Raw genomic sequence first — 54,826 nt, 5'->3', positions numbered from 1 at the left:
TTATCTCCCAAAATGCTGGACATTTTGCTGGAATTGGCACCTTGCTTTTAGCAGGTTGCCGGGCTTCGATGGGCCAGTCCCTCAGCCACTCTAGATAAGTGATATAATCAGGAGCGTTTGCTCTGATTTATTTTGTTGAGATTAATCCTACCATACCCATATGATTTGTCAACGAGTTAGCGGAAAGTTTTCTAATTATTTTTTCATTTGGGAAAATCTGCTCATTTTATCTGATTTTCAAACTCCCACTCTTCTTTGCCGATTAAATAAAGAACCAGCAGGATGTCTTCCAGCTGCCTGAATGATTTCCGTTCAGGATCGATATCGAGCTTTGGCAGGAGTGTATAAGAAAGTTTCTTTGTGAGCTCTTCTCTTTTGCCTATAGGGAGCTGGAGCATTCTCTCACTATAGGTTTTTAAAAGCTTCCATTCCTCGGCGCCGATTTTCCTGACAGTCCACTCGTCCAAATATAAATCTTCCTTTTTCAGGCCTCTTTCCCGGATTTCTTTTTCAACCTCAGTCATTTTACCCGGCCTCTTCTTTTTCCGTTCATGCACGACCACAGTCCCGGCAGCAAGGTCGCCCACCCGTTTATGTCTGGAATGGAAAAACACCATCAGGATGCCAAGCAGGTAGTACACCGGCAGAGAATCTATGATGCGGAGGAGGTTGCGGATGAAGCTTGAGAGTAAAGTTATGCTCTGGCCGTTATCCTGGATGACCCGGATGCCCATGATCTTTTTCCCCGGCGTCCTTCCTGCCCAAAAATATTCAAATACAAAAAAGTACCCCCAGTTGACCAGAAAAAGGCAGATAAGCATAATGGCGAATGGCCATGAAAGGAAAGTATCATCTAGAAAGAACGCAGCAGCACTCGAAGCATAAAAAATAAATAACAGAATGCTGGCCAGATTGAAAACCATGAGAATCAGCTGATCGATGATGATGGCTCCAGCCCTGCTGCCAAGTCCGGCAGGCTGGAATTGAAGCGATACATATTCAGGTGTTTTGACAAGGATTGTTTCTGTTTGCATGATGCACCCCATTTCCTGGAAGTTTTGCCTGTATCTCGCTCTCCCTATGATTTATAATGGAGATACAACTTTTATGGTTACAGGCAGGTGATTAGATTGAATAGTAAACAGTTCATCAAGCAGCACCGGGAAAACTGGCAGGAGCTGGAGGAGCTGCTCGCCAGGATGCAAAGAAGAAAAGCGGCTGGAGCTGATCTGGCCAGGTTTGACAGGCTGTATCAGAAAACAGCACAAAATCTTTCATTCTCCCGGACTTTCTTTCCTGACGAAGAAGTGACATTTTATTTAAATGATCTTGTCGCAAAGGCGCATAATCTTTTATATAAAAGCCAATCCTCCAGCATGGCTCAGCTGAAAGATTTTTTCCAGGTCAAGTTTGTGCGGCTGCTGTTCGAGCAATGGAAATTTGTCGCAGCCAGCATGCTTCTTTTCACATTGGGCGGTCTGGGCAGCTTCTTTGCTGTCATCCATGATCCGCTTTCGATCCATTCGATTCTCCCCGCTGAGATGTCAGGCGCGATAGATCCCCAGAGGCTCGGCGAGAATGAAGGGGCAGTCGATTCTGCCGTCATGTCAGCAAGCATCATGACCAATAATATCCGTGTTGCGATCCTGGCATTCGCCGGCGGCATCACCTTCGGCATTTTGACCGTCTATCTTATGATTTATAATGGCATCATTGTAGGAGCTATTGCCGGCCTGTTCTGGTCCCATGGCAAATCTTATGAATTCTGGGCCTATATTGTCCCTCATGGAATGATAGAGCTTACCGCGATATTCATAGCAGGAGGCGCCGGGCTGCTGATGGGCTACAAGCTTCTTGTCCCCGGCAGATACTCCCGTGGTTACCAGCTGAAAAACCAGGCGAAAAGGTCGGTGCAGCTCCTGTTGGGAACCATTCCGCTCTTTATCATCGCAGGATTGATCGAAGGGTTTATCACCCCTTCTCCTCTTCCTCTCGAAATGAAGTATGCTGCTGCCTTCCTGACGGTCCTCGGACTGCTGTTTTATGCATGGTCAGGCTGGCTCCTGGATCAGAAACGAAAACGCATTGGACATCCCCTGCAAGCTCGATGAAACCTTGCAGGAGAGAAAGCTTGGGCTCGTCTCCCAAAAGGCTGCGTGGCCCGACAGTCGGCTGATTGCCTGTAAACTGGACTGAAGCCTTCTTATGTAAATGGCTGAATATTAAAGAAGTCCACGGTTCATCACACTGAAATAATGGGACACTGCTGCTGCTGCGAGCCTTCCTTCTGGTGCTTCCGCCATTTGCAGGCCCTGCTTTTCCCATCTCAGCTTTTCCCGCTTAGCCGTAAGGATCTGCTGCTGCGCCATGCTTTTCAGCATGGCGCTTTTTATATCCTCCGGCCGCGCTTTTGCACGTGCTGCCAGAATATTGTCTTCTATTCCCAGCATAAAGAACAGGTGCCGCTGCCGGATCCTTTTTAGATAAACAAGTGCACTTTCCTCCAGGATGAAAGTCTTTACGTCAGTAAAGAGAAGCAATAAGCTCCTTTTATTCTGGACAGTCTGCAAATATTGAAAGGCTCCGCTATAGTTGGATTCCGCAGCATCCGCCTGTATCAAATATAAAGCTTTCAGGATGAAGTTTAAGTGCTGCATCCCTTTTGCAGGAGGGACATAAGATTTAATGTCTTTTGAAAAAGTGAGGATAGAAACATAATCACCGTTTTTGAGCGCTGCCGCTGCCGTAGTCATCGCAGCTTCCAGCGCCTTTTCAAGCCTGTTGCCGGTTTCCAGCTCTGCACCCATGATCCTGCCGCAGTCAATCATAATGGTAATATATTTTCCGTGCTCAGGCTCATGGACATTGGCCATGACCTCCTGGAGCTTGGCTGTCTGCCTCCAATTAATTTTTCGGGGATCATCGCCTGCCGTGTATGCCCGGATCTTTGAAAATTCCCCAGATCCGCTCTGCTGCCTCCGGATCTTCTCTCCTTCATAGAGCAAATAAGATTGAGCATTTTCAAGATAGCGCCTTGTTTCGGTCAGATCAGGAATCACTTTGACTTGGCTTTCCGCCTCTTTCACCATCTGCTTCTCCCATAGGCCGAGGAAGCTGCTGCAGCGGACATAGATCCTGTTCAGCTTATAATGCCCCCTTGTACCAGCCTTGGTTTCGTATTGCACAGTGCCCCTCGTGTTTCCTGCAAGCTTGCGTTTAATCGGAAAAGGCCTGGCAAAGGAGTCGGAAAGATCATCAATGATCTGAACATTTAAAGGCTGCTGGGAGTGGTTTTCTATTTCAATGCCAATCTCAGCAGGAAGCCCTCTTTCCATTTCTTCCGGGACACTCCGTTTCAGCATGATCTGTGAACTCTTAGGCAGTAAAGCCAGATCAGCAAAGGAAAGCAGCAGAAAACCGATATTGAGTCCTGCTGACAGCTTCCACGGCACTCCCCAGAATGCTGCCGTCAACAGGGCCAGAGAGAGAATTAGCATGCCGATAAGGAGCCGTTTTCCAGGGAGTATGCCTCTATCTCGGAACAGGAACCGATCCCACCAGTTCATCGATTGTCTGGTCAACAGTTCTTCCCTCCAATTCTGCATTTGGGGATAATTGGATCCTATGCCTTAAAGCTGGCTTGGAAACCATCTTGATGTCATCAGGGGTCACATAATCGCGGCCAGCCAGAAAGGCCCATGCCCTGCCGGCTTTTCCAATGGAGATGGCTGCCCTTGTACTGGCTCCGAACCTGATGGACTCTGCCTCCCGCGTTTTCCTGACAATCTGCATGACATAATCCAGGATATCATTGCTTAAAGCCACGCTCTCAATTTTTTTCCGCATGGACATGAAGTCATCGAGTGAAAGTGCCTGCATGATTGACCCGGCCTCCATCCGTCCTTCCAGCACAGACTGAAGCACAAGCTTTTCTTCATCAAATTCTGGAAAGCCAATGATCAATTTGAAAAGGAAGCGGTCCTGCTGGGCCTCAGGCAAGGGATATGTCCCTTCAAATTCTATCGGATTCTGGGTTGCCGCCACAAAAAATGCTTCCGGGAGCTGATAGGTTTCACCCTGAATAGTCACTTGCTTCTCTTCCATCGCTTCCAAAAGCGCAGCCTGTGTCTTAGCAGGTGTCCTGTTGATTTCATCTGCGAGCAGGACATTCGTAAAAATCGGCCCTTTCAGCGTTTGGAAGGAGCTTTCCTTCATGTTATAGATCATGCTTCCGGTTATATCGCTCGGGAGAAGGTCCGGTGTGAACTGGATCCGGCTGAACTCACCGCCAAGAAGCCCGGCCAGCGTCTTGACCATCTGGGTCTTCCCGGTGCCCGGCACCCCTTCGATCAATACATGCCCCCCGGAGAGGATTGCGGCAAGCAGCAGCCTCAGATTCAGTCCCTGTCCTTTTATCCGTTCCTCATACTGCTGCAGCAGTAATGATGTATCTTGTTTCATTTTTTCTCCACCTCTTTCCTTAAATCATCCAGTTGTGCAGACCAGCGCAAATAATCTTTTTTATGCAAATTCTCTTCTTTTAATACAAAAGATATCCCTTCAGTGAATGACTTTACCTTTTCTTCAGTCAAGGAAGGAGCTTTTGCCAGGATGGATTCCCCGGCTTCTTCCCAGCCGCGGCTTGAAGGGATGCCCCATTTTTCCTGCAGCAGCTCTTTCGTATAATCAGCCTGGATCCTGAGCGAGTCCTGGTAGCGCCGCCCCCTTATGTGCCAGGCAGACAAAGCAGCAATCTTTTCATCGGTAAAACGGACAGTCTCCTCCCTCGGCCAGTCGACAGGACCAAACCTTTTGCCTTTATAAAAGACCCATAATAAGGCGAGCAGGGCGCCCTGTACAAGAATAATGAGGAACCACTGCGGATACGCCCCTGCCCCGGAAGCGGACTCCTGCCCATGCAAATATTCATCTACGAATATATCCTCTGCAGCTGCTTCGTCCATTAATGCCAGGATGAGCTCTAAATGGCTTTCATCCAGGATTATTCCATTTGTGAGCCAGGAAGGGGAATTGGCGGCAATCAGGCTGCCTTTGCCAACTGCCCTTTTGATTGCCAGCGCACCCAGCTCATCTGAAAACAGAATCTCATCTCCAGGTTCTTCTGTGATCCTGAACACTGAGGTTACATCAGCGCTGTACATGCCCCCATTCTCGTCTTTAACCTTGACGGCGTCCTCCCCATCAGCGGCTAATTGTTCTGTTTTTATCCCGAACATGGGTGCAGGATTTTCCTTGAATAATAGAATGGTATGGCCATTCTCCAGGAATCTCTTATAAGCGGCCATCTCCTCACGGTCAGGCACAGAACGCGGCTCTGCCATGATCAGAAGGATGGGCTCTTCAGGGTTTGGAAGCAGACCGGGATTCCTGCTCCATTTTCTGATGCTGGAGCCGTTTTGCTCCAAATATGTATACATTCCCTTAATGCCTGTCGGCGAAGGGGATTTGGCAAGATAGGGAGGATAGCTGGCAGGCGCGTCTCCCGCCAGCAAGTAGCTGGCCATAATAAACAGCAGCAGCGGAAATATCCAGTAAAAAGCCTTTTTAATCAGCGGATTCCGCAATTTCCGGTTCCCTCCCTTCCTGCAGGTTTGCACTATTGTCCATAAGTCTCAATGCTTCTTTCTTGTATTGCTGGAACTCACTCGGCTTTACGCTTTGACCCCCGTAGGCAGCCCTGTCAAAAAGCGCTGACAGGGAAAAGAAAATATCAGCCGTTTTGCTGTCTGTTTTTTTGAGTTCCTCATAATAATCCCAGTTCGTTTTCCATATTTTTGCCTTCAGCCATCCGTGTTCATTGAACCATAGCAAAAGGGCAAGGAATATATGCCTTGCTCCCTTTGTCAGATCCCCGGCTTCCTCATGGTTTCCGGCTTCCTCAAGATGCTTCTTATAGGACCAGCTGATCTCAGAGGCCCTGTCGAGAGGCTGATGCTCCTGCAAAAACCTTTGCCTTTTGGCAGCCCTTGCAGCCGCAAACACGACTATACCAATGAAAAGGACTCCCGCCAGGATCATGATGAACGGAAAGTAGCCTGAAGAGCCGCTGGAAAATTCTATCTGCGGGAACAGTCCTTCAAGCCACGTGAAGAATTTTTCCCTCAGCTTCTCAAGAAAGCTCTCCCCCTGATCCTGATAGACGGTATATTCCCTGTCTTCCAATATCTCAGATAGTTCTTTTCTTGCTTGCTTTTCATCTTTCAACGTCTCCACCTCTTGCCGATATTCTCAAAACTCATGCTACTGCACCCGGCTGTAGTCCTCTATCATGCTGTTAAGGTCATCGCCGCCCTGCCTTCCTTTCAGGTCAAAATACATCACAGAAAACCCGATATAATACAAACATGTTGTGACAAGGGTTGCCAGATTCAGGATGATATCAAACAGTACACTGCCTCCAAGGAGCAGGCCGGCCGTCATCTCGATTGCAAAAGATACAATCCCGATGATCAAAAACAGCAGAGCATAAATAAGGAACATATGCCAGGAGCGCCCCTGGGTCAATGTCCAGCTTTCTGAGAAACCCGGCGCTTTTTTTTCCAGAACGGTATATCCAAAATAAAAGCTCCACCTTGTCAGGAGGTACCCTACTCCAACGGCAAAAGCGAGTAAAAACAGCCCGGCAAAAATGATGCCGATCACAGGATGGACCATAGAACCGAATATACCAGTGATTGATACGAATACAATCGGCAGGATAATGATGGCGAAGGTGATTATGCTAAAAAGGATGCTTGTTCCCAGAATCGGCCAGAACCGCCTGAAAGCCTTCTTGATCACCTTTCCCGGGGTGAACTCCTCTCCTTTTCTCACCTGGTCTACCGCTATAAGGACAGCCGCCCCCGCCACAGGGATCATCAAAGCTGACAGAAGTCCGGCAAATACCAGGCCCAGATCGGCAAAAAGTGAACTTGGTGCGTAAATATCTGTTCCTGCGGTGTCTGTTTCAAAGCTTGAAGCAATTTGTTCAAACCAGCTTCCCCCGGAATTAATATCCCTGAAAAAGCTCTGTCCCGCGGCAAGGCTGAACAGTGCCTGGAGAAGATAAACCGGCCCTACCAGAATGAGAAAGATGGCCGTAAAGGAACCAAACCTGTTCCTGGCCAGGCTGAAGGTAAGGTCAAGGATCTGGCCGATACCTTTTGGCTTGTTTAATTGTGAATTCATATTTCAGCCTCCTAAATGAATGGAGAGCGCCCCCGGATAAATATCCGAATTTCAATGATGCGTTCCCCGGATGAAAAATTTGTCAATCTATTGGATATTTTAACATTTTTCTTCCAGCAGCGGGGAGTAAAAGCGTAAAACCTGGCAGTTTCCTAATATAGCAGGATACTATGATAGAAGTTTGTGATAAAAGACGGTTGTATGGAGGCTGCCGTCTTCCGAGCGGGCATAGCATGGAATCATGCCAGATTCAGTGTAACCCAGGGAACGATAAAGCAGGTTGGAAGGATCTCCCTCCCTCGTATCGAGCACAATCAGGGAAATCCCTCCTTCCTCTGCCATTTTCTCGGCAGACTCCATCAGCCGGCGGCCAATCCCTTTGCGGCGGAAGTTTGTATGTGTCATCAGCTTGCCTATTTCAGCACGGTGACTGCCGTTTTCTTTTGTGCAAAATTGAAGCTGGACAGCCCCTGCTATTTTTCCTTTTTCTTCAGCTATCAATAGGGCAGTATCATTCAGCTGCAGTTCCTTCCAGTAGGAATATGCGGCTGCTTCATCCATCGGCGGCAGAAATCCAATCGAAGCTCCGCTGTTTACTGCATCAGCCAGCAGCATGGACAGCTGTTTCAGTTCTTTTTCCCCCAAGCTCTTAAGCTCACTGATTTTCATTTAAAAATCCTCCTCTAAGTTAGTTTTAAGATTGCACGTGATCATTTCAGCCATGGAAAAAGGGGCCTATTCATGGCCCCTTACTTTCGCCTTTTCCAGTTTATTCGGTGTCATCAGTTATTTTTCCTTTTTTCAAGTCATAAAAAGCCTTCATGATGCCCTGGCCGATTTTTTTATTGATGCTGTTTTTATCAGAAGACACATAAGGCACAACGATCGAGAAGGCAACCTCCGGATCTCGTGAAGGCGAATATCCAGCCAGTGTGAGGTTATAGGTTGGTGTGTCTTTGTATAGCTTTTTCTCTTCCATACTATAATAAAACGACTGTGCTGTGCCGGTCTTTCCTGCCAGGTCATACTCCCGGTAAGGGGTTCCGCTGAAATAGCTTGCTGCAGTCCCGCCCTGTTCCTGGAATACCTTCTTGAAGCCGGTCTGAACCTGCTGGATTTCCCGCTCGCTCATGTCAATGCGGTTCAGTGTAACCGGCTCGAAGCCCTTATAGACAGGGCCAAGCTCTTTTGCCGGTGATGGTTCCCTGATTTCCCTGACAAGCTGCAGCTTCATGCGGTTGCCGTCATTAGCAATCGTCGATATATATTGTGCGAGCTGAAGGGCTGTATACGTATCATACTGTCCGATTGACAAGTCGAGAAGAAGTCCGGGCCTGTAATCGGTGCCCGGCAGTCCGCTGGATTCGTTCGGAAGGTCGATCCCCGTCTTGACACCAAGGCCGAACTGATTGAAATAATAGCGGAACTTTTCAAATGCGCCCGGATCATACGGCAGCTTCATCCCGGGGGAATATTCCTTGCCAAGCGCCCTGATTGCCGTTTTAAACATATATACGTTCGATGATTTCTTCAGTGCTTCAATATCATTCGGCGAGCCGAGCGAAAGGCTGTATGATTTTTTTACTGGAGTTTCATACAGATTTAGGGGCTCATCCTTAAATCTGGTTCCGAGCTGCAGGACGCCCATTTCATAGCCGGCAAGGACAGTTGCCCCCTTGACGGCGGACCCGACTTCATACGATGAAGTGAAAGCCCCAAGTGCATAGTCATCCACCTTATAGCCGCCATTTTCGTATTTAAGTTTCTTGCCTGAGATGGCCAGGACCTCTCCTGTCCCCGGATTGGTCATGACAACGAAGGCACTGTCGAGAAATCTTCCGCCCCCGCTTGCTTTAGCAGCTTTCAGCTCACGTTCGATGACTTCCTCCACCTTCTCCTGCAGCTCAAGATCAATGGTCAGAATCAGATCCTTCCCGCTTTTTCCGGGAGAAATCACTTCTGCTTCTTTCACTTTCCCGCTTTTGTCCACTTTGTACTCTGTTTTCGTTTTTTCTCCAGCAAGCACGTCTTCATACTGATATTCAATCTGGCTTTTCCCTACCCGGTCATTCATGCTGTAGCCCCTGGAAGTGAAATATTCCAGCCGGTCCTGAGGAAGGCCTTCCTCGCTTGAACTGATATTGCCAAGGATCGAGCGGAATGTATCGCCGTTCGGATATTCACGCTTCCAGTCCGTGAAAACATCTACACCCGGCATGTCCTGAAGATGCTCACTCACAAGAGCGGCTTCTTTACTGGTTACATTTTCATTTTTGACGATCTGCGGTGTGAGCGCGTAGCCTTTTGCCATTTCCCTGAAGATTGCGGCCACCTTTTTATCCTGAGCTGTCATTTCAGCCAGGTGCTTTTCCGGAGAAATCCTCTTGAGCTGAAGCTTATAAAGGTCTTTGTCTGTCAGCTTTTCATTTTCCAGCTCTTTCTTTTTCAGCAGTGCCTTTGCCTCTTCTTCATGTGTCAGGATCCAGAAATCCTTCAGGTCCCTTTCCGTCAGCTTATCTGTGCTCATTTCAATATATTTGGCAAGCTCTGCTGCAACATCCTTGATTTCCTCTTGCTTTGTGTTCTGGTCTTTTATATAGGAAATGGCATTCTGCCCGATATTGTCGACAATAAGCCTGCCATCCCTGTCAAAGATTTTCCCTCTTGGAACAGATTCTTTGATGACAAGGTTCTCGGTCCTGTTCAGCTCGTTCACGAAATCCTCACCTTTGACAATCTGGACCACGCCCAGCCGCACAATCAGCAGGCTGAAGCATACGAAAACAAAGAAAAAAAGCAGGTTGAGCCGGAATGGCAGCTTATTTTTTAACTTTTTTTTCTCTTTTTCCACTTCCACTTTTGTGCCCCCCTTTTATTTTATGAATTGAAAAGGCCTGGATACAGATATGTCAGCCATATCGCCCTCTGCCTGTACAATCAAAAAGAACTCGCTCCCTTCTTCAAGGATGCGGACTGGATTAGCCATCGACACCTCAAGCCTGCCGTCAGCAGAAGGGATGAAATAAATTTCGTCCTCAATCGACCCTTCCGCTATTTCAATATTTTCAGCCGGTCCGAACACAACGCCAGCACTTGCTGAAGACTTCAGTGTAATTGTATATCGGCGGCCGGGATTAAGATTTTCAAGCGAAATTCCGCCGGTGAACTTCTGTGTGCTATCCAATGAAATGGAAGCCTTCCCTTTACCTTTTTCCATAGGAACGGCCGTTTCCCCTTCCTGTTTTATGGAAATTACCGGTGAATTCTCTACAATTGATTTTATCTTCGCAGTATTGTTTGAATCCGAAGGGGCAAAGCGGATGGTATAGGTGTCTATGACGACTTGCATCTTTCCGCCTTCTTCTGCAGCCGTTTTTATTTTATTTAAGAATTCTTCCTGATTTTCAAAAGTAATCCAGCTTTCCCTTGTGTCTCCCTTAAAATGCGGCAATATAGCGGCCGAACCTGCGTCTGGCTTAAAGTAGAATTGTCCTTCAAGGAAACCGTCAGAGCCGCCGAAACCTTGTACCGTGCCGCTTATAAGCTTTTCTCCCGTGAATTCTGCATATAATGTCTGGAAAGCTCCATGCCGGCCTTCACTTTCAAGCTGCGATAAACTCATTCCCGCTACCATATCGCCGGCCGCCGCTTCCTCAGGGTCAAAAACGTTCTGGCCATAGTCGATTGGGACGATTTCTTTAATTGTGTCCTGCTGCTTCGAACTCTGTCCTTCTGTCTGCAGGAGGCCCAGCTGATATCCTGCAAAACCGCCCGCAGACAGAAAGAATACACCTGCTGTGAGCCATGCGGCAGCCCTGGGGAAAAAGGATGAATAATGTGCCGCTTTCTTTTCCTTCGCTGCCGCAATCTTTTGCCTGATCAGCCTTTTATCTTTCTCTGTAAAAACCGGGTCTTTAGAAATATAGGAATCAAATTGCCGCTTCAAATCTTCCAGCCTGTCATCCACTGAATTCATTCCCTTCTTCTTCAGAATAAAAGACTCTCAACTTATCCCGGCCCCTCCTGATCCGCGTTTTAACCGTTTCAATATGAAGATCCAGAATCTCGGCAATCTCCGGCATTGAAAATTCCTTCACATAGTACAGGAGGATGCTCTCCCTGTATTTGACCGGCAGCTCCAAAATATTTTCCATCAGGCGTTCCTGTCCATCTTTTTCAACCAGCTCATCCTCAGCCGATTTCTCCCTTCTGTCAAACCAGAATAGTTTGTCAGTAAGCTGGAGATGGAGGTAATGCCAGCTTCTTAGATGATCTTTGCATTTATTCGCTGCAATCCTGTAAATCCATGTCTTAAAAGACGATTCACCTTTAAAGTTTTCCAGATTCATATAAACACTCAGGAACACCTCCTGAAGCACATCTTCAGTCTGTGACCAGCTTTTCGTATATGTATAAATAAACCGCTTCAATTTCTCGCCATACAAATCCATGGCATATTCTATGGCTTCTTCCTTTGCAAGCTTCTGCCAATCTTTGTCTCTGTCAGGGTTCAATCGCTCCCCTCCTTGCTGCTCAAAAAGCCGTTTGTAATATAGACGCAACACAGATGTAAAAAGGGTCAAAAAACAGGGAAATTTTTCTGAAGATCATGTAATTTCTGGCTGAACTCTCCCTAAGTGGGAGTTACTGCCATGATTTAGATGTGAAGAGGCATATCATTTTCCTGGTTAAGGAGGGATTCTACATAGAATTTTATTTTTTTACTGCCTGAATTTTTAGTTTCTATACCAAAAATGTGAAGGATTCTACCTAGAATTCCTTTTATTCAACCCAGAATCAGAGATAATTTTCCCACTTGAAATATTACCAAAATACACACAAAAAAAGAGCCGGAATCCCTCCAGCTCTTCTCATTATTTAAACCAGCCCTTTTCACGCGAACGCGTGATGGCTTCAATTCGATTCTGTACTTCAAGCTTTTCCATGATTGCAGACACATAATTGCGCACTGTCCCGGATTTGATGGACAGCTCCGCTGCAATTTCATTAGTGTTCTTGCCGTCTGCGACCAGTTCAAGCACTGCTTTTTCTCTTTCGGTCAGCGGATTTTCTTCGGCGTACATGTCGTCCATCAGCTCCGGGGCATAAATGCGGCGGCCTGCCATGACACTGCGGATGCTGCCTGCCAGCTCTTCACTCGGGCTGTCTTTGAGCAGGTAGCCGCTCACGCCGGCTTTGATAGCTGACTGGAAATAGCCTGTTCTGGCGAAGGTCGTCAGAATAATGACCTTGCATGTGCCCTTCAGCTCTTCTGCTGCCTCAAGGCCGGTCTTCAGCGGCATCTCAATATCCATGATGCAGACATCCGGCTTATGTTTATGGACAAGGGATACAGCTTCGGCGCCATTTCCCGCCTTGCCGACAACCTCCATATCATCTTCAAGGCTCAGCAGCGAACCCAGTGCACCGAGCATCATACGCTGATCTTCTGCTATGACAATCCGAATCATTGCAGCTCCTCCTTTTGTCTGATCTTCACAACATTCGGCACCCGGACGGTCAGTGTGGTTCCCTCATCCAGGTACACCTCCATAGTGCCATTGACAAATTCAGCACGCTCCCTGATTCCGAGCAGGCCGCTTCCTTTGCCAATGTCCCGGTCAGGGTCCATGCCTATGCCATTGTCCCTCACTGTAACTGCAGTTTCATCATCGGCCTGTGTGATTTCCACGACTACTTCAGTAGCATTGGAGTGCTTCACCACATTATTCACTGCCTCCTTCAGACACATGCTGAGGATATTTTCCACAAATAGTGAAACATTGACAAGCTGCCGCTCCTGTTTTAGCACAAACGAAATCCCTGCAGCCTCAAGTATTTGTTCAATCAGGACCACCTCTTCCTTCAGCCGGATCCCCCTCATCTGGGAGACCATCTTCCTGACCTCATTCAGGGCGGTCCTGGCCGTCTGCTGAACATCCTTCAGCTCAGAACGGGCCTGCTCAGGATCTTTATAGACCAGTTTCCCCGCCAGATCGCTCTTAAGGCCGATCAATGAGAGCTTTTGGCCGAGCGTATCATGCAGATCCCTGGCTATCCGCTGCCTCTCTTCCATTTTCACGAGCTCGGAGATCCGTTTATTGGCATCTTCCAGCTGCGACTCCAGCCTGCCCCGCATGTTGCGGTTTTTGATGCTGAATGGCAGGAGAATGACACTGAGCCAGCTGATAATAATAAATGGAATCTGCTTCAGGAATAAGGGATCCTGCAGAACAAACTGATAGTTGATCGCTGCAGAAGCGCCGACCAGGTGAAGTATATAAAGAACGGCAAAAGCGGCCTTTCCAGTAATATTGCCGATAAAATAAGCAATGAAGAACGAAAAATACACATAGCCGAATAATGTGGTCATTGCCGATGAAATCCCGATCAGCACGACTGCCCAGATATAGACTGTCCATCCCTTCGATAGGAATGCCAGCCGGAAGCATAAATAAAAGATGACGGTTAAAATGATGCCGGCAACGATTTCCGCTGTTGATGAAGACTGGAAGATGAAATAGAAAGGCAGTATCGTTAAAATCGCCCAAATATATGGGGATATCCCGGTGCTGCTGTTAAAGACAAGTAATTTTTTCTTCATTATACAACTCCAATACCTTTGTATCCTTATTTTACATAAAAATGTCTTTTCAAAAGGCTCTTTTCTTAAACTTTGTTGTTTTCTAATAAAAAATTTTTACAGATATCACCCTGCTTGCCATGAAATAATCATGATAGGAAAAGAGCTGCTCTCTTTTTTCAAAGAGAAAGTTTTTGTATGAAGGAAAAAATCCGGCTCTTGGGATTTTTTCGAAAGCAACAATCTATACGAAAACAGCCTTTCAAAAAAGGACAGAGCCATGATTTGCGGGCTCCGTCCTTAGAATAGGCTTTTTAAACTGAAACGCTTTTCTTTTTCTGTGCTTTCAGCAGGTGATGGATTTCCCTGAAAGAAACAAAGCTGCGGCTCTGTTCATCCCATAATCGGTATTTCAGCGACTTCAAACTAGTTGATAGTGTGATCGTCTGGACATTCTTTAGCAACGGCTCCTTATTATGGGCATCCTCCAGATAATAGTTCGGAACCCTTGGGCTGAGATGATGGACATGGTGGAAGCCGATGTTGCCGGTCAGCCACTGCAGGAGTTTCGGAAGCTTATAAAAGGAGCTCCCATCAACAGCTGCCCTGACGAACTCCCATTCCTTGTCGTATTCGAAATAAGAATCTTCGAATTGGTGCTGGACATAAAACAGCCAGATGCCAAGCGCACCGGAAATATAAAAAATTGGTCCCTGGATCAGAAGGAAGGCCTTCCAGCCTACCAGCCAGCACATAAACGCAATTACCAGGACAATCAGAATGTTTGTGATATAAGTGTTCATTTTTTCCTTGGGCCGTGCTCCCTTGCGGTTGAACCGCTGGGCAATAAGGAACTCATAAATTGGTCCGAGGCCGAACATCACAAGCGGATTGCGGTAAGCCCGGTACTGCATGCGCTGCCAGAAGCTGGCGTCCAGGTATTCATCAACCGTCATGACCCATATGTCACCGGTGCCCCTTTTATTCAGGTTGCCGCTGGTTGCATGGTGGACAGAATGGCTGTGCCTCCACTGATGGAAAGGAAAGAGTGTCATCACTCCAGTGATCATGCCAAGCACTTCATTCGCCTTCTTGCTTTTGAAAAAAGAGTTATGGCAGCAGTCATGGAAAATGATGAAGATCCGCACCAGGAATCCTGCATTCACAACAGTCAGAATAAAGGTGATCAGATAGGATATTTGCATGGTTTCATAGGCCAGATACCAAATGAGAAAGAAAGGCGCCAGCGTGTTTATTAGTTGGATGATACTGCTCTTTGTATCTGCTTTTTCGTAAGGAGAGATATTTTTTCTCGATAATTTGCCAGGTTTTGACGCTTTTTTATCCATACAGTTAATCCTCCTCGTACTTGCTAATTCCATTATGTAATATAGAAAGAGGTGATGTAAGACATACATGTCATATGATGGACATGATAAACGTCATGGTTGGGTTCAGAGCCTTAATTAGTCTCCAAAATACAAAAAAGTCCTTCGACCTGGTTATGCATTTATAACCGATTTGCATTCCAGGCATGTCGCTTTACGCTGGGCCAAGCTGAGCCTTCACAAAGCGGGCTCCTGCGGGGCATCGGAAATTTTCAGCAGTGCGCCTGCCTGAAACGAAGTTCATCAGGGTATATATAATTTTTTACAAAATCAGATAACCTTAAATTCTTAGATAACCCATAAAAAAAAGAGCACGGAAAATTCTCTCCGTACCCTCTTTTTACATGTTTAAAATTTCTTTTTTAACCCTTCCCAGCCTGGAACCCAGGATATTGAGTCATCCCCCCGTCAGCGAAGAGTGTGAGCCCGGTGACATAGCTTGCTTCTTTTGATGACAGCCAGACGGCACAGGCTGCGATTTCTTCAGGCTTTCCGATATAGCCCATCGGAATGAGCTCCAGCACGCCTTTTTCCAGTTCCGGATCAGAGAATTTTTCTGCATTAATCGGTGTGTCAATGGCCCCGGGTGCAATGCAGTTGACCCGTATTCCTTTAGGGGCGAATTCAAGCGCGAGTGTCTCGGTCATCAGCTTTACGCCGCCCTTGCTGGCAGCATAGTGGACGAAATGCGGCCAGGGAATACGCTGGTGGACGGATGACATATTGATGATAGAACCTTTTATTTCGTTCTCCAGCATATAATTGATTGCCTCTCTTGCGCCAAGGAACTGACCTGTCAGGTTAGTGTTGATAACTTTATTCCAATCGTCCAATGAAAGTTCCTGTGATGGGACTTCATTTTCAATCCCTGCATTATTGACCATAACATCAAGAGAACCAAAGGTATGCACTGCATGTTCAATAATTCGCTTGATATCTTCCTCACTGCCGACATCACCCTGGATGCTGGTAGCCTTTCCTCCCGCGTTTTCAATCTTCTCAATGATTTCATCAATGTTATCATCACTGCTGTGGTAATTAATGACGACATTCGATTTTTCTGCTCCGAATCTTTCTGCCATTGCCCGGCCAAGTCCTGAGTTTCCTCCTGTTATCACAACTGTTTTTCCTTCAAGGTCTTTATACATATCCATTCTCCTTTGCTTATCCTTTTGTAAACCCAATCAGCACGCCGCCTGCAATGATGAGCAGGCATCCAGTGATGATAAGGGTGGTTTGCTTTTTCGACGTTTTCTCGCCGAGAAGGAAAATTCCTCCCAGGGTAGAGATGACTATTCCGGTCTGGGAAAGCGAGAAGCTTGTCGCCACCCCTATTTTCGGAAGCGACAGCAGCAGCGTCAGATTTCCGGTTGCCCAGATCAGCCCTGTCACAAGATTACGAAGGGCATATTTATCGAACGGCTTCTTTTTAATTGTCAAGGCCGTTCCGCCAATGACCATCCCGAGCGCCTGCGGAAGGAGGGCAGACCAACCGTCGATTTCCAGCCAGTTGATGATGACAACATATCCGACAAAGCCGACAGTCGATATGAGCAGGGTGACAAGTCCTTTTTTTAAGCTCTTTGATTCGTCATTCCCTTCCTTCTGGCCCCAGGAAGTCATGACTGCTCCGCCGATGATCAGGACAAGGGCGATGATGCCGAGTGTGATCTGAAGCCCTGTTGACCATTCATTAAAAACAACAATCCCGAAAAAGCTTGTCCCGATAAGCTGAAGGCCGGTCGATAGCGGAGTAGTCTTTGCGACTCCCAGGTATTTCACGGCCCCAAACTGATTTTTTTGTCCCAGGGACCAAAGTGCACCCGAAGCAAGCCCGGCTCCCCATACCAGCGGCGAAAGTTCTGGTCTGACAAAGAGAAATACCGCTCCTGCAAATATAAGTGCGCCGATGGTCGTCCCAAGGGTCTGACTGTTGTCATCCCCTCCAAGTTTATTGCTGACCAATATGATGCTGCCCCAGCATGCTGCTGTTATGACAGCCAGTAAAATTCCTGACATGTATGCGGTCCCCTTTCTCGCTGAAAAAAATCAAGATGCTGATATTAGCTTTTCCCTGATTGATCACGAATTGAAACCTTGAGTTAAAAAGCACATGAACAGGAATTTTTTTGCAGTCAGGAAGTTCTGGGAATTGGACTAATTTTTGCAGACATATGATAAAAGATCAGTCTGGGAAGGTGAACGAAATGAGAGCAGACAGCCGGTTTATCTTCTGTGTTATAGAAGCGTCTTCCATCATAAAATTCCTTGCTTTGGAGATGGGTTTTGGTACGGCCTTCTATTATGGGGCGAAGGTCATTTTCGCCAATGAGATTGCATCAATTTGTACCAGCATAGTGGCTGTGGAGGCTCTGAAGAAAGGGCTGAGGCAGCTTGAGAGGAAATAAAAATTCAGTTGAAGCATGCATGGAAAGGTTAAAAATTTGCAGGTTTCAGAAAGACTAATGTTTAGAATATTATTATGAAATGATTCAGCCTGCCCTAACATCAGCATCGATAAAATAAGGCCCGGCACAATGCCAGGGCCTTCTATTCCATATTTTCAGCATCATTCTTCACATTGCGGCTGATTGCCTCAGGGGGGAAAATCATCCTGCAGATGATGCGGGCAGCTTCCAGTGTATTGAGCGGCGAAGAGCTCTGCTCCTCTTTATTAGGGCCATGTTCTGCCAAAATAAGAGCAGACCATGCTGCAGTGTCAAGATCTATGTCCTTCCAGGTCAATCCTTTTTGCCTCGCCAGTTCTAAACCCTGCACGATCTGCATATGTATATTTCTCCGAGCCTCCTGTAAAATACCGGCCAATTCAGAATCCTTGGGCAGCAGTTCAGGCAGCACACGATGGATGCCGACAGCTTCAAGCCTTTGATAGTGCTCATCCAGCAGACGGGCAAGCAAAAGAACCGGGTCTTCACTGAGCCAGTCGGGCTCCGGAATCATCAGAAAGTCGATTTTATCCTGCAGCAGTGCCATAAGCAGCTGGCGTTTATCAGAGAAATAGCGGTAAAAAGTGCCTGTGGCCACATCGGCTGCGGCTGCTATTTCTTTTGCTGTTGTCAATTCGTAGCCTTTTTCTATGAATAGCCGCCGCCCGCTTTCCAGCAGCGCCTTCCGCTTCTGCAGCGCTCTTTCCTGTTTGGGCAGGGATGGGAATTCTCCCGGAAACGGGCCGGCATTTTTATCCGCCATACGCTCACCTCCTAACTCATCATATCATATAAAGAACACCATAGAGAGCTCAAATCGGGAGATAAAAAAACCTGAACTGAAGTTCACCTTATTGTTTGACAGTGGTTTCTTATGGTGCAATAATGAATTTAATTTCACTAGGATAGTCCTTACGTCATAGTTTTTACTGTATGAAAAATTTAACGATAAGGGGTCGCGAAGATGGCAAAAGAGGGAGATACAATCAGATTTAAAAGACATGATCTTTCCATAACCGGAACAGTCGTGAAGGTCAAAGAAGAAAGCGTTCTTGTCCAGATCAGTGATGAGGATGCACTGCTGTTAAAAATTGATACTCCAATCACGGTCGTATCGCATAAAAATTACAAGATTGTCTGAATACACGATATGTATAAAGGCGGCTTAAGATATTAATAGAAGAAAGCTGCTGAGTTTAATTCTTTTGTGTGAAAAATACGCAGGATTTCAGCGATAAAGGTAGAAATGATTTATATGTTTATTCATTCTGCCGATTTATCAAAATTTATACCTGGGAGGATTCTGGCATGGAAATCAGCAAAGATTCAAAGAAATTAGCGGTAGATTCACCTGTTTTGCTAAAAGGGATTGTTAAGGCTATTTATAAAGATACCGTCCATATCCAGATTGGCGGCAAAATCATTGCTCTGCCGGCTTCCAATATGCCCGCCGCTTCCTCTTAACCTGCAGCCTGAGAAGGCTGTTTTTTTAGTGTATAGGAATTTATAAATTGTAAGTCTTGTGAATAAATATCACTTCTTGATCAACGTCCAGCTCCTGCACCCTCGAGGTCACAAGCCAAACCATCCAAAAAGGCAAAGAACGCCTTTCCGTGAGTTTCGTCTTGAGGCCCCCAGGATGGGGATCATGCAGACGTTGCCGCAGGACATGGCGTTCTTGGTCTGCGTTCCATAAGGGTGATCAAGGCGCTTCCGCTTTAGTTCTGGCGTATGCCTCTTTTACCTTGTAAAAGGAGCCGGCATGCCGGCTCCTTTCGGATTCACTTATTCAGAAATTTTTTCAGCATAGCGGAAATCCGGATTGTTGAGAGGGCTGAACCGGATTCCTTTAATATACTCTTTCACAACAGCATTTTGAGAAGAAAAGTAAATTGGGATGATCGGCATTTCATCCATCAGAACAGCTTCAGCCTGATGCAGCAGCTCAAATCTCTTTGATTCATCCTGCTCAATCAGCGACTGGTCGAGCAGCTCATCAAATTCAGGATTGGACCAGTTTGTAAAGTTGCTGGAACTTCCTGAGCTGTATAGATCCAGAACAGGGTACGGATCCAGAAAGTCCCCTACCCATCCCATACGTGCAGACTGGAAATTCTTCTGCTTGAAAGTATCTATGAATGTTTTCCATTCCTGGTTCTCAAGCTTCACTTCCACACCAAGGTTAACCTTGAACATTTCCTGCAGAGCTTCAGCAATCTTTTTGTGGTTGCCTTCTGAATTATATTTCAGGGTGACAGCAGGAAGCTCCTTCCAGCCTTCTTCCTTCATTCCCTCTGCAAGCAATTTTTTGGCTTCGTCAGCATCAAAAGAGTAGTAAGGATCCTTTTCATCCCGGAAGTCCTTTCCTGACGGCCCTTCTACGCCAAATCCAACATAGCCGTATGCAGGCTCTTCTCCGCCTTTGGAAATGTTTTTTGTGATGGCCTCACGGTCGATTGCCATGCTGAATGCTTTCCGGATTTTACTGTTATTAAAAGGCTCTTCATTTACATTGAATGTATAGGTATAGACACTGAATTGCGGCGAGTTAATAAACTCCTTGCCACCCTTTTCCATATCTATCGCATCGGCTGCAAGATTCTTGATTAAATCAATATCGCCGGATTTATACATCTGATACTCAGTGTTGGCATCAGCCACCATTTTAAAGTTTACGGCGTCCATTGTAATGTCTTCGCTGTTCCAGTAATTGCTGTTCTTTTTCAGGGTGAGAAGGTTATTGTGTTCCCATTTCCCGAGTGTATAAGCACCATTGGTAACGATTGTTTCCGGCCCTGCCGCCCAGTTTTCGTTTGCTTCGACAGTTTTCTGATTCACTGGCATGAAGCCCTGGCCCATCAGAACTTTCGGGAAAAACTTGATCGGTGTGTTCAGCTCGACCTTCAGGGTACTGTCGTCAACTGCTGTAATACCAACATCTTCCACAGCACCATTTTTCCTGTTATATTCTTCAGCCCCTTTTATGTAAAAAAAGCTGGATGGATCGTAGGCGCCAGTTTCGGGATTCAGAACCCTTTTCCATGCAAACTCGAAATCCTTTGCTGTCAGCGGATCTCCATTGGACCATTTCTGCCCTTCCCTTATTGTAAAGGTGTATACTTTACCGTCTTCTGAAACATCAACCTTGCTTGCTGCCCCTTCCACAGCATTTCCATCTTTATCATAGCGGTACAAACCTTCATAAAGATTATCGATCACCCAGAAGGAAGTTGTATCAGATGCAAAAGCAGGATCAAGGGTGTAGGGCTCCCCTCCAAGATTAGCATTTAATACTTGTTCTACATCATTTTCTCCGGAAGATGATCCTGCTTTGTCATTGCTGCATCCTGTCAGCGCAGCCAGGGCAAACAGCAGGATAACAAGTGTGACAAGCGATAATTTTTTCATGTCAATATTCCCCTTTCAATTCAATGCTTTAAAGCGATTTAACCCATTAAAATACTAAGAATTATATTTGAAATTTCCCCGCCCTCTCATGCTTATTCCGAAAATGTTCTTTACTTCTTTACCCTGCTAAAAAACCTCCCAGCAAAGACAGGCTGAGAGGAATTTGTTCTCCGCTTATCTTTCCGGTATACCCGGTGGAATTGGCACAGTGTCCACAGACCTGCTGCCGAGGCTTCATCGGGCCAGTCCCTCCGCCTCTCTGGATAAGTGATATAAGATTTTAGCTGGCTGAAATAAAAAATCCCCTTCTGCAGATAGAAGAGGACAGTATGTATGAACAAGATCCCTTCTTATCTGCCAGGCTTCTGCCTGATGGAATTGGCACAGTGTTCGTATGAACCTGCTGCCGAGACTTCTTCGGGCCATACCCCTCCGTCTCTCTGGATAAGAAATTATAGATATATAATTTTTTTCGGTGCACTAAGAATAACCAATTTAGAAAATTTCGTCAACACAAAAGATAATATTCTAACTTTTCTATCTTTTTAAACCAAATATAAAGACTAAATTTCAACCGGGCTTTTCAGTTTCCTGCCTAATAATTCCTGCCTCAAATGCAAACACTAGCTGCATACTGATTGAAGGAGTCTCCCCATGAAAAAGAAAACACCCCTTACATCGGCAGAAATCGCGATGCTCTGGACTACTTATATGAATGACAGCATGTCAAAATGTGTTCTTGGCTATATGATTACTCATGCCTCAGAAGCTGAAATTGGCGCAGCCCTCCAGTTTGCCATTGACCTTTCGAACAGCCACCTGCAGTACCTGGAACCTCTTTTCAAAGAGGAAAAAATGGCAGTCCCGAATGGCTTCGGCAGCGGCGATGTCAATCTTGATGCTCCTAAGCTGTTTTCAGACACATTTTGCCTTGCTTATATCAATCATATGGCGAAAGCAGGAATGCTGGCATATAGCGGCATGCTTGCCATGTGTGCCAGAAATGATATAAGAAAATTCTTTACCGAAGGATTGGCAGAAACAGCCTCGCTCTACAATAAGACTATAAACCTGATGCTGGAAAAAGGGATTTACATAAGAGCTCCATATATATCTTATCCGCATGAAACGGATTATGTGGATACAAAGAAATATTTAAGCGGCCTCAACCCCTTTGCGACTAAAAGGCCTTTGAACGCAGTGGAAATTTCTCATTTGACCGTGAATATACAGACAAATTCCATCGGACTGCAGATTGCCGCAGCTTTTGCACAAACAGCACGGCTGAAAGAAGTACAGGAATTTATGCTGAGAGGAAAAGAAATTTCCCAAAAGCATGTCGGCATTTTTACGAAGACTCTCCTGGAAAGCAATATACAGGCTGTGGGTTCACCTAATATAGCCGTGTACGATACAACGCTGCAGGTATTTTCCGATAAGCTAATGATGTTCCATATGTCTCTGTTAAGTGCAACCGGATCCGGAAATTATGCTACAGCAGGTGTTGCAAGCCAGCGTTCTGATGTAGCTGCCTGCTACCAGCGGCTTGCTGTTGAGATTGCCCTATATGCTAAAAGCGGAGCAGACATAATGATCAAGCACGGCTGGCTGGAGCAGCCTCCCGGAACGACAGACCGTGATGCATTGGCTAAAAGAGGAACACCCTGAACCCCTCTGTATAAGCGGGGTTTTGCGCTGTCTTGTTTTTACCTTTTGGGCTGCTTTCTTCCTTGATTTATTACAAACTATAGAAACAGCGGATAAGCGAGGAGCAGGAATAAGGACTCTAAGCAAAATATCTTAAGGATCCAGCTGGGAGAAAGTTTTAAGACTGAAAAAGGGACATCAGGCAAATCTAAAAAAGATACCACTAAGAGGAGGGCTTCTCATGACACAGTCTAAAAAGCAGGAAGAAAGACAGTGGCGGCAAAGAAAAGAAACTCAGCATCCGCATGGCAAAGTAAAGCCATTTGATCAGCTGGCTGATGAAGCCGGGAAAGACGGACGCTCCTGATTAAAAAGGGTCCGGGACATAGTCCCGGCCTTTATTGTGATTTTCAATTCCTTACGGGTGGGGCAGTTGCCAATAAACCGGGAAACCTGCTAATCAAATCCAAAAGTTGCTAATATATGGATAAAGTTGCTAATATATGGATAAAGTTGCTAATAAAGCCAGTACTCCTAATAGCACATGCAGTGAAAGCGCAAAACAATTCTAAATCTGCTTCCATTCCTCCCGCCTTTCAAAAATCCAGACAAGCATTTCTGCATTAAGGGTGAACAATTCCTTATTTTTTGAAAAATAGGCCATAAAAATCAGCTGAATGCAAAGCATCATATCCCACAAATGCTTTTTTTCGCGGGCCAACAGTCCGATCGATTCACCATAGTGACTGAAAAGTTTTTTTGAAAAAAGCACCCACAGTCCCCTTTTCGCTTCTTTATCAAAGATCTCGCATAATACACTGGTCGCACAATAGCAAATATCAAAGATTCTATGGCTTACTACAGCGATTTCAAAATCAATCATGCCTGAAAACTTGCCTTCTTCAAAAAGAATGTTGTAAAAATGTGCATCGCGATGAATTAGCTGCCTGGGAAGCGTGTCCGACAAATTTCTGACAGCCGGCTCTATAGCAGCAATAATCTCTTTTATAGAATCCCCCCTTGCCAATGGGCTTTTCATCACCTCAGGGACTGCAAAACCATAAACGGTTTTATAAAGGTCCTTCTCCGGATAGCCAATTTGGATCTTATCCATTTCAGCATGAACGGCCGCGATTGCGGATGCCAGCAGCTGTGGTGCTTTTTCAGATATCAGCACTTCATCAGCCTTATAGTTTTTCCCTTTGCAATAGGTGTAGAGGCTGTATTGCTCTTCGCTATAAATAAAGGAGCTTGAGCCATCTAAAGCAGATATCAGCTGGTGGGCGGGTATACCCTTACCTTCTAAGTTCTGAAGCAGTTCAGCTTCTCTTTCCAAACACATTCCGTTTGTCTTTTTAAGAATATAGCGTTTCCCATCCTCTGAATGCAAAAGTGCAACCCGGTCAGTCAGCTCCTCTTCCTTGGTTATTTTTAGCCTAAACTGGCTTTCAACAGCAGAAATTCTGTTCATTCATTCCACTTCCCTAAGCGTTTTTTGAAATATATTCAAAAAAAGCTCAGTCTTATTCTGCAAAAAAACAGGAATTTTGTACAATTTCCCCGCAGGCAAGGATATGCGAGTATAATAAGGGAGGCAGTTTGCCACGCTGTCTTATATAGGTCATTTTTGGGGGATCACATTTGATTACTTTGCTGAAAACGCTTTTAATAAATATGACGATACTGTTCTCATTTACCTTTAATGCAAATCTATTTTTTCCATTCCAGCTGAAGGAGCTTCTTTCCTTTAAGCATAAGCTTACCTATGGGCTGATTGGCTCTCTGGGAGCAGTCTTTTGCATGCTGTATCCTATTGAGACGCTTGGTGACACACACTTTGATTTCCGGATGATCGCTATACTGATTATTTCGCTCTATGCCGGGCCTATACCCGGCCTCATCGTTGTGCTGGTCGTCTCGCTGATCAGAATGGCGATTGGCGGACCATTTATGCTGACCGGCATTGTGGTTTCTCTTCTAGCCATGCTGATCGGACTCGCCTTTCGGAAGAAGTACATCGAAACTTCGTATAAATTGCTTGTAAGTTCTGCAGCTTTTGCTGTTTATGCGTTCCTATACATCCTGATCATTTATTTTAAGATCAGGTTTTTGGATGCATCGTTTTATCTCATGTATTTTTCAGCCTTTTATATTACTTTTGGCAGTATGATACTGATTATCGAAAGACTCATTAAGACAAATAAGCAGATAGAAGAGGTTGTATATCTGGATAAACTGACGATGGTAGGACAGATGGCCGCTGCCATTGCCCATGAAATACGGAACCCGCTTACCACCGTCAGGGGATTCATCCAGTATTTAAGCGAAAAAACTACGGATGATCAGGTTAAATCCTTTTCCCCTCTCATATTAGAGGAATTGGACAGAACCAACAAAATTATTACCGATTATTTAAAAATCGCCAAACCTGAACAATTCAATCTGACTGTCATGAATTTGGAAAAAGTGATCAGGGATAGTGTAGACCTGCTCCGTCCGCTGGCGAATTATATTAATACAGCGATACTATTTGATGAAGATGGACATCATTTTGTCCGCGGTGATGAGCACCATCTGAAGCAGGCAATCATGAATGTAATAAAGAATGCCATTGAATCGACAGAAAAGGACGGCCTGATTAAAATCACCATCCAGCCTAATCAGCTCGCAAATATAGTGTCCCTTAAGGTTTCTGACAATGGAATCGGGATGACAGACGAACAGCTGAGAAAGATAGGCCTTCCTTTTTACACAACAAAGTCTAAAGGAACTGGGCTTGGGAGTATGGTGACGAATAAGATCATCAGGGAAATGGATGGAAGGATAGAATACGAAAGTGAAGTGGACAAGGGCACTACCGTCACTATCACACTGCCGCTGCAATTGATTCCAGAACAAGCTGCACAGTGTGTCAAATAAGCTACATATGCTGCTGAATAATAACGTGTATAGTTAAGAGAAGCCAGAATTGGGAGATTATGATGCTTAATAATTTATACGAACCGGATTTCATCTCTTTTTGTCAAACAGCCACCCCTCTTGAAATGGTCACAAGGCTTACAGGAGGAAAAGTGCGCGGACTGGAAAACCTGGCACTCAGGTCCCTGAACAGCCGGAGACAGCTGCCAAAGGAAGTCGTCAATGTCCTGCTTGTTTATTTTTATGACTCATATGCCCATGAGGTATACGACCGGAACAGCCTGGCGCGGCTGTATGATTACTGGGCGACAAAGCGTGTCCGCACCTTTGCAGCTGCACGCGATATGACGACAGTGGATATAAGAACAATACTTAATAAATAGAAACAGCCTTTTCAGAGGCTGTTTTTTTGCATTTTCCCACATTCTCTCCACCCGGCTTCATAAAAAAACTGCTTCTGAACATGCTATTAACAGGCCTTTTTTATTTTCTATTTAGGATGTGTTGAATTTTCCCATTGAATTTGGGTCACTTATCCCAATACCACATGAAACATTAATATAGCATTTATTAAAAGAAGGGATTGAAGAGCGATGAGACGAAGCGCCTCAGACAGAAAAATATTATGGTTGATTTCTCTTATTTCAATCTGCATCCTCTTTGTCACCCTCAGGAAACCGCCCATCAAAGACTGGCTTCTGGCATACCTATTCAATGCGTACACAAATGGAATCATTGATAAATATGTTGTCAGCAAGAAGTTTGTTTCTTATCCTGTCCGTTTTTTGCCAAAGCTGAGTGATATCAATATACTATTTGACTACCTTTTTTACCCGACCGCCTCCCTGCTTGCCAACCAGATGACAAGCAGGGACAAAGGTGCGCTTCTTTTTATTAAAATGATTGTCATTACTTTTATCATGTTCCGGATAGAGTCTTGGGCTGAGCGCAGAACAAAACTTGTCAAATGGCAGAAAGGATGGACAGGATATCATTCATTTGGCGCACTTACGATCAAGTCGCTTCTGAACAGGTATATCATAGAAATGATTCGAAAGATCGACCATAATCAGCAGAAAGAATTTACGAATAAAATCAGGCAATAAATTTCCATATTTCTTCCTTAGAAGGGTTTCATACTTGTCCAGGCGGGTATTATTGAAGTGTATTGAAAATCTCAGGAGGAGTTGAATCAGAGATGTCAATGATCGAAAACCCATTCAAGGCAGAAACTGATGCAGCCGCCATTCGGTCAGGTGAAGTTGAGCCCAAAAAAATGGTTATCAGCCTATCAGGAAGCAGTTCTGTCGTCCCTCCTTCTACAAAAGGAACAGCTCCCGAATTTGATATTTTCGGGACAGGATTAAATGAATACCGCTAATAAACTATTTCTCCCCCCAGCCTTCTAAGAAGGCTTTTTTTTGTAAAATTCTTCTTTGGAAAAAAGTGCAGGAATAAAATTATTATGTAAACAGAGAAGAACAAGCAGCTGCCTCTCTTTCCTAATTACTGTTCAAGATCCAGGCTGTTTGAATTGCGAAGAATTTCTTTCATCTGGCCGCGCAGGGACTTGGGAAGACTGTCAGCACCTTAACCAGACATGGCATCCTAATTAGAAATTTAATAGGTGATGCAGCTTTATGCGGCTTATACGGCTGCAAGAGGTATTTTTTCTATTTTACAAACAAAACGGATGGCCGGTATCCAGCCATCCGTTTCTTCATTCTATTTTAGCCAAGATCCCTGTTTCGATAGCCGGTAAAGCCGGCAAGAGCCGAAGCAGCAGCTGCACCTATCAGCAAAAGCAGAGCTCCCAAATTAAATTCTTCTGCAGGCAGGGATGGAACATACCCAAATGGAGACATCTTCTCAAGCCATTCTGGAAATTTCAGCAGGCTTCCCAAATAAACAATGACGAAAGAATAGCCGAGGATAATCCATATGAGCCCGGTCAGCTTTGGCAGGTATCCCAGCAGAAAGACCGCGGCGCCTGCCATCAGCCAGACAGCAGGCAAATATACAATCCCGGCACCCAGCATCCTTCCATATGGAATGGGATCCTCCATAACGGACACTGCCGCCAGCCAAAGTCCACAAATAGCAAGAATCTGCATGATAACGCTAGAAATCAGGGATAGGCAGAAATAGCTTCCAACCAGCCTGAGCCGAGAAATGGGTTTTGACAGCAGGATATCGAGTCTGCCGTTTTTCTCCTCGCTCTTAAGCCTTAAAAAGACGACCAGGGTCGGGATACATGTGATCATAGAAATGACGGACATCAGCATTGACATGAATTGTTCTGTCAGTGATATTCCGCTGGAAGGGTCAATCATATTCTTGAGCAATTCATTTTGGGTAAAAAAAGACTCCAGATCCCCGAACACAGATCCATAGGAAACCCCAAGGATAAACATACTTGCTGCCCATGAAATAATGGCAGTCCGCTGCAGCCGGAAAGCCAATGCAAAAGGCCGCGACAGAAGCGGTGAGGCATTTTTCTTTCCTGGTCCTGATGGCAGGAGACCTGAATCAATATCGCGTTTCAGATTGAAATAAAATGCAGCTGCTGTTATCAGGACGCCCGCTATGACTGTAAGGATGACAGGAAACCAAAAGTCATTCACGTATACTTCAGTGAACACTACCCAGCCGAGCGGCGAAAACCAGGAAAGACTGCCTCCGCTTATATCCCCTATAGCGCGGATCAAGTAGGCGAAGCCCAGAACAGCAAGGGACAAGCCGGCTGTTCCCCTTGCATTATCTGAAAGCTGGGCGGACAAAGCAGTAACCCCTGCAAAAAAGATGCCTGCTGCACCGATCGCAGCTCCATAAAGCATTGAACCTTCAAGCCCCATCCCCTCGATTTGCAGGCTGTAAAGACCTAAACCGGTGATAATGGCCAAAACAATATTCACAGCAAATAAAACAATGACAGCTGCTGTAAGATTGGCCATTCTGCCGACAGGCAATGAACGGATCAGCTCAATCCTTCCCTCTTCTTCATCATTGCGTGTATGCCTCGCCATCAGGAGGATGCTCATAATGGCTGCAGTGATGCTTGTGAACAGGAGCATCTGATGGGCCATCATCGGGCCGGCAGTATAGTTTTCCAGTCCAAAGCCCGGTCCTACCATTGCAGTCATAGCCGGATTCTTCATGGTTTCTGCAATGGCCAGGCGTTCAGCATCTGACTTGTATAAATCAGTAAAAGCTGAAGCAGTCGCTATGGTTACCCCTGCAAGCGCTAAAACCCAGACGGCTGCCCTAACCCTGTCCCTCCTGAGCAGGAATTTGATTAAAAGTCCGGTCCTGCTGAATAGTCCCTTTACCATTCAGTTCCCCTCCTGCTGTGGTGCAGCTTTATAATGGCGCATGAACAATTCTTCTAATGCGGGCGGCATGCTTTCCAGCTTGGTAATGCCAAACTGGCTGATATATTGAAGAATTGCACCGAGTTCTTCAGCATCTGCCTTCAGCGAAATACTTCCTCCATCGGCCTTAAGTTCATGAACCCCTTTTAGGCTGCCTAGACCGGGCACGTTATTGATGGTTTGAAAAATCAAATGTGTCCGGGTCAGGTGGCGGAGCTTGGCAAGTGAACCCGTTTCAATAATTTCTCCCTGTCGTATGATGCCGACCCGGTCGCACAGCTTTTCCACCTCGGAAAGAATATGGCTTGATAAAAGAATGCTTTTCCCCTGATTTTTCGCTTCAATAACGCATTCCTGAAAGACTATTTCCATCAATGGGTCAAGTCCTGAAGTCGGTTCATCCAGGATAAACAGCTCCGCGTCTGAAGAAAAGGCTGAAACAAGAGCGACTTTTTGCCGATTGCCTTTTGAATAGGTCCTGCTTTTTTTGGAAGGATCCAGGTTGAATTTCTCCAGCAATTCCCTTGTCCTTTTTTTATCGGCAGCTCCCCTTAGCCTTGCAAATAAGTCTATTACCTCTCCCCCTGTAAGATTTGGCCATAAATTGACATCTCCAGGTACATAGGCAATCTTTTTATGAATATCGACAGCATCTTTCCAGGCATCCCTTCCAAACAGTCTTGCTTCCCCAGAGGTTGCCTTCAGGATACCAAGCAATATTTTAATCGTGGTAGACTTCCCGGCTCCGTTCGGTCCAATGAAGCCGTACACTTCGCCCTCATTCACATCAATATTGATCTCATTCAAGGCTGTAAACTTCCCAAACCTTTTTACAAGACTTTTCGTTTCTATTATGGCCATTTCCATTCCCCCTGCTTCTGTTCTTAATGCCACTTGAAGATATGAATTATTTTTATCGATTGAGTTCATAATACATATAAATTTTACTTCTTACAAGAGTTTATGAACTATTTTATTTGTTATATTACATAAATTTCATTACAATAAGAATGAGGTGAAGAAATTGGACGGTTTTCAGCGCAGAAAAGAACAAAAACAGCGCCACATACTTGAGGCAGCCCTCAAACTGTTTATGGACTCAGGAATTCATAAGGTCTCCATATCAGAAATTGCGAAGGAAGCGCATGTATCACAGGTGACCATTTATAATTATTTTGAAAGCAAGCATCAGCTTATCCATGAGGTATTCCTCTATTATGTTGACAAAGCTACCAATGAATTTGAGCAGCTAATCAGCAGTGCAGCAGCATTCCCGGAGAAAGTGAAAAAAATTATTTTCAATAAAAAGGAAAATGCCAATGGCATCCATGAAGAGTTTTATCATTACTTGATGAAGGAGTATTCCGAGGAAGGCAATTATATAGAAAAAATCTATGAGGAAAAAGCCATCCCTCTTTTCAATGAACTGTTCAAGCAAGGGCGTGAGCAAGGATATATCAATCCTGATCTTTCGTTTGAAAGCATGCTGTTCTACGTACAGATGATGAAGGATTATTTTCAGCGTGAAGATGTATACAGCAAGGCTTTGCCGCTGACTGAGGATATTACAAATATTTTTTTCTATGGAATCATAGGGAAAAAGGAAGGCCGCTAAAGCTGTCTTCCTTTTTCAATTGGTTCCGGCTGAATTGCCTTTATCATGAAAGTTTGTCCTTTCAGCTGCATATATATAGGCTGTTCCTTCTTTTAAGGGACAATCTAAACAAGAATGGGCAGATGATCATGACCGGTTTGATTTTAATTTTTTTTCTTGTTCTGCTGCTGCCATTTACGCTGAAAGCTGTGGAGCACAATCTGGAGATTTTCCTCTTTTCGATGGGAATTCTTGCAGCTTTTATAAGCGGGATATTCGATGGGGAGTTATTTCTGAAGGCTGCCGGCGACCCTGTTAAAATCACTGCGGCTGTCCTGGCGGCTGGTCTGCTGTTCAAATGGCTGAAGCGGCCGCTTGAAAGGATCATCATGGGGATAAGCAGAAGAATGCCATTCAGGCTGTTTTCGGCTATGACAGTTGTCGTGCTGGGACTCGTTTCCAGCATTATTACTGCAATCATTGCCGCCCTGGTGCTCGTCCTGATTGTCGGCGCTCTCCGGCTTGAACGGCAGGCAGAAGTTCGCTTCACGGTGCTGTCCTGCTTTTCCATCGGATTGGGGGCTGCCCTTACGCCGATTGGAGAACCTCTATCGACCATAGCCATTTCAAAGCTGAATGAGGACTTTTTTTTCCTGGTAGAGCTAATTGGACCGGAGGTAATTGCAGCCCTCCTTGCATTAGCGATTATGGCCATGCTCCTTATCCAGCCTCCTGAAAAACGGCCCGGAAGCTTCCGCAAAGAATCCGGAAGTGAAACATATGAAGAAATACTGGTAAGAAGCATGAAAGTCTACCTGTTTGTCATGGGGCTGACCTTCCTTGGCGCAGGCTTTGAGCCGCTGATCAAGCATTATCTGATTGGCCAGAGCCCATTTCTTCTTTATTGGGTCAACATGATATCGGCCATCCTTGACAACGCCACCCTTGCAGCAGCAGAAATCAGCCCTTCCATGGACCATTTTACGATTCAGTCCATCCTTCTCGGGCTTCTGATTTCCGGCGGCATGCTGATTCCCGGGAATATCCCTAACATCATCTCTGCAGGGAAGCTGAAAATCACCAGCAAGGAATGGGCACGGTTCGGGGTCCCGGTCGGACTGCTTACCATGTTTGCCTACTATCTGGCCATTATGTGGCTGGAACATAGTTAAGAATCCCTTTATGCTGGGATTCTTCTTTTTTATCCTCCTATTAACAGCTTTTTTAAAGCTTCGCTGCCATTATCTAACCTGCCAAAGCCCTCCCGCTTGTCACTGCTGAGTATGTCTGCATTCTTGCCATTGAACCATATGTGGTATGTGGTTATAGTTTCAGGTTCATTTTTGTCCTCTGTAAAAAAGAAATCTGCCTCGGCATCCGGTTCTCTTTCCATTTCAGGCTTCATGTTCGGTACCCATTCTATCTGGGACATTTTCTCCTCTATGCTGTTTTTCAATTCTTCATCCACCAGGATGCTTTCCTGTTCCTTTCCCTTCTCAAAGATATCGATCCGTGTCAACTCCCCATATTTCTGATCATGGCAGCCTGTCAGCAGCAAGAGAGCAAAGATCCAGATGACATTCCTAAAAGCACCCTTCTTCTTCACCATCTCTTTATTGATCATCTGAGCCTTCAATCTGGCCCCAATAATAAAGAAAGCCTGCGGAAGACAGCATTGCCAGCAGGATCAGCATCAGATTCATACCAGCACCTCCATTATTTCAGGCATTTTTTTATCCTCCTCCAGAACATACAGCTTTTCCTCATAAAGTTTTAGCAGTTCCACTATTTCCGGCTTGCTTACTGTTTCGAAATACCGGTTCCACCTGAACATTTTCCTGAACATTTTAAATGTCGGCTTGTAGTTTGCTTTTTCCAGATGAAGCTTTTGCTTAATGAACCGTTTAATGATTCTATAGGTTCTTTGGCTATAAGGGGGATCCAGCAGAATGATCCGGTCTGCCTGCCTAAGGCTTTCCTTAACCCAGGTGTGGTGCACCCCTTCAATGATCCAGCTGTCAGAAGCAATAATTTCCTGCAAAAGAGCATCCCTTTCCTTTTCAGTTCTTCGCCTGTCACCGTGCGGCCCTCTTTCCCATACCACATTGTCCAGTTCATAATGGGGAACTGCGAGCTGGGCAGATAACTTTCTGGCCAAGGTTGTTTTGCCGCTTCCAACAGAGCCGATAACATGGATTTTTCTATTCACTTTCATTGAGCCTCTCTTTCTATACCTCTTCCAGGAGCTCTTGCTTCCCAAACAGCTTAAGCAGAAAATCCCTGTCCTCAGGAAAAGAAAGCGGGATCCTCTTAAGCTCTTCTGCGCCAATCCAGGAGATATCATAAATAAGTCCATCAGGGTCCTGGATAACAGGGCTGCCGCCAGCTATTTTAATTTCAAAATAACTCACTTCCGAAAATTCAGTCTCTTTCACGAACAAAGGCCGGATGATTTCAGCCAAATAACCTGTCTCCTCCAGCACTTCCCTGATACAGCATTCCTCACTGCGCTCTTCCTGCTCCTGCCCGCCCGAGGGAACTGACCAGCGTTTTTCTTCTTCAGGGGTTCCCTGCAGGACCATCAGCAGTTTACCATTTTCAATACAAACACCAGCTGAACCAATCCACTTCTTCATTTTCCTTCCTTGTACCTCCCATATACTGCTATATCAATATGCATTTCGATAATGAATGTATAAGTCCTTCTTTTTTGAGGAAAAAAAGAGCAAAGAAAAAAACAGAGGATATTCACTCTGCTTTATACCATATGTCCCCATATTTCATGGAGGCGTTTCTTTTCTTCTGATTTATCCAGATATTCAAAAAGGCCCAGCATATTTCCCCAGGGATCTGTAAAAGTGCCCCATTTTACCGGTACCCCGCTGCGGGACTGTATTAAAAAGGGTTCTATCTTTAATTCATCCATCAGCCGCTGTCTTTCTGCTTCAATATTCTTGACTCCGAGGCGGATAGGCCCGCTTCCTTCTGCAGTATTCCCTGTGGCCAGCTGCAGCCAGCTGCCAGGCACAAGCTCCCACTCGGCAAACCCTTCATGCGGAATAAAGTCAGGCGCTCTGTTGAGAAGTATGGTATACCAGACCTGGCCTCTATTTATATCTGCCACTCGCAGCTGAGTGGTCATCTCAATGTACATATTGAACCTCCTCCTGGCGTTTTATCCAGTGTATCAGATAACATCTGTGAGGAGTTCTTCCCGATTGCTGTTTATTTCAATCAATTTAGATGACTTCACTAATCACTGGTTTAACGGCTGGATATGCACTATTGTATATTTTTTACTCCACTTGCTCTATGAATCAAGGCAGACGATCTGCTAAAAAGAATGGCAGCAATAAAAACAGCGATTGGCACTTGTAAAATACCGGTCAAGTATTTTGACAGTTCCCTGAAGGTTCCTTTGCTTTGCAATCGATGCGGTCAGCTCTCTCCGAATCTCCATAAGTTTATCAAGCGGAATACTTTCAGAAAGCAGAAAGTCTTCAATGCTTTCGGTCAGCCATCCTGCCGTTTTACCCTGGACTGGCAAGGAAAGTATCTTACTTAATAGCCTTCTTTTTTGTACAGTCCCGCGGGAACAGCAAGGACAGATTATTTTCTGCGAAATTTCTTCCAAGAGCCGATCCCCCTTCTCTTTTATATACGAATAGCTTATATGCTTTTGAAGAAGATTTCTGTATGCTTAACGGAGGATTTTTTACATTTATGTTACAAATTTTCCTAGTCCTATTGTACGAGCCGGGCTTTCTTATCCATACAGATAACGGCTTATTATTAATTTTACAGATGATGAATGAACGTATGATTCAGTGCGTATCTTTTATAAGAATGATATACCTTCAAATTAAAAAAATAGTTTTCTGCAGAGGCTGGAAAGCTAGTATTGAAGAGTTTAGATGCTATAATTAAATAGTAATATCATTTTATATTTCTTATATAACAGCTGCTGTTTAATAAGAATCAGAGGGAGCACATGAATGGAAAACTGGAGAAATATTTGGGTTAAGACTGGTGCAAAGCGGATTATCATTTTTGCAATCATCCTCTTGCTCCTTATATCACTGCACAGCATGATCAATATCATCCTGCTGACCTTTATTTTTTCCTTTTTAATGGACCGGCTGACCACCTTGCTTACAGACAAGTGGAACCTTAACCGGCCGCTGGTGGTAATGTTTTTATACTTCGTTTTAATTGGAGGCCTGACACTCGCTGCCATAAATTATTTGCCTGTCATATCACGGGAAGTAACACAATTGATTGCCCAGCTGCAGGCGTTTTATCTGCACCCCCATGAAAATGGATTCATTAATTATATTGTATTGTTCATTGAACAAAATGATATCAACAAATATCTTGAGCAAGGGTTTACGTTTTTGCTGAAATATTTTACCGACATCAGTAAAATCGGCATGCAAGTACTGATATCCCTGCTGCTCAGCCTGTTTTTCCTTCTGGAAAAGAAAAAACTGATAGATTTCACCTTAAAATTCAAGACGAGCAAAGTCGCTGCTTTCTATGATGAAATCGAATATTTCTCGAGGAAATTCTCCATGACATTCGGAAAAGTCATTGAAGCTCAGTTTGTTATCGCCATCGTTAACTGCCTCCTGACGACATTGGCTCTATGGATCATGGACTTCCCGCAGCTGGTAGCCCTTTCTTTGATGGTATTAGTCCTTGGGCTCATCCCTGTGGCAGGTGTCATTATCTCTATGATACCGCTGACCATTATAGCCTATTCCATAGGCGGATTCATGCTTGTCGGCTATATCATCCTGGTCGTCATGGTCATCCATGCTATTGAAGCTTATATCCTTAACCCGAAGCTGATGTCTTCCAAAACAGAACTTCCCGTTTTTTATACCTTCATTGTACTCATCTTCTCAGAGCATTTCTTCGGAATTTGGGGTCTGATCGTCGGGATACCTGTATTTATGTTTCTGCTGGATATACTGGGCGTCAAAGAAATTGCCCCTAAACAAACAAAGCAGGCCCGCGTAAGCTGACCTGCTTTTTCTCTGGCCAAAAAGGATGCACCCTATGGCTGCATCCTTTTTAACATGCTATGAAACTCTCTTTACTTCAATATACAGGACCTGGTGCCCGTCTTTTTCTGTAATTTTGAAAATAAACCCTTCTGCTTCCACTTCTGTTCCAACTTCAGCATCGAAGTCCTGGGAAAGGACCCAGCCGCCAATCGTATCGATATCATCACTTAACAGTTCAATTCCGAGAAGGTCGTTCACGTCCTCAAGCAGCATTTTAGCATCAAGGATGTATTCACCTTCCTTCACCTTCCGGATTTCAGGAACTTCATCGTCATCAAATTCATCCCTGATTTCTCCAACGATTTCCTCAAGGATATCTTCTACCGTAACGAGTCCTGATGTTCCGCCATACTCATCCATTATAATCGCAATATGGGTCCGTTCTTTCTGCATCTTTACGAGCAGATCATGAATCGGTATATTTTCAATCACATGCATGACAGGCTTGACGAACTCGGACAGTTCGTGAATCATACCGTCATCCAAAATTTTTGCAGTGAGAAATTCCTTCACATTAACATAGCCGATGATATGATCTTTATCTCCATTGACAACAGGATAGCGGGTATAATTCTCCTCTTCCACCGTTGCCATGATTTCTTCAAAATTATCTTCAATACTGATCGTAATCATTTCGGTGCGTGGCACCATAATCTCTTTTGCAACTCTTTCATCGAATTCGAAGATATTGTTAACGTATTTCAGTTCGTTCTGGTTGATTTCACCGCTCTTATAGCTTTCTGACAAAAGCAGCCGAAGTTCTTCCTCTGAATGGGCAAGCTCATGCTCGGATGCCGGTTTCAGGCCAAAAAGACCGACTAGCAAACGGGCAGACCCGTTCAGGAACCAGATGAAAGGATACATCAGGCGGTAAAACCAGATGATGGGCCTCGCAAAGAGCAATGTGATTTTTTCAGCCTTTTGAATGGCAAGAGTCTTTGGTGCAAGCTCCCCTACGACAACATGCAGGAAAGTGGCAATAGCAAACGCAAAGGCCAGAGTCAGAATATGGGAAAGCGATTCGCTTACTTGGAAATATTCAAGCACAGGGTGCAGTATAACTTCAAATGTCGATTCTCCAACCCAGCCGATGCCCAGTGCTGTCACGGTAATGCCGAGCTGGCAGGCAGAAAGATACTCATCAAGATGAGTCACGACTTTTTTGGCAGCCAGTGACCCGTTTTTCCCTTCTGCAATAAGCTGGTCAATCTTAGAGGATCTTACTTTAACGATTGCAAATTCCGTCGCTACGAAAAAGGCGGTCAATGCAATTAAAATAGCAAAAATGATCAAGTTAATAGTGGTCAATGAATAGCCTTACTAAGTAAGGCGTACACCTCCTGGAAAATTAGGGTCATGACCGCTGCTTATCCCCTGTCAGTTGATCAGGCAAGTCAGGAGAAATATTTTTATCACTCTGATTTTATAAGACTATTAGGCGCTGGTGTCGGCAGCAGCCTTTAATCCATTACTTAAGCCGAATCCCGGCCAGGCTGCAGCGGCAATTCAATTTAGAACGTACAGGTTTCAGCAAACTAAATTTGGTGTAATAGTTTACAGAACCCCTTGCATCATAGGTTGCTGTTGAAAAGCCAAGCTGCTTTAATTGCTCGTTCCCAAATGAATCACCCCCTTACCGGCACGTTATAGTTAGTTCTTATTTTACTGTCATTTTTGGCCGGTGGCAATCTATTAGCCCTTCTGTCCATTAAATGTTCAAAAATGATAAATCAAAGCCAGATGGTTAAGCTAAATATTGGACAAACCATTTGGAAAAAATGGAGAGGTGACAAGATGTCTTTTATCCAATTGTTGAAAAAAGGAAACAAATCATCCGGCATCGCTGCGATCGGCAATACTGTCCTTACGATTGCAAAAGGGATAGCTGCTGCAATAAGCGGCAGCGGTACAATGCTTGCAACCACGCTTCACTCTGCAGCAGATGCTCTCAATCAGGGCTTTGTATTCATTGGCAGTGCCCTTGCTGAAAAGGAGCCGACGAAAAGATTCCCGACCGGCTTTGGGCGTGTTGTCAACCTGTTTGTGCTGGTTGCGGTGATCGTCATCGCAATCATGGCCTATGAAACAATCCACAAAGGCTGGGAGCTGATCCAGCACCCAAAAGAGTCCACCAATATCCTGCTTAATATTGCCATCATGCTTTTGGCAATAGGGGTTGACGGCTTCATTCTATTGAAGGCGATGAAGGAAATCAATCATGAAACCCGCAGTGAGGCCAAAGGCTTTGCCATTGTCACGACTGCTTTCAAGAATAATGGCCTGGCATCACCGCCGACCAGACTTGTGTTTTATGAAGACCTGATTGCCACATTTGGCGCACTGCTGGCCCTTGTCTCCATCCTGCTTGCTCACTTTACCGGTTTTTATTTTCTGGATGGTGTCGGAACGATACTGATCGGCTTACTGCTCACAGGGATTGCCGTTAAAATCGGCTATGAAAATACTATCGGACTGATCGGGGTAGCAGCCCCGAAGGTCGTTGAGGACCGTGTAGCAGATATGATCCTTTCCGATCCTGATGTGGTGGATATCATGGATATGCGCATCCTGCAGGAAGGCAGGCGCTTCCATGTAGAAAGCTATATTGAGCTAAGGGCCGGCCTCTCACTGGCAGATGCTGATGATATCAAATTCAGAGTCCGCGACCTGCTGCTGACAGATACCGATATCGGCGATGCCACACTTGGCATACTGGAAACAGACAATGTCCAGACCTGGAAAGATGAAGACGAGTAAATAAAGAAGAGGGAGACCTCTTCTTTATTTATTTGGGCCGATTGTGATAGCCTCTTTCGCCATAAGGCTGGAAATGCTCATGCCATTTCTTCTCAAGCTCTGCCAGTGCTTCCTTTTCACTGTAATACGGGTCGTCACTCGGCTTTAGAACCTCAAGCACCGAGATTTCGAAAACATCCTTCCCAAATCTCCTCCAATCTTCCTGAAGAGGCTTATTAACATAGGACCCTGTTTCCAGACTGAATTTCAGACCGTTCAATGTCTTAATATTTCTGGTGCTGCCAATAAACATTTTTTGGCTGTGTTTGTTTTTTATTTGAAAGACACCTGCTTCCACCGGCACTTCCATGAATTGATTTTTCAGTTCCTTTTTCCGGTTCATATTCTTTCCCCCATCTTTTATTTTTTCAGCCAATAGGCGCTTCCATCGGCCTTTCTGTCCAGCAGGCCGTATTCAATCAAATATCTTCTGATCAGAGCATAGTCTTCATAAATGCCCTCTATAATGCTGTTTAACTCTTTTTCCATGTACACTTTGCCATCCTCCAGAAACTTGCTGATCTCTCTTATCACTGCCAGCCGCTGTTTTTCTTTTGGCGGAAATTTTTCAAGGCCGCCTTCGATGCCTCCGGGAAAGAATTTATCAACGATTTTCTGCTGTTCTTCCTCTGTAATGGCATATCTGTCATCAACCATCGATGCATGTTTATGAGGTGGTATAAAAGCCGGCGCATACTTGTCCTTTTCTCTCAAGAGCTCCATGATGGCTAGGAATGTCTTCGCCTGCCTCTCTTTTTCCTTTAGAGCAAAACGATGATGCCTGATTGTAGAAGCGCTTCCAATGCCCATTTCTGCCTGCACCTCTTTATCCCGCATTCCCTGATAAAACAAATTCAAAAGCTGGCTCTGATGCTCTGTCAGCCCGGTCCATTTCTTGTCAAGACCCAGCAAATAGTCAAACACCGAGGAATGTGATCTCTCGATATGAAGCCGCGTATATCTCTCTGCTTCATACAAGCGGTCTTCATATGGATAAACAACACCCTTTTCAAATTTCTCACCGCATAACAAGCAAAGAAAGCTCTCTTCTTCTTCTCTGTATCCTTTTTTTATTTCCTCGAGACTTGCCTCCCAAAGGCTTGCAGATGTATCCTGCATTCAAATACCTCCAATAACTTGCAGATTCACTTATAAACTTTTTTTAAAAACGTTGAATGTTATACAAACAATATATACCTTTGTTTGTTATTAGTCAATAAAAAACGGCCATCCTCTACTGGATAGCCGAAAATCCTTATAAATTATTCCCTGTCAGATAGCCTAGAAAGGCGAGAAAAATTCCGAAAACATATGTAATGCCAATGTACAGGAAGAGTGCTTTTTTCTTTTGTCCGATATGCAGCTGCATGGTTTCAAGCTTTAATGTTGAAAAGGTGGTAAAGGCACCCATAAACCCGGTGCCGGCGAATAAAAGATAACTCTGATCCAAATGAGCTCCTGTCAGCAGGCCAAGCAAGAAGGCACCAGACAGGTTGACGATGATCGTTCCAACAGGAAGGGTTTTATCTTTACTGTTATATTTCCGGCTTAGGGCAAACCGGGCCATGCTCCCGAAAAATCCGCCCATGCCTACCAGTGCAAAATGGAAAATACTCATATGGCCCCCTCCTCCTTAGCTATCCTGAATCCAAGCCGGCTGAAAAACATTCCGCCGATCATGCTGAAGATGATATAAAGGATTCCGAGGTATGCATGTCCCTTGTTAAATAAATCGACAGTTTCCACACTTAAAGTTGAAAAAGTCGTGAATGATCCGACAAAACCCGTGCCAATAGCGGCCATAAGCCCAGGAGTGACTTTCATTTTTTTGAATACACTGGTTGTCAGCCAGGCAAGCAAAAAGCTGCCGGCCAGATTGCAGGCCAGTGTGCCGTAAGGAAAAACATTCTCCACAAACAGGCTGATCCCTATCCAGTATCTCAGCATGCTGCCTAACAATCCGGCGAGTCCGACATATATATAAATCATAATGATTACTCCTTTATTACTAATAATCTTTAATTGCACCTTTTAGTATAGCACCTTTTTTGTTGGCCTTTAATATCATGAAAAAACTCCTGCCATTTATGGGAGGAGTTCTTCAGGATTCTTATTCGGCCAAGGATGCCTGAAGAGTAATCAGTTCCCTTGCCAGCTTTTCAATTCTCTCAAGGACAATGGGTGCTGCAATTTCATTGTCCTCATTAAAGTCATTGCTGTGAACAAAAACTGAGCTGGCTGGGGCAGTTCCCTTCAAGTAGGAAATGATCGGCTTAAGCTGATATTCCGCAACAAGAAAGTGCTTGTCAGATCCCCCTGTTGTTAAAACACCGACTGCTTTTGATTTAAAAACATCTACAGCAAGATGATCAAATAGATTTTTCAGCGCCCCTGTAATGGAGGCCTGGTAGATCGGCGTGCCTATTACGAGGAAGTCGGCTTCAGTTATTGTCTGCACAACCTTCCATGTGTCGCTGTTATAATAGGTCAGCGGCTTGCCTGTAACAAACTCAACGTCATAGTCCTTTAAGTCAATCAGCTCTGTCAGGATAGATGGAGACAAGCGCTTTGCCGCAGCGAGTACTTCATGTACAGCCTTTGATGTTTTCGATCCGGTCAGGGATCCTGAAATGCCGACAAGTTTCATAGCCGATTCCCCCCAATGTCAGGTTCTTTTTTAAATTGCAAATTCCTTCAATTCATTATCAATATGCTCTTTTATCAATTGAAAGCACTCTTCTGCCGTCCCTGCAAAAATGCGCTTTCCATTCACTATAGCATAAGGCCGCCTGGCGCACATGCCGCAAAAGGATAGGCAGCTGCTCTCAATAACGGCTACTTCAGGATATTGCGCTTCAAGGAGTCCTTCAAGGTCCAGTTCTGCAATCAGGCTGCCGTCGCAAATCTCCACTACCACTATCCCCATAGCGGCTCACCTCCCTGCTTTTTTAAGCATGATGTCCTTCGTAAAATTCCTCACCAAGGATAATAACCTCGGTTTCAAGGTCCACGCCTTGCTTTTCCTTCACAGTTTCCCTGACATATTCTATAAGTGCCAGATAATCCTTTGCCGTACAATTATCTTTATTAATGATGAAGCCGGCATGCTTTCGGGAGACTTCTGCCCCGCCGATATTTTTTCCTTGAAGGCCGCTGTCCTGTATCAGCTTTCCTGCATAATGGCCTGGAGGACGCTTGAACACACTCCCGCAAGACGGGAATTCAAGCGGCTGCTTGCTTTCCCTTGCCTCCGTGTTTTCTTTCATCCTCGCTGAAATATTCTCCTGGCAATCGATGGACAGATTAAACTTTGCCTTCAGGACGATGAATTTCTTTTCAGCAATAATGCTTTTCCGATAGCTCAGCACGAGCTCCTCTTGCCCCAGTTCCAGGATGCTTCCTTCCTCTGTAAGAACTAGTGTTTTTTGAAGGACATCAGAGATTTGTCCGCCGTAGGCACCTGCATTCATGTAAAGTGCACCTCCAGTCGTCCCAGGGATCCCGCACGCAAATTCCAGTCCTGAAAGGCTGTGCTCCAAAGCTTTGCGGGAAACATCGATGATCCGGCTGCCGGCCTCGGCAATTACTGTAGATCCAGTGACAGAAATCTTATTCATTTTTGACAATGACAGGACAAGCCCTCTGATTCCGCCATCCCTGATGATAATATTCGAACCATTGCCTATTAGAGTCACAGGTACTCCATGCCGCTTTGCCTTTTTAAGGATATAAGCTGCATCCTCCGGGCATGCCGCTTCTGCGTAAAGATCTGCCGGTCCGCCAAGCTTTGTATAGGCATGCTCCTTTAAGGGTTCATCAAGGCTAAAAGAAGAATCCGGCAATTTTGAGGAAAGCAATTCATACAGATTTTTTAGGATAAGATTCATGACATCAGCTCCTTAAACAGCAGGCGGGCCGAATTTGCCATTATGGAAATCCCGGTATGCCTCCCTGATTTCTTCCATTGTGTTCATCACGAATGGACCATAGGGAACAATTTCTTCCTTAATCGGTGCACCGGAGTATACAAGCACCTTCGATTTTCTGCTGTTCGCCTTTATAGCAAGTTCGCTGCCTTTATTGATATCTCCCCCGTCCTTGTATGAAAGGGTTGCGACTCCATGCTTTTTGAGATTCACTTCATTTTCCCCAAAGTCCATATCCCCTGAGAGGACATACAAAAATGCATTATGATTCTCCGGGATGGTCAAAGTATATTCTGATCCCTTAGTTAAGTTGATCTCAGAAAGAGTAATTGGAACAGCAGAACTGAGCGGCCCCTTGACACCTGCTATCTCTCCGGAAAATACTTTAATGGAGCCTCCTTGAAAATGGACGGCCGGTGCATCCTCACCGTAAACATTCTGATAGCTAGTTGCAGACTTTTTCAATTCCTTCGGCAGGTTCAGCCAAAGCTGCAGCGTGTGGGCAATGTCATTTTCCACGCCCTCCTCTGCATGGCGCGCTGCCCAGCCGGCATTCATATACTGCACATCGCCAGGCTCAAGAATGTCCCGGCCGCCTGCATTGTCGATATGCTCCAGCCTGCCATCCACAACATATGTGACTGTCTGGAACCCCCTGTGCGGATGGTCTGAGAAAGCGCCCCTCTTAAACCAGTCCTCCGCCATCAGGATGAATGGATCAAAATCCATGAACCGGTCAGCCGGAAGTACCCAGCCTTTCTGGATAAACGGGAAACTCGCTTCTTCATACTCTACATACCAATGGTCTTTGACACTTCTTTTAAAAAGGCTCTTTTCTTCCATTCTAACCATCTCCTTCTTCGTTCAAATCTTTGCCATTATCCCTGTTTGCCTTCATTAGAACATATATTAGTTGTTGCATCAACTATTAGGGACTTTCTTCGTGAACACGCTTTTTTTATCAGATGAAGCACACAGTCTGGATGGGTATATACATTTATAAAATCTGCATTATACATATGCAGCCAATCCACCAGCTCGGAAAATTCTCTGGAGCGGCTGTAAAAAATGAGAGAATGACTGCCTATAAAATAGGGAAACTGCTGAGTGTCCAGCAGTGAATCTATATCCATGATAACAACATCCGTATCATCAGGCATGCTGAAGGGCTCATAGTCATCCAGGAGGTAAACCTCCAGTTCTGGATATGCCAGCAGCAGCATCATTAAGCTCTTCCTGACCTGTCTATTCCCCGAAACAATTACTGCCTTCATCACCTCAGCCCCCTCTTTGCTCTTCTTTTATAATATAGCAGAAGACAGAAGACTTTCCTTCCGTCATACTGGCGAAAAGACTATGCTGCTTTTGGCTGAGTGAACTAAGACTAAAGTTGTAGGGAGGTTTCCTGTGGGTGGAGCTAACTTGCTATGCAACAAGTCCCTTTTCAAGTGCGGGTCATGCATTGGTTAAACTGTTTCCTATGCACGATGCCCCTTTTCAAGTAAGGTTCATGTATCGATTAGACTGTTTCCTATGCATCAAGCCCCTTTTCAAGTGTGGGTCTTGTATCGATTAGACTGTTTTCTATGCATGAGTTTCCTTTTTAAATGAAGGTCATGCATCGATTAGACTGTTTTCTATGCATGGGGTCCCTTTTCAAGTGTGGGTCATGCATCGATTAGACTGTTTTCTATGCATGAGTTTCCTTTTTAAATGAAGGTCATGCATTGATTGGACTGTTTTCTATGCATGGGGTCCCTTTTCAAGTGCGGGTCATGCATTGATTAGACTGTTTTCTATGCATGAAGCCTCTTTTCAGGTGAGGGTCATGCATTGAATAGACTGTTTTCTATGCATGGGGCCCCTTTTCAAGTGCGGGTCATGCATTGATTAGACTGTTTTCTATGCATGAGTCCTTTTTCATGTAAGGGCCATGCATTGATTAGACTGTTTTCTATGCATGGAGCCCCTTTTCATTTGAGGCTCATGCATCGATTAGACTCTTCTTATGTTCGCCCTCTCTCTTTCTGCAATTTTCAAGCGTAAATTAGATTCTTTTTTAAGATAAAAAAGACCCTTCCTATAAAGAAGGGTTCTTCTGGTTATACGCCCATTTTTCTGCGGGTATTACTCGCTTTTTTAGTCATCTGGCTTTTCATCACCTGATTTTTAGCCGCTGACTTGGCGCCTTGTTTTCCATTTCCCTGCGCCTGTTTCTTTTTCTCGAGCTGCTGCTTCATCAATTCTTGAAGGCTTACTTTTTTCTTTTCGCCGTTTTGGTTATTTTCCTGCTTAGACATATTGTTTCTCCTTCAGTTCGTATTTCTTTTTATTATAATACAAGCTGCAGAAAATTTCTTTCATTTATTGAAAGATCATATAGCCTTCTGAACTCAGCCATAAATCAAGGGCCGTCCTGGTAAAATAAACCTTATATCCAATTCTAATAAATGGGATGGAACCTTCATCATAATTTTCCTGATCAAAAGGCCCTAGTTTCTGAAAATCCTCCATGCTAATGCCTAAATAGGCTGCAGCTTCATCAGGCTTCAACAGCATATGAGGCTGAGCAGCATCCTGAACTTCTGCTTCAGTGTTCTCTTTCTTCAATGCTGTGCCAATAAACCAGCTTCCCCATGAAATACTGATTGCCAAACAGAAAATTGAGCAAGCAATCCAATTGATTTTCATATAATTTTCCTTTTCATTTTTAAATCCATTATATCATTGTACCGTTGTTCTAAGAACGTTTATCAAAAATTCAATCTTCATTTGAATTCACAAAAGCCAATCGCAATTTCAAACCCATTTGCAGCTTAAGCTCACCCTCACTCAGGCATTTTCAGCCTTGGAAAACAAAGATAGAGCATCAATCCCCCAGTCCCGGTCATGAAAAGGAACCCCAATATACTGCCTTCTGCTATGGCAAAAAAACCAAACACTAAAAAAATCAATGACAGCCATGTAAGAAAGGAATTAATCGTATAATCATAAATTGCACTTATAAAGGTCAGGGTTTTCCCGAGGATCTGACCTTCGTTTCCTGCCCTTTTTGCCTGAATCGCTGCTAGCACCGTACTCCAGAGCAGTAAAGCAGGCAGCCCCCATAAGAAAATCCATCCAAAAAGACTCATAAAATCCTCCCCGCCAGATCAGCAGCAGTCCCAGTTAAACAGCACCCGGTCAAACCGGCGTGCCTTCAGGTCGCTTTCGTTGATAAAAAAATTACAGATGCCAACATCGCCCCAAATGACCGCGTATTTTTCACTTGCCTTGTCATAATCGCTGTCCAGCTGGAACAGGAGGGTATCATATCTGCTCCCGCCCTCGCGTGGATCCATTTGTGTGAAATAAGGATAGCCGCCCATCTGATGGTGTACTGCTCCCTCGGGATTGCTGTAGTCATTGTAAAGGTCGTCAACCTCTTCATATCCTTCTGGCATTTCTTCCTCTGCCAGCCTTTCGAAATAATCAAGGCTTGATTCCCCGATCACTTCATCAAACCGGTAATCACCTGTCGCTATATACATACTTGAAGCTTTTCCTTTAATCAAATACTCGCCGCCCTCGAGGACATCATATTCACAATTGGTACGGTGTTCATCTATAGCGGAAAAATCTGTCACCAGATATTCTTCATTTTCCTCCACATCCGCAAAAAATAGGACCCGGAAGCCTGACTGGTCATCCTGCCGATCAAAATTCATCCCAAAAACATCATCATTTAAATCGATGTAAAAAGAAAGAATGCCTTTGTCCGGAAAATCCGGCAGTTTAGGGAGTTCACCCAAATTAAGCTGGGCAAGCAAATGAAGGGGCTGCCCTGCTTGATTAAGCGGATAATCGATTCCTTTTGGCAGGTAAGGGTGTCCCCCAGCCTTGCTGTCCCAAAGCCGAAGCTCAGCGTCAGGCTTCACAAGTTCAAGCTGCACAAATTCTTTCCTCGTTTTTTCAAATGCTTCCCGGTCGTTCCGGCGTATTAATTTTTCCTGCTTCATCAACCATTCCTCCTGATTTGAAAACATAGACTCTCATATATTTAACTGCGACGTATAATACGATGCTGTATGTATATAGTTCCTAGTGCTTTTTTCCTTTTTTCATAGAAAGTAAACAGCTCCCCCCCCCGTATATAGAGTACTTTACTGGAATGTAACCGCACAAATACTTTTCCGAAAATTCAACTAACTACTTTATAATAAAAGCAGACGAAAAACTAAGGGGGAAATATATTGAGTAAATGGAGAATCATTCTATTGATCTTCGGAGGTTTGCTTCTGCTGTTTTTGGCTGTAACCGGTTTGAATACATTGATGGTCCATTCCCGGCAGCCCGAACCTAAAGAAGCATCCCTGGTAATCAATGAGAATCTTGCTGTCGGGCATCTATCAGAAGCAGTTACATACAAAACGGTTTCTTACCAGGACAGAAGCAAATTTGACTGGAAGGAATTTGACAGATTCATTTCTTTTCTGGAACAAAGCTATCCGCTCGTCCATGAGAAGCTGGAGCTTGAAAAAATAAATTCTTATGCGCTCGTGTACAGATGGAAAGGAAATACCGGGAAAAATCCAATCGGCCTGACGAGCCATTATGATGTGGTTCCAGTCCTTTCAGGAACGGAAAATAATTGGGAACAAGGCCCTTTCAGCGGGAAGGTGGAAGGAAAGAAAATATGGGGGCGCGGAACCCTGGATGATAAAATCGGGGTCATCAGCATTCTTGAAGCGGTCGAGCACCTCCTATCTGAAGACTATCAGCCTGAAAGGGATATCTATTTAATGTTCGGATTCGATGAAGAAATCGGCGGAGACGAAGGGGCCTTAGCCATTGCTGAAACTATGAAAGACCGGGGTATTGAGTTTGAATTTGTCCTTGACGAAGGCGGTGCTATCGTGGATGGGATGGTACCAGGCACCAGCCAGCCTGTCGGAGTCGTAGGAATTTCTGAGAAAGGCTCGGCCACTGCCGTCCTATCGATTGAAGGCAGCGGAGGACATTCCTCGCAGCCGAAAGACCATACTAATATCGGTCGCATATCGAGCGCGATAGCAAAGCTTGAGGATAAACAATTCAAGGGCGATCTGAGAGGCCCTGGAGAGGATCTATTTGATTACACCGCACCGGAAATGAGTTTTCCGATGAAATACGTTTTTGCCAACAAAATGATCTTTGAACCTGTCATTGAGAGGATTCTCCTGCAGCAGCCTGCATCAGCCGCCCTAATTCGCACCACGATAGCGCCGACCATTTTTCAGGCAGGGGAACAATATAATGCCCTGCCTGAGAAGGCAGAAGCAATCATTAACCTGAGGGTCATGCCTGGTGACACACTTGATTACATCCAGTCTTTCATAGAAGACACCATCGAGGATGAAGCTATTAAGGTCACCGTCACTGGCAGCGAAGCATCAAAGGTTTCCAGCATTGACAGCTGGCAGTTCAAGACAGTGCAGCAGGCAGCAAGGAATGTCTACAAAGATGCCATTATTGCTCCATATCTGATGTTCGCCGGTTCTGACGCAAAACATTATGACTCTGTCTCCAAAAACACATACCGTTTCCTGCCTGTCCACATCACCTCAGAAGACTTGAACCGGATGCACGGAACAGATGAGCACATTTCAATTGAAAACTATCTGAATGCGATCGCCTTTTATGCAGAAATCATGAGAGAGGCGGATGCAGCAGAATAGTTGTATATATTCTTTAATGCCCATTCGCTGTGCCTGGCACAGTACATGGGCATTTTTCATTTGTTCTGTCCATTTTAAGAGTGTATGATTCTATTATCTGAAAAAATATTAAAAAAGGTGAATCTCTTTATGTCCTGTACCATTGTCCGCAGTGCAGCCGCTGCACAGCTTTTCTTTCTCCTATCCCTTCCCTTTATAGGCAACCTTATCAAATATCTGCATCCGCTCGCTTTAATTGTCGTATGGGCCTGTATTACCAGCTCCACGATTACAGCAGGTCTGCTGTTCCGCGGTGAAAAGCTGCCATTGAAAAAATATCTTGTCCAGCTCGGTTTTACTTTATATAGCGCTTCCCTCCTCGTACTGCTTTTTTTCAGGCCGGGCGATAATGCTTATGCAAACTATAACTTAATTCCATTCAGTACGATTGAATTTTATTTTGCCGGACGGGTGGACTTTCTGGTTGCATTTTATAATTTAGCTGCGAACATCATATTGTTCATTCCATATGGGCTGTTCTTGATTCTCCTTGTGAAAAAGAAATCTATCTGTACTCTATTGGTTATTCCGATTGTGTCTATATCGGCAATTGAAGTATCCCAATTCCTGAGCAGACGCGGCAGTCTTGATATTGATGATCTAATCCTTAACCTGCTTGGAGTATTTTTAGGATATGCAATCTCGCCGCTGCTGCAGAGAGTTTATGTCATTAAGGATTCTCTTTAAAAATCCTGCAATCAAAAACCCAACCTGCCTGAGTGGCTGGTTGGGTTTCTAAATTAAGCTAGCTCAATGCCTCCAGTGACACCATAAACCTGGGCGGTCACATAGCTGGATTCTTCAGAAGCAAGGAACACGTATACGCTTGATAGTTCGACCGGCTGTCCAGCACGCTTAAGCGGTGTATCCTGGCCAAAAGTCGGGATGACTTCCTGAGGCTGTCCTCCGGAAATCTGCAGCGGCGTCCAGATTGGCCCTGGTGCCACAGAATTTACACGAATTCCTTTTGACGCTACCTGTTTAGCCAGTCCGCGCGTAAAACCGTTAATGGCAAACTTTGTTGCGGCATAATCCAGCAGGTTCGGACTCGGATTATATCCCTGTACAGAAGAAGTTGTGATGATAGAAGCTCCTTCAGGCAGATGCGGAAGTGCCGCCTGAACGGTCCAGTAAAGGGAGAATACATTGATCTCAAATGTTTTGCGGAGCTGTTCACTCGAAAGGTCTTCAATATTTTCTACTGCCTGCTGCTTGCCGGCAACAAGTGCAAGAACATCAAGGCCTCCCAATTCTGATTTGGCCTGTCCGACCATGTCCCTGCAAAATGACTCATCGCTCAAATCACCAGGGATCAGAACAGCTTTGCGGCCTTCAGCTTCAATCAGCTCTTTTACCTCTTCAGCATCTTTCTGCTCCTCTGGCAGATAATTAATTGCCACATCGGCGCCTTCTCGGGCGTATGCAATGGCTGCAGCACGTCCAATCCCGGAATCACCGCCTGTCACCAGCGCTTTCCTTCCTTTCAGGCGCCCAGTTCCTTTATAGCTCTTCTCACCGCAGTCGGGCTGAGGATCCTTCATCTCGTTCTGGACTCCAGGCGGCTCCTGATACTGCTTCGGGAAGTCTCCATTAAAGAATTGTTTAAGCGGATTTTCAGGGTTTGACATTGTTCAGCACTCCTTTTATATAAATAGACTCAATACATAAGATAGCTTGCTGCTTAGCTTGTGCAGCTCTTCACTATGTATCCGTACTAATACATTCCCTTTTCTGGTAGCGATAAACTAGCAAGGAAACCTTTAAATGAGAGTATTTTTGTAAATATATGTAATATATGTAGAATCATTAATTTTTTATGTTTTTAAGTAGAATCCATAAATTTTTAGGTGGAATTTTGCTGATTTTACAAATGTAGGGTAAGTGCTTCAAAAGCTTATAAAAAGCCGGGATTCATATTCCCGGCTTTTTCATTTACTTTTTCTTCACATTGTCATTCGGTGAATTTCCTGTTGCATGAATGCCTTTACTGTTTTTCGAACCAAATGTCTGGCCGTCATTTGTGACTTTGGCTCCTTCAAGAAAATTGTCCTTTGTTTTCATAGTCGTCACCCCTTTTGCTTATTGTTTCACAGCAAAGTTAAATTATTCTTTAATAAATGGTTAAATTTTCATAATACATTTACTATTTATGGTATATTATAAATAATACTTAAAAGTAATATAATCTGCAGGAGATAGAACAATGGCTAATCGAGGACGCAAGAAAGGTTCCATCGGAGAAAACAGCAGGATTCTGCTTTTGAATATTGCAGCTGAGGAGTTTGCTGAGAAGGGATTTCACGATGCCAAGATCAGCAGCATTGTTAAAAAGGCAGGTTTGACCCAGCCTTCATTTTATCTGTATTTTCCAAGCAAAGAAGCGATTTTTCACGAGTTGATCATGGCATTTCAGCACAGGCTCTCATATTTAACAGATGCGAGCCGAATAGAGCCAGGTGTAGAATTGCCACAGCTTCCAATAAGAATTAAATCAGGATTATATGAGATTTTTAGCTTTTTCCATGAAAATCAGATGCTTGCCAAGATCGGTTTTTATATTAACCCCGATGCAGATAGCATAAAATCACAAATGGCTGCCCAAATCCACGATAACCTTCTTTCCGAGCAAAGAGCAGGCTATTTCAGGGAAGAGGCAAACATGGAACTGGCAGCGGTCAGCCTTGTGGGTGCCATTGAAAGGCTGGCAGTCACGCAAATTTTTACAGGAAAGAAAACACCCGATATATTGGCAGAGGAAACAGTGGATCTCTTCCTTTACGGACTAATCAACAATAAGAAGTAAATTTATAGGGGGCTTTAGAATGGAGGAAAAAGTACAAATTGATCCTGAATGGAGAATGCTGATTCTAAAAGCCAGACACTTAGGGCTGACAAAGGACGAAGTGCGCCGCTTTATTAAAGGTTCGGACACTACACACTATTCTTATAAAAATCAGCAATCCAGGAAAGTGAAACAAGAAGACAAAATAAAAAAAAATCATCCCCAGCAGTAAAGGTAATCTTAATTTTGAATTGTGATTAAACTAGGAAATGGGCTCAGTTCTTGTTATTTTCATCTTAGACCCACAACGAAACGATAATTATTTGTGAACATAATAAAAAGCTCAATTGTTTTCTTCACAATTGTCAGCCTGACTTCTTTTACTTTAATAATGAGAAACAAATGTACATATATCTTATTGTTCACCCAGCAGTTTCTTCAATTTTTCTGTCTGTTCCTTATCGGCAAGAAGATAAAGTTCCCCTTCTTTAAGAATTGCTGTATCGTCCTCTGTATACCATATATATGCAAATGATTCGGCAACTCCCTCTTTGGGCCGCTTTAAAACAAAAGCAGTATCCGCTGCCCGTTGCGGCTCTCCAGCTGACTTTTCCTCTGTCAATTCATCCAATAAAGAACGAACCTGCCGGATATGCACCGGATCTCTTACATCAGAATGAAACCGGACTCCTTCTGCTCCATTCTCATTAAAAGGTTTCCCGACTGACAAAACTTCTTCAGCTGAACAGCCTGCCATAATAGCGGCCAGTATATATAATAGCATTAGTGGCTTCTTTTTCTTCTTTTTCTTCACTTTCGAACACTCCTTGATGTAAAGTTCGTTTCATGAATAAGTTTAACAGTTTCTTCACCCTTTATTAGTAAACAGATATAAACATCACCCGCACCTCTTCTACCGTAATAGTTCTTTCATAAGTCAAAAGTATACCGGAATTGATTGATATTTCCCCTTCTGCAATAATTACACTTCTTCTTACTTCCTATAAAAAAAGGAAGCCCACAAAGGCCTCCTATCTTAAAGTTCCTTTACAACAGCCATCTCTCTGCCGAATCTGTCTCCCTTATCAATAAATCCAAGGCTTGCATACAAGTTATGTGCAGCCAGATTGTCAGGATGATAGCCCACAGCTACCTTTTTGGCATCTGGCAGCTGCGCTATTTTCTCGTTCATCAGGAGCGTGGCTGCTTTACCGATTCCTTGCCCTTGCATGCTGGAATCAATCATAATCCTGTATATCCAGAAAGAATCCAATTCTTCCGGAACAGTATTGTACATCAAAAAGCCAGCCATTTTTCCATCATATAAGATTGCATATGCTCTTAAGGTCTGTTCATAATGAGACAGCAGGGTCGATATTGCATTAGGCTCCATATAAGCCTCCTGATCACTGGCTAGTTTCAGCTGGCAGCATTCATACCAATTCTCCTCATTAATTTCTTCTAATATAATCATTTATTATCCCCTTTCATCATAAGGGGATATGCTGGACTATTTGTTAAAAAGCCGCAATCCCCTCTGTGCTGTTATGCTGTCTTATTGCCTTCTTTTGCATAATGAACGCCTCCTTTAACAAAATGGTCCAAATATTTACTGGAATCCTTATAATAGCAGAATTTTCTATCATCGTATATATTTCTATTATATGATTACCGCTTTTCTTTTAAGAGAGAATAAAGATATGTATCATTTGGCTTTCCTTCCTGATACATATACCCCCTCAGCACACCTTCCTTTTCAAAGCCCAGCCTCGAAAGGAGCTTATTTGAAGCATCGTTCTCCAGGAAAACGACCGCCCCAATCCTGTACAGATCCATTGTTTCAAAACCATAAGCAATTACCTTTTCGGCCGCTTCTGAAGCATACCCTTTCCCCCAATAGCCAGGGTGGAGCTCATAGCCTATTTCAGCGCGATGGTGCTTTGGGATCCAAGCGTTATATCCAATGGTGCCAATCAGCTGATTAGTTCCTTTTATTTCGATGCCCCAGCGGACTCCTCTTTTTTCGTTGAAGATCTTTTGGAAAAAACGGATCATTTCTTCCGCCTGTTCCACCCGCTGGAATGCATCCTGTCCGTAGTGGCGCACAACATCACTTCTCGAAAAATTAGCAAACAGGCTTGCAGCATCTTCCACCAAAATCTCCCTGAGCGTTAACCTTTCTGTCTCGAGTTCCTTAAACATCTGATCTCCCCTTCTGAATGTACGATACTAATTTTACAGTTATTTTCCCAATTGTTAAATACTTACTTTTTAAGTTAGTATGAAAGAATAGAATAATTAGCAGGCAGGTGTACAATGAAAAATCACATAATGCTGTTTATGATTTTTTTAGTACTTTTATCAGGTTGTGAATGGAAGCCTCAAGCCGCATTAACAGAGGATGAGATCAAGAAAATAAATAAGCTTGAACCAGGAGACCTGCTTTCTCCTGCCGTTATGAAAAAAGATTTTGAGTTCATGAAAACAAAAATCCTTGAGATCCATCCTGATCCCAAACGGAATATAGATAATTGGGAAAAGGCTGTAAGAGAAACTGAGAAAAAGCTTGGGAGGCCTTTGACTGCCGGAGAATTTGCCCAGGTACTCATGGCGTTTACAAGCAAACTGAAGGACGCGCATACTATTGTGTTTCCTTCTCCTGAAATGCTGGAGAAATCAAAAACCTTCCCGGCAGCCTTGGAATGGGTGAAAGAAGGACTGATTGTCACCAAAAGTTTTGATTCGTCCCTGAAGCCTGGGGATCTTATCGTAAAAATGGGCGGGCGTTCTCCTGAAGAATTGACTGAAATGTTAAGCAAGTTGATTTCTGCGGAAAATGAATATTGGGAGAAAAAGACCAGCTTAGTTCTGTTTCATTACGAAATCTTTCTTAAAGGGTTATCAATCACAGAAAAGGACGATACAATCAAAACAACTATTGAACGAGATGGGAAACTGCTTAAGGCTGCTGTAAAATTATTAGATAACAATCCCGGTACATCTGGCCACTCAAAAGAATGGTTCAACTGGGAGATCCTGCAAGATAGGAATATAGCCTATTTCAATCTGGACACATGCTTAGATACATTTGGCTACCAGTCTGCAGTAGACTCTTTTTTTCAGGAAACAGTTGAAAAAGGGATAGGTAATATCGTTATTGACCTAAGGGGTAATGACGGTGGAGAGACTGCAGTGACAAATAGTTTTCTCAAACATCTTCCCGCTGCAGCCATTCAAAGTATAGGCTATCTAACGAAGTACTCAACAGATGCGGCAAATAGATATGGCTATAGACGGATAAAGGGTATGCATAACATACCAACAAGCAAAGTTGAGAATTTTCAGGAGGCTCCCATTTTCCCTGGAAAGGTTTATATTGTCTCAGATAGCGGAACGTTCAGCTCTGCTGCTCAATTTGCAGTTATGTTTCAGGATAACCAATTGGCTGAAGTCATCGGCGAGCCTTCGGGTGGAAAACCGGAAGGCTTTGGCGATATTATTACCTTGAGCCTTCCATACAGCAAATTTGACTTGGTGATCTCACACAAAGAGTATTTCAGGCCCAATCCAGAAAAAAGCCATCTCCCATACATTGAACCAGATGTAATGATAGAAAAAACAAGGAATGATATCATCTATGGACAGGATGGACAGCTTGAACGAATTTTGGATTATGTAGAGAAAAATGGGCAGAAACAATAAGAGGAACTGCATGGAAATGAAAATATATCCCAGGAAAGTGAAAAGGACCTTCACCAAAGGTCCTTTTCATCTGGCTATATAAAGAAGCAGGGCTGCCGCAATATTCGGGAGTCCGATTAAAATAGAGGCAGCCGCTGTTCTTCTGCGCTTTCTTCTCTGCTCTGGCGGTTCTTCCACATGCAAATCAGCTTTAAACCGATGGGGTCCCATTAGGATGCCTGATATAAGGACGGAGATTCCCCAGAACAGCAGGCCTATAGCTCCGGTCACC

At 44.4% G+C, this 54,826-nt stretch carries 64 protein-coding genes and 3 riboswitches (2 of these 67 cut by a window edge); of the genes, 19 read left to right on the top strand and 45 right to left on the bottom strand.

The window, feature by feature from the left end; all coding sequences use genetic code 11:
* A riboswitch (SAM riboswitch) is annotated at positions 1 to 101 on the bottom strand (it extends 3 nt beyond the left edge of the window).
* Between the two features lie 120 nt (positions 102 to 221).
* The gene (locus ACQCVH_RS18585; protein WP_426837091.1) at positions 222 to 1,034 is read right to left on the bottom strand and encodes an RDD family protein; all 813 of its coding nucleotides are present in this window, start codon (positions 1,032 to 1,034) and stop codon (positions 222 to 224) included.
* 96 nt (positions 1,035 to 1,130) lie between these two features.
* On the opposite strand from ACQCVH_RS18585, the gene ACQCVH_RS18580 reads away from it, so the two are divergent.
* The gene (locus tag ACQCVH_RS18580; RefSeq protein WP_426837090.1) at positions 1,131 to 2,111 is read left to right on the top strand and encodes a stage II sporulation protein M; all 981 of its coding nucleotides are present in this window, start codon (positions 1,131 to 1,133) and stop codon (positions 2,109 to 2,111) included.
* Positions 2,112 to 2,222: 111 nt separating this feature from the next.
* On the opposite strand, the gene ACQCVH_RS18575 is transcribed toward ACQCVH_RS18580, so the two are convergent.
* The 14 genes from ACQCVH_RS18575 to ACQCVH_RS18510 all read right to left on the bottom strand — a co-directional run bounded on the left by ACQCVH_RS18575 (position 2,223) and on the right by ACQCVH_RS18510 (position 17,178).
* Entirely contained in the window at positions 2,223 to 3,497 is a 1,275-nt protein-coding gene (locus ACQCVH_RS18575) for a DUF58 domain-containing protein (RefSeq protein WP_426837195.1), read from the bottom strand.
* Positions 3,498 to 3,531: 34 nt separating this feature from the next.
* Positions 3,532 to 4,461, bottom strand: a complete 930-nt coding sequence (locus ACQCVH_RS18570; protein WP_426837089.1) for an AAA family ATPase — start codon at positions 4,459 to 4,461, stop codon at positions 3,532 to 3,534.
* Positions 4,458 to 5,585 carry a DUF4350 domain-containing protein gene (locus tag ACQCVH_RS18565; RefSeq protein ID WP_426837088.1) on the bottom strand — a complete coding sequence of 376 codons (1,128 nt, stop codon included), beginning with the start codon at positions 5,583 to 5,585 and terminating at the stop codon, positions 4,458 to 4,460. Before ACQCVH_RS18565 ends, ACQCVH_RS18570 begins: the two co-directional genes overlap by 4 nt.
* Complete coding sequence (locus ACQCVH_RS18560) at positions 5,566 to 6,225, bottom strand: DUF4129 domain-containing protein (protein WP_426837087.1); 660 nt, start codon at positions 6,223 to 6,225, stop codon at positions 5,566 to 5,568. The genes ACQCVH_RS18565 and ACQCVH_RS18560 overlap by 20 nt, the downstream gene beginning before the upstream one ends.
* A 36-nt stretch (positions 6,226 to 6,261) precedes the next feature.
* A complete protein-coding gene (locus ACQCVH_RS18555) occupies positions 6,262 to 7,188 on the bottom strand; it encodes a hypothetical protein (protein ID WP_426837086.1) in 927 nt (308 codons plus the stop codon).
* Positions 7,189 to 7,356: 168 nt separating this feature from the next.
* Positions 7,357 to 7,857: a GNAT family N-acetyltransferase gene (locus ACQCVH_RS18550; protein WP_426837085.1), complete on the bottom strand. Its 501-nt coding sequence runs from the start codon at positions 7,855 to 7,857 to the stop codon at positions 7,357 to 7,359.
* A 100-nt stretch (positions 7,858 to 7,957) separates the two neighbouring features.
* Positions 7,958 to 10,045 carry a peptidoglycan D,D-transpeptidase FtsI family protein gene (locus ACQCVH_RS18545; protein WP_426837084.1) on the bottom strand — a complete coding sequence of 696 codons (2,088 nt, stop codon included), beginning with the start codon at positions 10,043 to 10,045 and terminating at the stop codon, positions 7,958 to 7,960.
* Between the two features lie 15 nt (positions 10,046 to 10,060).
* Positions 10,061 to 11,164, bottom strand: a complete 1,104-nt coding sequence (locus tag ACQCVH_RS18540) for a hypothetical protein (RefSeq protein ID WP_426837083.1) — start codon at positions 11,162 to 11,164, stop codon at positions 10,061 to 10,063.
* Positions 11,148 to 11,702 carry a sigma-70 family RNA polymerase sigma factor gene (locus ACQCVH_RS18535; RefSeq protein WP_426837082.1) on the bottom strand — a complete coding sequence of 185 codons (555 nt, stop codon included), beginning with the start codon at positions 11,700 to 11,702 and terminating at the stop codon, positions 11,148 to 11,150. The genes ACQCVH_RS18540 and ACQCVH_RS18535 overlap by 17 nt, the downstream gene beginning before the upstream one ends.
* Before the next feature lie 360 nt (positions 11,703 to 12,062).
* On the bottom strand, positions 12,063 to 12,659 hold the full coding sequence (locus ACQCVH_RS18530) for a response regulator (RefSeq protein ID WP_426837081.1): 597 nt from the start codon (positions 12,657 to 12,659) through the stop codon (positions 12,063 to 12,065).
* A complete protein-coding gene (locus tag ACQCVH_RS18525; RefSeq protein WP_426837080.1) occupies positions 12,656 to 13,792 on the bottom strand; it encodes a sensor histidine kinase in 1,137 nt (378 codons plus the stop codon). The genes ACQCVH_RS18530 and ACQCVH_RS18525 overlap by 4 nt, the downstream gene beginning before the upstream one ends.
* A 293-nt stretch (positions 13,793 to 14,085) precedes the next feature.
* A complete protein-coding gene (gene desA / locus ACQCVH_RS18520; RefSeq protein WP_426837079.1) occupies positions 14,086 to 15,120 on the bottom strand; it encodes a Delta(5) desaturase DesA in 1,035 nt (344 codons plus the stop codon).
* A 401-nt stretch (positions 15,121 to 15,521) separates the two neighbouring features.
* Positions 15,522 to 16,307, bottom strand: coding sequence for a glucose-1-dehydrogenase (locus ACQCVH_RS18515; protein ID WP_426837078.1), 786 nt, complete (start codon positions 16,305 to 16,307; stop codon positions 15,522 to 15,524).
* Positions 16,308 to 16,323: 16 nt separating this feature from the next.
* Positions 16,324 to 17,178, bottom strand: coding sequence for a GRP family sugar transporter (locus ACQCVH_RS18510; protein WP_426837077.1), 855 nt, complete (start codon positions 17,176 to 17,178; stop codon positions 16,324 to 16,326).
* 188 nt (positions 17,179 to 17,366) lie between these two features.
* Here ACQCVH_RS18510 and ACQCVH_RS18505 point away from each other — a divergent pair, with 188 nt between their 5' ends.
* A complete protein-coding gene (locus tag ACQCVH_RS18505) occupies positions 17,367 to 17,567 on the top strand; it encodes a hypothetical protein (protein WP_426837076.1) in 201 nt (66 codons plus the stop codon).
* 142 nt (positions 17,568 to 17,709) lie between these two features.
* Here ACQCVH_RS18505 and ACQCVH_RS18500 read toward each other — a convergent pair whose 3' ends face one another.
* Positions 17,710 to 18,369 (bottom strand): TetR/AcrR family transcriptional regulator, encoded by a 660-nt coding sequence (locus ACQCVH_RS18500; protein WP_426837075.1) that lies wholly within the window; start codon positions 18,367 to 18,369, stop codon positions 17,710 to 17,712.
* 201 nt (positions 18,370 to 18,570) lie between these two features.
* On the opposite strand from ACQCVH_RS18500, the gene ACQCVH_RS18495 reads away from it, so the two are divergent.
* Positions 18,571 to 18,747, top strand: a complete 177-nt coding sequence (locus tag ACQCVH_RS18495; RefSeq protein ID WP_257991173.1) for a YkvS family protein — start codon at positions 18,571 to 18,573, stop codon at positions 18,745 to 18,747.
* Between the two features lie 167 nt (positions 18,748 to 18,914).
* A complete protein-coding gene (locus ACQCVH_RS18490) occupies positions 18,915 to 19,070 on the top strand; it encodes a hypothetical protein (protein ID WP_009793575.1) in 156 nt (51 codons plus the stop codon).
* Positions 19,071 to 19,391: 321 nt separating this feature from the next.
* Here the strand turns inward: ACQCVH_RS18490 and ACQCVH_RS18485 are convergent, their stop codons facing one another.
* Positions 19,392 to 21,014: a peptide ABC transporter substrate-binding protein gene (locus ACQCVH_RS18485; protein WP_426837074.1), complete on the bottom strand. Its 1,623-nt coding sequence runs from the start codon at positions 21,012 to 21,014 to the stop codon at positions 19,392 to 19,394.
* Between the two features lie 171 nt (positions 21,015 to 21,185).
* A riboswitch (SAM riboswitch) is annotated at positions 21,186 to 21,284 on the bottom strand.
* 77 nt (positions 21,285 to 21,361) lie between these two features.
* A riboswitch (SAM riboswitch) is annotated at positions 21,362 to 21,465 on the bottom strand.
* A gap of 203 nt (positions 21,466 to 21,668) precedes the next feature.
* Between ACQCVH_RS18485 and ACQCVH_RS18480 the strand changes: the two genes are divergently transcribed.
* Entirely contained in the window at positions 21,669 to 22,682 is a 1,014-nt protein-coding gene (locus ACQCVH_RS18480; RefSeq protein ID WP_426837073.1) for a DUF3231 family protein, read from the top strand.
* A gap of 220 nt (positions 22,683 to 22,902) precedes the next feature.
* Positions 22,903 to 23,028 carry a DUF6254 family protein gene (locus tag ACQCVH_RS18475; protein WP_426837072.1) on the top strand — a complete coding sequence of 42 codons (126 nt, stop codon included), beginning with the start codon at positions 22,903 to 22,905 and terminating at the stop codon, positions 23,026 to 23,028.
* Between the two features lie 201 nt (positions 23,029 to 23,229).
* On the opposite strand, the gene ACQCVH_RS18470 is transcribed toward ACQCVH_RS18475, so the two are convergent.
* Complete coding sequence (locus ACQCVH_RS18470) at positions 23,230 to 24,132, bottom strand: phosphotransferase enzyme family protein (protein ID WP_426837071.1); 903 nt, start codon at positions 24,130 to 24,132, stop codon at positions 23,230 to 23,232.
* Between the two features lie 170 nt (positions 24,133 to 24,302).
* Between ACQCVH_RS18470 and ACQCVH_RS18465 the strand changes: the two genes are divergently transcribed.
* The 4 genes from ACQCVH_RS18465 to ACQCVH_RS18450 all read left to right on the top strand — a co-directional run bounded on the left by ACQCVH_RS18465 (position 24,303) and on the right by ACQCVH_RS18450 (position 26,961).
* Positions 24,303 to 25,580, top strand: a complete 1,278-nt coding sequence (locus tag ACQCVH_RS18465) for an ATP-binding protein (protein ID WP_426837070.1) — start codon at positions 24,303 to 24,305, stop codon at positions 25,578 to 25,580.
* Positions 25,581 to 25,642: 62 nt separating this feature from the next.
* Positions 25,643 to 25,963, top strand: coding sequence for a hypothetical protein (locus ACQCVH_RS18460; protein WP_426837069.1), 321 nt, complete (start codon positions 25,643 to 25,645; stop codon positions 25,961 to 25,963).
* 210 nt (positions 25,964 to 26,173) lie between these two features.
* Positions 26,174 to 26,686, top strand: coding sequence for a CBO0543 family protein (locus tag ACQCVH_RS18455; protein WP_426837068.1), 513 nt, complete (start codon positions 26,174 to 26,176; stop codon positions 26,684 to 26,686).
* 92 nt (positions 26,687 to 26,778) lie between these two features.
* Entirely contained in the window at positions 26,779 to 26,961 is a 183-nt protein-coding gene (locus ACQCVH_RS18450; RefSeq protein ID WP_426837067.1) for a hypothetical protein, read from the top strand.
* 349 nt (positions 26,962 to 27,310) lie between these two features.
* On the opposite strand, the gene ACQCVH_RS18445 is transcribed toward ACQCVH_RS18450, so the two are convergent.
* The gene (locus ACQCVH_RS18445; RefSeq protein ID WP_426837066.1) at positions 27,311 to 28,912 is read right to left on the bottom strand and encodes an ABC transporter permease; all 1,602 of its coding nucleotides are present in this window, start codon (positions 28,910 to 28,912) and stop codon (positions 27,311 to 27,313) included.
* Positions 28,913 to 29,812 (bottom strand): ABC transporter ATP-binding protein, encoded by a 900-nt coding sequence (locus tag ACQCVH_RS18440; RefSeq protein ID WP_426837065.1) that lies wholly within the window; start codon positions 29,810 to 29,812, stop codon positions 28,913 to 28,915.
* Between the two features lie 163 nt (positions 29,813 to 29,975).
* Between ACQCVH_RS18440 and ACQCVH_RS18435 the strand changes: the two genes are divergently transcribed.
* Together ACQCVH_RS18435 and ACQCVH_RS18430 are read left to right on the top strand one after the other, a co-directional pair.
* Positions 29,976 to 30,566 (top strand): TetR/AcrR family transcriptional regulator, encoded by a 591-nt coding sequence (locus tag ACQCVH_RS18435; protein WP_426837064.1) that lies wholly within the window; start codon positions 29,976 to 29,978, stop codon positions 30,564 to 30,566.
* A 125-nt stretch (positions 30,567 to 30,691) separates the two neighbouring features.
* The gene (locus tag ACQCVH_RS18430) at positions 30,692 to 31,717 is read left to right on the top strand and encodes a DUF1646 family protein (RefSeq protein ID WP_426837194.1); all 1,026 of its coding nucleotides are present in this window, start codon (positions 30,692 to 30,694) and stop codon (positions 31,715 to 31,717) included.
* Positions 31,718 to 31,746: 29 nt separating this feature from the next.
* Here ACQCVH_RS18430 and ACQCVH_RS18425 read toward each other — a convergent pair whose 3' ends face one another.
* The 5 genes from ACQCVH_RS18425 to ACQCVH_RS18405 all read right to left on the bottom strand — a co-directional run bounded on the left by ACQCVH_RS18425 (position 31,747) and on the right by ACQCVH_RS18405 (position 34,179).
* Entirely contained in the window at positions 31,747 to 32,169 is a 423-nt protein-coding gene (locus ACQCVH_RS18425; RefSeq protein ID WP_426837063.1) for a hypothetical protein, read from the bottom strand.
* Positions 32,170 to 32,244: 75 nt separating this feature from the next.
* Positions 32,245 to 32,760, bottom strand: a complete 516-nt coding sequence (locus tag ACQCVH_RS18420; protein WP_426837062.1) for an AAA family ATPase — start codon at positions 32,758 to 32,760, stop codon at positions 32,245 to 32,247.
* 13 nt (positions 32,761 to 32,773) lie between these two features.
* The gene (locus tag ACQCVH_RS18415; protein WP_426837061.1) at positions 32,774 to 33,181 is read right to left on the bottom strand and encodes an NUDIX domain-containing protein; all 408 of its coding nucleotides are present in this window, start codon (positions 33,179 to 33,181) and stop codon (positions 32,774 to 32,776) included.
* A gap of 122 nt (positions 33,182 to 33,303) precedes the next feature.
* A complete protein-coding gene (locus ACQCVH_RS18410; RefSeq protein ID WP_426837060.1) occupies positions 33,304 to 33,699 on the bottom strand; it encodes a VOC family protein in 396 nt (131 codons plus the stop codon).
* A 180-nt stretch (positions 33,700 to 33,879) separates the two neighbouring features.
* Entirely contained in the window at positions 33,880 to 34,179 is a 300-nt protein-coding gene (locus tag ACQCVH_RS18405) for a hypothetical protein (RefSeq protein ID WP_426837059.1), read from the bottom strand.
* Positions 34,180 to 34,540: 361 nt separating this feature from the next.
* On the opposite strand from ACQCVH_RS18405, the gene ACQCVH_RS18400 reads away from it, so the two are divergent.
* Positions 34,541 to 35,572, top strand: a complete 1,032-nt coding sequence (locus ACQCVH_RS18400) for an AI-2E family transporter (protein ID WP_426837058.1) — start codon at positions 34,541 to 34,543, stop codon at positions 35,570 to 35,572.
* Positions 35,573 to 35,629: 57 nt separating this feature from the next.
* Here ACQCVH_RS18400 and ACQCVH_RS18395 read toward each other — a convergent pair whose 3' ends face one another.
* Positions 35,630 to 36,922: a hemolysin family protein gene (locus tag ACQCVH_RS18395; RefSeq protein ID WP_426837057.1), complete on the bottom strand. Its 1,293-nt coding sequence runs from the start codon at positions 36,920 to 36,922 to the stop codon at positions 35,630 to 35,632.
* Positions 36,923 to 37,408: 486 nt separating this feature from the next.
* On the opposite strand from ACQCVH_RS18395, the gene ACQCVH_RS18390 reads away from it, so the two are divergent.
* Positions 37,409 to 38,371 carry a cation diffusion facilitator family transporter gene (locus tag ACQCVH_RS18390; protein ID WP_101547882.1) on the top strand — a complete coding sequence of 321 codons (963 nt, stop codon included), beginning with the start codon at positions 37,409 to 37,411 and terminating at the stop codon, positions 38,369 to 38,371.
* A gap of 28 nt (positions 38,372 to 38,399) precedes the next feature.
* On the opposite strand, the gene ACQCVH_RS18385 is transcribed toward ACQCVH_RS18390, so the two are convergent.
* The 13 genes from ACQCVH_RS18385 to ACQCVH_RS18325 form a co-directional block, all read right to left on the bottom strand.
* Positions 38,400 to 38,753 carry a GIY-YIG nuclease family protein gene (locus ACQCVH_RS18385; protein WP_426837056.1) on the bottom strand — a complete coding sequence of 118 codons (354 nt, stop codon included), beginning with the start codon at positions 38,751 to 38,753 and terminating at the stop codon, positions 38,400 to 38,402.
* Positions 38,754 to 38,770: 17 nt separating this feature from the next.
* Complete coding sequence (locus ACQCVH_RS18380; protein ID WP_426837055.1) at positions 38,771 to 39,529, bottom strand: DUF2087 domain-containing protein; 759 nt, start codon at positions 39,527 to 39,529, stop codon at positions 38,771 to 38,773.
* Between the two features lie 136 nt (positions 39,530 to 39,665).
* On the bottom strand, positions 39,666 to 40,028 hold the full coding sequence (locus ACQCVH_RS18375) for a fluoride efflux transporter FluC (protein WP_426837054.1): 363 nt from the start codon (positions 40,026 to 40,028) through the stop codon (positions 39,666 to 39,668).
* The gene (locus ACQCVH_RS18370) at positions 40,025 to 40,399 is read right to left on the bottom strand and encodes a fluoride efflux transporter FluC (RefSeq protein ID WP_426837053.1); all 375 of its coding nucleotides are present in this window, start codon (positions 40,397 to 40,399) and stop codon (positions 40,025 to 40,027) included. The genes ACQCVH_RS18375 and ACQCVH_RS18370 overlap by 4 nt, the downstream gene beginning before the upstream one ends.
* Positions 40,400 to 40,520: 121 nt before the next feature.
* Positions 40,521 to 41,057, bottom strand: coding sequence for an NADPH-dependent FMN reductase (locus ACQCVH_RS18365; protein WP_426837052.1), 537 nt, complete (start codon positions 41,055 to 41,057; stop codon positions 40,521 to 40,523).
* 30 nt (positions 41,058 to 41,087) lie between these two features.
* Positions 41,088 to 41,336, bottom strand: a complete 249-nt coding sequence (locus ACQCVH_RS18360) for a YuzB family protein (RefSeq protein ID WP_426837051.1) — start codon at positions 41,334 to 41,336, stop codon at positions 41,088 to 41,090.
* Between the two features lie 22 nt (positions 41,337 to 41,358).
* Entirely contained in the window at positions 41,359 to 42,297 is a 939-nt protein-coding gene (gene murB, locus ACQCVH_RS18355) for a UDP-N-acetylmuramate dehydrogenase (RefSeq protein WP_426837050.1), read from the bottom strand.
* Positions 42,298 to 42,309: 12 nt separating this feature from the next.
* Complete coding sequence (locus ACQCVH_RS18350) at positions 42,310 to 43,179, bottom strand: pirin family protein (RefSeq protein ID WP_426837049.1); 870 nt, start codon at positions 43,177 to 43,179, stop codon at positions 42,310 to 42,312.
* A 35-nt stretch (positions 43,180 to 43,214) separates the two neighbouring features.
* Entirely contained in the window at positions 43,215 to 43,610 is a 396-nt protein-coding gene (locus tag ACQCVH_RS18345; RefSeq protein ID WP_426837048.1) for a hypothetical protein, read from the bottom strand.
* 828 nt (positions 43,611 to 44,438) lie between these two features.
* Complete coding sequence (locus tag ACQCVH_RS18340) at positions 44,439 to 44,636, bottom strand: hypothetical protein (protein WP_426837047.1); 198 nt, start codon at positions 44,634 to 44,636, stop codon at positions 44,439 to 44,441.
* Positions 44,637 to 44,700: 64 nt separating this feature from the next.
* Positions 44,701 to 45,027 carry a MerR family transcriptional regulator gene (locus tag ACQCVH_RS18335; RefSeq protein ID WP_426837046.1) on the bottom strand — a complete coding sequence of 109 codons (327 nt, stop codon included), beginning with the start codon at positions 45,025 to 45,027 and terminating at the stop codon, positions 44,701 to 44,703.
* 137 nt (positions 45,028 to 45,164) lie between these two features.
* A complete protein-coding gene (locus ACQCVH_RS18330) occupies positions 45,165 to 45,470 on the bottom strand; it encodes a hypothetical protein (protein ID WP_426837045.1) in 306 nt (101 codons plus the stop codon).
* 18 nt (positions 45,471 to 45,488) lie between these two features.
* A complete protein-coding gene (locus tag ACQCVH_RS18325) occupies positions 45,489 to 46,334 on the bottom strand; it encodes a YwqG family protein (RefSeq protein WP_426837044.1) in 846 nt (281 codons plus the stop codon).
* 234 nt (positions 46,335 to 46,568) lie between these two features.
* Between ACQCVH_RS18325 and ACQCVH_RS18320 the strand changes: the two genes are divergently transcribed.
* Positions 46,569 to 48,032, top strand: a complete 1,464-nt coding sequence (locus ACQCVH_RS18320) for a M20 family peptidase (RefSeq protein ID WP_426837043.1) — start codon at positions 46,569 to 46,571, stop codon at positions 48,030 to 48,032.
* Between the two features lie 129 nt (positions 48,033 to 48,161).
* Positions 48,162 to 48,758: a VanZ family protein gene (locus tag ACQCVH_RS18315; protein WP_426837042.1), complete on the top strand. Its 597-nt coding sequence runs from the start codon at positions 48,162 to 48,164 to the stop codon at positions 48,756 to 48,758.
* Positions 48,759 to 48,811: 53 nt separating this feature from the next.
* On the opposite strand, the gene ACQCVH_RS18310 is transcribed toward ACQCVH_RS18315, so the two are convergent.
* Both ACQCVH_RS18310 and ACQCVH_RS18305 read right to left on the bottom strand, forming a co-directional pair.
* The gene (locus ACQCVH_RS18310) at positions 48,812 to 49,699 is read right to left on the bottom strand and encodes an SDR family oxidoreductase (protein ID WP_426837041.1); all 888 of its coding nucleotides are present in this window, start codon (positions 49,697 to 49,699) and stop codon (positions 48,812 to 48,814) included.
* 304 nt (positions 49,700 to 50,003) lie between these two features.
* Positions 50,004 to 50,132, bottom strand: coding sequence for a hypothetical protein (locus ACQCVH_RS18305; RefSeq protein WP_426837040.1), 129 nt, complete (start codon positions 50,130 to 50,132; stop codon positions 50,004 to 50,006).
* A 142-nt stretch (positions 50,133 to 50,274) separates the two neighbouring features.
* On the opposite strand from ACQCVH_RS18305, the gene ACQCVH_RS18300 reads away from it, so the two are divergent.
* Entirely contained in the window at positions 50,275 to 50,874 is a 600-nt protein-coding gene (locus tag ACQCVH_RS18300) for a TetR/AcrR family transcriptional regulator (RefSeq protein WP_426837039.1), read from the top strand.
* A gap of 19 nt (positions 50,875 to 50,893) precedes the next feature.
* Positions 50,894 to 51,085, top strand: coding sequence for an anti-repressor SinI family protein (locus tag ACQCVH_RS18295; protein WP_426837038.1), 192 nt, complete (start codon positions 50,894 to 50,896; stop codon positions 51,083 to 51,085).
* 183 nt (positions 51,086 to 51,268) lie between these two features.
* Here ACQCVH_RS18295 and ACQCVH_RS18290 read toward each other — a convergent pair whose 3' ends face one another.
* The 3 genes from ACQCVH_RS18290 to ACQCVH_RS18280 form a co-directional block, all read right to left on the bottom strand.
* Positions 51,269 to 51,667: a hypothetical protein gene (locus tag ACQCVH_RS18290; RefSeq protein ID WP_426837037.1), complete on the bottom strand. Its 399-nt coding sequence runs from the start codon at positions 51,665 to 51,667 to the stop codon at positions 51,269 to 51,271.
* Between the two features lie 222 nt (positions 51,668 to 51,889).
* On the bottom strand, positions 51,890 to 52,327 hold the full coding sequence (locus tag ACQCVH_RS18285; RefSeq protein WP_426837036.1) for a GNAT family N-acetyltransferase: 438 nt from the start codon (positions 52,325 to 52,327) through the stop codon (positions 51,890 to 51,892).
* Between the two features lie 194 nt (positions 52,328 to 52,521).
* The gene (locus tag ACQCVH_RS18280; RefSeq protein WP_426837035.1) at positions 52,522 to 53,055 is read right to left on the bottom strand and encodes a GNAT family N-acetyltransferase; all 534 of its coding nucleotides are present in this window, start codon (positions 53,053 to 53,055) and stop codon (positions 52,522 to 52,524) included.
* A gap of 114 nt (positions 53,056 to 53,169) precedes the next feature.
* Here ACQCVH_RS18280 and ACQCVH_RS18275 point away from each other — a divergent pair, with 114 nt between their 5' ends.
* Entirely contained in the window at positions 53,170 to 54,555 is a 1,386-nt protein-coding gene (locus ACQCVH_RS18275; RefSeq protein ID WP_426837034.1) for a S41 family peptidase, read from the top strand.
* Positions 54,556 to 54,621: 66 nt separating this feature from the next.
* Here the strand turns inward: ACQCVH_RS18275 and ACQCVH_RS18270 are convergent, their stop codons facing one another.
* Positions 54,622 to 54,826 carry the 3' portion of a DUF5316 family protein gene (locus tag ACQCVH_RS18270; protein ID WP_426837032.1) on the bottom strand. 86 nt of this gene lie beyond the right edge of the window, so 205 of the gene's 291 nt are visible here — the last part of the coding sequence; the start codon falls outside the window, past its right edge; the stop codon is at positions 54,622 to 54,624.

Origin of the sequence: Bacillus infantis (assembly GCF_050107595.1) — a bacterium.
GTDB lineage: Bacteria > Bacillota > Bacilli > Bacillales > Cytobacillaceae > Bacillus_AB > Bacillus_AB infantis_C.
This window is presented reverse-complemented; position numbering and strand designations above follow the sequence as displayed.

Excerpts from the sequence above, each read along its gene's own strand:
- ACQCVH_RS18585 (WP_426837091.1), bottom strand. The coding sequence starts at position 1,034 with ATGCAAACAGAAACAATCCTTGTCAAAACACCTGAATATGTATCGCTT.
- ACQCVH_RS18575 (WP_426837195.1), bottom strand. The coding sequence starts at position 3,497 with ATGCTAATTCTCTCTCTGGCCCTGTTGACGGCAGCATTCTGGGGAGTG.
- ACQCVH_RS18570 (WP_426837089.1), bottom strand. The coding sequence starts at position 4,461 with ATGAAACAAGATACATCATTACTGCTGCAGCAGTATGAGGAACGGATA.
- ACQCVH_RS18555 (WP_426837086.1), bottom strand. The coding sequence starts at position 7,188 with ATGAATTCACAATTAAACAAGCCAAAAGGTATCGGCCAGATCCTTGAC.
- ACQCVH_RS18550 (WP_426837085.1), bottom strand. The coding sequence starts at position 7,857 with ATGAAAATCAGTGAGCTTAAGAGCTTGGGGGAAAAAGAACTGAAACAG.
- ACQCVH_RS18540 (WP_426837083.1), bottom strand. The coding sequence starts at position 11,164 with ATGAATTCAGTGGATGACAGGCTGGAAGATTTGAAGCGGCAATTTGAT.
- ACQCVH_RS18530 (WP_426837081.1), bottom strand. The coding sequence starts at position 12,659 with ATGATTCGGATTGTCATAGCAGAAGATCAGCGTATGATGCTCGGTGCA.
- ACQCVH_RS18525 (WP_426837080.1), bottom strand. The coding sequence starts at position 13,792 with ATGAAGAAAAAATTACTTGTCTTTAACAGCAGCACCGGGATATCCCCA.
- desA (WP_426837079.1), bottom strand. The coding sequence starts at position 15,120 with ATGGATAAAAAAGCGTCAAAACCTGGCAAATTATCGAGAAAAAATATC.
- ACQCVH_RS18515 (WP_426837078.1), bottom strand. The coding sequence starts at position 16,307 with ATGTATAAAGACCTTGAAGGAAAAACAGTTGTGATAACAGGAGGAAAC.
- ACQCVH_RS18510 (WP_426837077.1), bottom strand. The coding sequence starts at position 17,178 with ATGTCAGGAATTTTACTGGCTGTCATAACAGCAGCATGCTGGGGCAGC.
- ACQCVH_RS18505 (WP_426837076.1), top strand. The coding sequence starts at position 17,367 with ATGAGAGCAGACAGCCGGTTTATCTTCTGTGTTATAGAAGCGTCTTCC.
- ACQCVH_RS18500 (WP_426837075.1), bottom strand. The coding sequence starts at position 18,369 with ATGGCGGATAAAAATGCCGGCCCGTTTCCGGGAGAATTCCCATCCCTG.
- ACQCVH_RS18495 (WP_257991173.1), top strand. The coding sequence starts at position 18,571 with ATGGCAAAAGAGGGAGATACAATCAGATTTAAAAGACATGATCTTTCC.
- ACQCVH_RS18490 (WP_009793575.1), top strand. The coding sequence starts at position 18,915 with ATGGAAATCAGCAAAGATTCAAAGAAATTAGCGGTAGATTCACCTGTT.
- ACQCVH_RS18485 (WP_426837074.1), bottom strand. The coding sequence starts at position 21,014 with ATGAAAAAATTATCGCTTGTCACACTTGTTATCCTGCTGTTTGCCCTG.
- ACQCVH_RS18480 (WP_426837073.1), top strand. The coding sequence starts at position 21,669 with ATGAAAAAGAAAACACCCCTTACATCGGCAGAAATCGCGATGCTCTGG.
- ACQCVH_RS18475 (WP_426837072.1), top strand. The coding sequence starts at position 22,903 with ATGACACAGTCTAAAAAGCAGGAAGAAAGACAGTGGCGGCAAAGAAAA.
- ACQCVH_RS18470 (WP_426837071.1), bottom strand. The coding sequence starts at position 24,132 with ATGAACAGAATTTCTGCTGTTGAAAGCCAGTTTAGGCTAAAAATAACC.
- ACQCVH_RS18460 (WP_426837069.1), top strand. The coding sequence starts at position 25,643 with ATGCTTAATAATTTATACGAACCGGATTTCATCTCTTTTTGTCAAACA.
- ACQCVH_RS18455 (WP_426837068.1), top strand. The coding sequence starts at position 26,174 with ATGAGACGAAGCGCCTCAGACAGAAAAATATTATGGTTGATTTCTCTT.
- ACQCVH_RS18450 (WP_426837067.1), top strand. The coding sequence starts at position 26,779 with ATGTCAATGATCGAAAACCCATTCAAGGCAGAAACTGATGCAGCCGCC.
- ACQCVH_RS18445 (WP_426837066.1), bottom strand. The coding sequence starts at position 28,912 with ATGGTAAAGGGACTATTCAGCAGGACCGGACTTTTAATCAAATTCCTG.
- ACQCVH_RS18440 (WP_426837065.1), bottom strand. The coding sequence starts at position 29,812 with ATGGCCATAATAGAAACGAAAAGTCTTGTAAAAAGGTTTGGGAAGTTT.
- ACQCVH_RS18425 (WP_426837063.1), bottom strand. The coding sequence starts at position 32,169 with ATGATCAATAAAGAGATGGTGAAGAAGAAGGGTGCTTTTAGGAATGTC.
- ACQCVH_RS18420 (WP_426837062.1), bottom strand. The coding sequence starts at position 32,760 with ATGAAAGTGAATAGAAAAATCCATGTTATCGGCTCTGTTGGAAGCGGC.
- ACQCVH_RS18415 (WP_426837061.1), bottom strand. The coding sequence starts at position 33,181 with ATGAAGAAGTGGATTGGTTCAGCTGGTGTTTGTATTGAAAATGGTAAA.
- ACQCVH_RS18410 (WP_426837060.1), bottom strand. The coding sequence starts at position 33,699 with ATGTACATTGAGATGACCACTCAGCTGCGAGTGGCAGATATAAATAGA.
- ACQCVH_RS18400 (WP_426837058.1), top strand. The coding sequence starts at position 34,541 with ATGGAAAACTGGAGAAATATTTGGGTTAAGACTGGTGCAAAGCGGATT.
- ACQCVH_RS18390 (WP_101547882.1), top strand. The coding sequence starts at position 37,409 with ATGTCTTTTATCCAATTGTTGAAAAAAGGAAACAAATCATCCGGCATC.
- ACQCVH_RS18385 (WP_426837056.1), bottom strand. The coding sequence starts at position 38,753 with ATGAACCGGAAAAAGGAACTGAAAAATCAATTCATGGAAGTGCCGGTG.
- ACQCVH_RS18380 (WP_426837055.1), bottom strand. The coding sequence starts at position 39,529 with ATGCAGGATACATCTGCAAGCCTTTGGGAGGCAAGTCTCGAGGAAATA.
- ACQCVH_RS18375 (WP_426837054.1), bottom strand. The coding sequence starts at position 40,028 with ATGAGTATTTTCCATTTTGCACTGGTAGGCATGGGCGGATTTTTCGGG.
- ACQCVH_RS18370 (WP_426837053.1), bottom strand. The coding sequence starts at position 40,399 with ATGATTTATATATATGTCGGACTCGCCGGATTGTTAGGCAGCATGCTG.
- ACQCVH_RS18365 (WP_426837052.1), bottom strand. The coding sequence starts at position 41,057 with ATGAAACTTGTCGGCATTTCAGGATCCCTGACCGGATCGAAAACATCA.
- ACQCVH_RS18360 (WP_426837051.1), bottom strand. The coding sequence starts at position 41,336 with ATGGGGATAGTGGTAGTGGAGATTTGCGACGGCAGCCTGATTGCAGAA.
- murB (WP_426837050.1), bottom strand. The coding sequence starts at position 42,297 with ATGAATCTTATCCTAAAAAATCTGTATGAATTGCTTTCCTCAAAATTG.
- ACQCVH_RS18350 (WP_426837049.1), bottom strand. The coding sequence starts at position 43,179 with ATGGAAGAAAAGAGCCTTTTTAAAAGAAGTGTCAAAGACCATTGGTAT.
- ACQCVH_RS18345 (WP_426837048.1), bottom strand. The coding sequence starts at position 43,610 with ATGAAGGCAGTAATTGTTTCGGGGAATAGACAGGTCAGGAAGAGCTTA.
- ACQCVH_RS18340 (WP_426837047.1), bottom strand. The coding sequence starts at position 44,636 with ATGTCTAAGCAGGAAAATAACCAAAACGGCGAAAAGAAAAAAGTAAGC.
- ACQCVH_RS18335 (WP_426837046.1), bottom strand. The coding sequence starts at position 45,027 with ATGAAAATCAATTGGATTGCTTGCTCAATTTTCTGTTTGGCAATCAGT.
- ACQCVH_RS18330 (WP_426837045.1), bottom strand. The coding sequence starts at position 45,470 with ATGAGTCTTTTTGGATGGATTTTCTTATGGGGGCTGCCTGCTTTACTG.
- ACQCVH_RS18325 (WP_426837044.1), bottom strand. The coding sequence starts at position 46,334 with ATGAAGCAGGAAAAATTAATACGCCGGAACGACCGGGAAGCATTTGAA.
- ACQCVH_RS18315 (WP_426837042.1), top strand. The coding sequence starts at position 48,162 with ATGTCCTGTACCATTGTCCGCAGTGCAGCCGCTGCACAGCTTTTCTTT.
- ACQCVH_RS18310 (WP_426837041.1), bottom strand. The coding sequence starts at position 49,699 with ATGTCAAACCCTGAAAATCCGCTTAAACAATTCTTTAATGGAGACTTC.
- ACQCVH_RS18305 (WP_426837040.1), bottom strand. The coding sequence starts at position 50,132 with ATGAAAACAAAGGACAATTTTCTTGAAGGAGCCAAAGTCACAAATGAC.
- ACQCVH_RS18300 (WP_426837039.1), top strand. The coding sequence starts at position 50,275 with ATGGCTAATCGAGGACGCAAGAAAGGTTCCATCGGAGAAAACAGCAGG.
- ACQCVH_RS18295 (WP_426837038.1), top strand. The coding sequence starts at position 50,894 with ATGGAGGAAAAAGTACAAATTGATCCTGAATGGAGAATGCTGATTCTA.
- ACQCVH_RS18285 (WP_426837036.1), bottom strand. The coding sequence starts at position 52,327 with ATGATTATATTAGAAGAAATTAATGAGGAGAATTGGTATGAATGCTGC.
- ACQCVH_RS18280 (WP_426837035.1), bottom strand. The coding sequence starts at position 53,055 with ATGTTTAAGGAACTCGAGACAGAAAGGTTAACGCTCAGGGAGATTTTG.
- ACQCVH_RS18275 (WP_426837034.1), top strand. The coding sequence starts at position 53,170 with ATGAAAAATCACATAATGCTGTTTATGATTTTTTTAGTACTTTTATCA.